The organism is Bradyrhizobium sp. CAR08, from assembly GCF_052871955.1.
Genome location: NZ_JBIXJX010000019.1, coordinates 53187 through 110089, shown reverse-complemented (window position 1 = coordinate 110089; position 56903 = coordinate 53187). Strand labels below are relative to the sequence as shown.

General features: G+C 64.6%; 51 protein-coding genes, 1 tRNA gene and 1 pseudogene (2 of these 53 cut by a window edge). 40 read left to right on the top strand and 13 right to left on the bottom strand.

Going from position 1 to position 56903, the window contains the following annotated elements:
• Window positions 1-137, bottom strand: partial view of a ribonuclease P protein component gene (gene rnpA / locus ACIPUD_RS31840; protein WP_018453036.1) — the start only. The gene continues 277 nt to the left of window position 1, outside the view; 137 of the gene's 414 nt are visible here — the first part of the coding sequence; its start codon is at window positions 135-137; its stop codon lies beyond the left edge, outside the window.
• 27 nt (window positions 138-164) lie between these two features.
• A complete protein-coding gene (gene rpmH / locus ACIPUD_RS31835; RefSeq protein WP_008542748.1) occupies window positions 165-299 on the bottom strand; it encodes a 50S ribosomal protein L34 in 135 nt (44 codons plus the stop codon).
• A gap of 382 nt (window positions 300-681) precedes the next feature.
• Between rpmH and ACIPUD_RS31830 the strand changes: the two genes are divergently transcribed.
• Together ACIPUD_RS31830 and ACIPUD_RS31825 are read left to right on the top strand one after the other, a co-directional pair.
• The gene (locus tag ACIPUD_RS31830; RefSeq protein WP_446482233.1) at window positions 682-2181 is read left to right on the top strand and encodes an ATP-binding protein; all 1500 of its coding nucleotides are present in this window, start codon (window positions 682-684) and stop codon (window positions 2179-2181) included.
• A gap of 163 nt (window positions 2182-2344) precedes the next feature.
• A tRNA-Arg gene (locus tag ACIPUD_RS31825) sits at window positions 2345-2421 on the top strand.
• Between the two features lie 129 nt (window positions 2422-2550).
• On the opposite strand, the gene ACIPUD_RS31820 is transcribed toward ACIPUD_RS31825, so the two are convergent.
• Window positions 2551-2775 carry a hypothetical protein gene (locus ACIPUD_RS31820; protein ID WP_446482232.1) on the bottom strand — a complete coding sequence of 75 codons (225 nt, stop codon included), beginning with the start codon at window positions 2773-2775 and terminating at the stop codon, window positions 2551-2553.
• Window positions 2776-3042: 267 nt separating this feature from the next.
• Here ACIPUD_RS31820 and ACIPUD_RS31815 point away from each other — a divergent pair, with 267 nt between their 5' ends.
• The 5 genes from ACIPUD_RS31815 to ACIPUD_RS31795 all read left to right on the top strand — a co-directional run bounded on the left by ACIPUD_RS31815 (window position 3043) and on the right by ACIPUD_RS31795 (window position 9476).
• Complete coding sequence (locus tag ACIPUD_RS31815) at window positions 3043-3489, top strand: hypothetical protein (RefSeq protein ID WP_247820953.1); 447 nt, start codon at window positions 3043-3045, stop codon at window positions 3487-3489.
• A 698-nt stretch (window positions 3490-4187) separates the two neighbouring features.
• Complete coding sequence (locus ACIPUD_RS31810) at window positions 4188-4346, top strand: hypothetical protein (protein ID WP_018453041.1); 159 nt, start codon at window positions 4188-4190, stop codon at window positions 4344-4346.
• Window positions 4347-4497: 151 nt separating this feature from the next.
• The gene (locus ACIPUD_RS31805; RefSeq protein WP_446482231.1) at window positions 4498-6651 is read left to right on the top strand and encodes a GumC family protein; all 2154 of its coding nucleotides are present in this window, start codon (window positions 4498-4500) and stop codon (window positions 6649-6651) included.
• A 2-nt stretch (window positions 6652-6653) separates the two neighbouring features.
• A complete protein-coding gene (locus tag ACIPUD_RS31800; protein ID WP_446482230.1) occupies window positions 6654-7817 on the top strand; it encodes a glycoside hydrolase family 5 protein in 1164 nt (387 codons plus the stop codon).
• Between the two features lie 78 nt (window positions 7818-7895).
• On the top strand, window positions 7896-9476 hold the full coding sequence (locus ACIPUD_RS31795; protein WP_018453044.1) for a hypothetical protein: 1581 nt from the start codon (window positions 7896-7898) through the stop codon (window positions 9474-9476).
• Window positions 9477-9519: 43 nt separating this feature from the next.
• Here ACIPUD_RS31795 and ACIPUD_RS31790 read toward each other — a convergent pair whose 3' ends face one another.
• Entirely contained in the window at window positions 9520-10542 is a 1023-nt protein-coding gene (locus ACIPUD_RS31790; RefSeq protein WP_446482229.1) for an LLM class flavin-dependent oxidoreductase, read from the bottom strand.
• 273 nt (window positions 10543-10815) lie between these two features.
• On the opposite strand from ACIPUD_RS31790, the gene ACIPUD_RS31785 reads away from it, so the two are divergent.
• The 6 genes from ACIPUD_RS31785 (at window position 10816) to ACIPUD_RS31760 (ending at window position 18639) form a co-directional block, all read left to right on the top strand.
• Window positions 10816-11325 (top strand): DUF2867 domain-containing protein, encoded by a 510-nt coding sequence (locus ACIPUD_RS31785; protein WP_018453046.1) that lies wholly within the window; start codon window positions 10816-10818, stop codon window positions 11323-11325.
• Between the two features lie 273 nt (window positions 11326-11598).
• Window positions 11599-12681 carry a calcium:proton antiporter gene (locus ACIPUD_RS31780; protein ID WP_446482228.1) on the top strand — a complete coding sequence of 361 codons (1083 nt, stop codon included), beginning with the start codon at window positions 11599-11601 and terminating at the stop codon, window positions 12679-12681.
• 61 nt (window positions 12682-12742) lie between these two features.
• Complete coding sequence (locus ACIPUD_RS31775; RefSeq protein WP_446482227.1) at window positions 12743-13858, top strand: efflux RND transporter periplasmic adaptor subunit; 1116 nt, start codon at window positions 12743-12745, stop codon at window positions 13856-13858.
• Complete coding sequence (locus tag ACIPUD_RS31770; protein WP_446482226.1) at window positions 13855-16893, top strand: efflux RND transporter permease subunit; 3039 nt, start codon at window positions 13855-13857, stop codon at window positions 16891-16893. Before ACIPUD_RS31775 ends, ACIPUD_RS31770 begins: the two co-directional genes overlap by 4 nt.
• A gap of 5 nt (window positions 16894-16898) precedes the next feature.
• Window positions 16899-18017 carry an alpha/beta hydrolase gene (locus tag ACIPUD_RS31765; RefSeq protein ID WP_018453051.1) on the top strand — a complete coding sequence of 373 codons (1119 nt, stop codon included), beginning with the start codon at window positions 16899-16901 and terminating at the stop codon, window positions 18015-18017.
• A 76-nt stretch (window positions 18018-18093) separates the two neighbouring features.
• Window positions 18094-18639, top strand: coding sequence for a hypothetical protein (locus ACIPUD_RS31760; protein ID WP_018453052.1), 546 nt, complete (start codon window positions 18094-18096; stop codon window positions 18637-18639).
• 660 nt (window positions 18640-19299) lie between these two features.
• On the opposite strand, the gene ACIPUD_RS31755 is transcribed toward ACIPUD_RS31760, so the two are convergent.
• Window positions 19300-21321 (bottom strand): YgiQ family radical SAM protein, encoded by a 2022-nt coding sequence (locus ACIPUD_RS31755; protein ID WP_446482225.1) that lies wholly within the window; start codon window positions 21319-21321, stop codon window positions 19300-19302.
• 265 nt (window positions 21322-21586) lie between these two features.
• Between ACIPUD_RS31755 and ACIPUD_RS31750 the strand changes: the two genes are divergently transcribed.
• Complete coding sequence (locus tag ACIPUD_RS31750) at window positions 21587-21751, top strand: hypothetical protein (RefSeq protein ID WP_162847272.1); 165 nt, start codon at window positions 21587-21589, stop codon at window positions 21749-21751.
• A 6-nt stretch (window positions 21752-21757) separates the two neighbouring features.
• On the opposite strand, the gene ACIPUD_RS31745 is transcribed toward ACIPUD_RS31750, so the two are convergent.
• Together ACIPUD_RS31745 and ACIPUD_RS31740 are read right to left on the bottom strand one after the other, a co-directional pair.
• Entirely contained in the window at window positions 21758-22423 is a 666-nt protein-coding gene (locus ACIPUD_RS31745) for a GntR family transcriptional regulator (RefSeq protein ID WP_446482224.1), read from the bottom strand.
• 8 nt (window positions 22424-22431) lie between these two features.
• Window positions 22432-23844 carry an FAD-binding oxidoreductase gene (locus ACIPUD_RS31740; RefSeq protein ID WP_446482223.1) on the bottom strand — a complete coding sequence of 471 codons (1413 nt, stop codon included), beginning with the start codon at window positions 23842-23844 and terminating at the stop codon, window positions 22432-22434.
• Between the two features lie 178 nt (window positions 23845-24022).
• Here ACIPUD_RS31740 and ACIPUD_RS31735 point away from each other — a divergent pair, with 178 nt between their 5' ends.
• The 6 genes from ACIPUD_RS31735 (at window position 24023) to ACIPUD_RS31710 (ending at window position 33086) form a co-directional block, all read left to right on the top strand.
• Window positions 24023-24907, top strand: a complete 885-nt coding sequence (locus ACIPUD_RS31735; RefSeq protein WP_446482222.1) for a dihydrodipicolinate synthase family protein — start codon at window positions 24023-24025, stop codon at window positions 24905-24907.
• A 206-nt stretch (window positions 24908-25113) separates the two neighbouring features.
• A complete protein-coding gene (locus ACIPUD_RS31730; RefSeq protein ID WP_446482221.1) occupies window positions 25114-27438 on the top strand; it encodes a TonB-dependent siderophore receptor in 2325 nt (774 codons plus the stop codon).
• Window positions 27439-27501: 63 nt separating this feature from the next.
• On the top strand, window positions 27502-28695 hold the full coding sequence (locus tag ACIPUD_RS31725) for a PepSY-associated TM helix domain-containing protein (protein WP_018453059.1): 1194 nt from the start codon (window positions 27502-27504) through the stop codon (window positions 28693-28695).
• 78 nt (window positions 28696-28773) lie between these two features.
• A complete protein-coding gene (locus ACIPUD_RS31720; protein WP_085351564.1) occupies window positions 28774-30006 on the top strand; it encodes a rhodanese-like domain-containing protein in 1233 nt (410 codons plus the stop codon).
• A gap of 99 nt (window positions 30007-30105) precedes the next feature.
• The gene (serA, locus tag ACIPUD_RS31715) at window positions 30106-31350 is read left to right on the top strand and encodes a phosphoglycerate dehydrogenase (protein ID WP_085351563.1); all 1245 of its coding nucleotides are present in this window, start codon (window positions 30106-30108) and stop codon (window positions 31348-31350) included.
• 77 nt (window positions 31351-31427) lie between these two features.
• Window positions 31428-33086, top strand: coding sequence for a tannase/feruloyl esterase family alpha/beta hydrolase (locus ACIPUD_RS31710; RefSeq protein ID WP_446482220.1), 1659 nt, complete (start codon window positions 31428-31430; stop codon window positions 33084-33086).
• Window positions 33087-33107: 21 nt separating this feature from the next.
• Here the strand turns inward: ACIPUD_RS31710 and ACIPUD_RS31705 are convergent, their stop codons facing one another.
• Window positions 33108-34826: an ATP-dependent Clp protease adaptor ClpS gene (locus ACIPUD_RS31705; protein ID WP_085351561.1), complete on the bottom strand. Its 1719-nt coding sequence runs from the start codon at window positions 34824-34826 to the stop codon at window positions 33108-33110.
• Between the two features lie 209 nt (window positions 34827-35035).
• On the opposite strand from ACIPUD_RS31705, the gene ACIPUD_RS31700 reads away from it, so the two are divergent.
• The 6 genes from ACIPUD_RS31700 (at window position 35036) to ACIPUD_RS31675 (ending at window position 41902) form a co-directional block, all read left to right on the top strand.
• Window positions 35036-35503, top strand: a complete 468-nt coding sequence (locus ACIPUD_RS31700; RefSeq protein ID WP_085351560.1) for a MarR family winged helix-turn-helix transcriptional regulator — start codon at window positions 35036-35038, stop codon at window positions 35501-35503.
• 17 nt (window positions 35504-35520) lie between these two features.
• Complete coding sequence (locus ACIPUD_RS31695; protein WP_377828918.1) at window positions 35521-36291, top strand: enoyl-CoA hydratase; 771 nt, start codon at window positions 35521-35523, stop codon at window positions 36289-36291.
• A 133-nt stretch (window positions 36292-36424) separates the two neighbouring features.
• Window positions 36425-38506 (top strand): methyl-accepting chemotaxis protein, encoded by a 2082-nt coding sequence (locus ACIPUD_RS31690; protein WP_446482219.1) that lies wholly within the window; start codon window positions 36425-36427, stop codon window positions 38504-38506.
• 124 nt (window positions 38507-38630) lie between these two features.
• Window positions 38631-39572, top strand: coding sequence for a dihydrodipicolinate synthase family protein (locus ACIPUD_RS31685; protein ID WP_446482218.1), 942 nt, complete (start codon window positions 38631-38633; stop codon window positions 39570-39572).
• Window positions 39573-39830: 258 nt separating this feature from the next.
• Window positions 39831-41231, top strand: coding sequence for a selenium-binding protein SBP56-related protein (locus ACIPUD_RS31680; protein ID WP_446482217.1), 1401 nt, complete (start codon window positions 39831-39833; stop codon window positions 41229-41231).
• A 77-nt stretch (window positions 41232-41308) separates the two neighbouring features.
• Entirely contained in the window at window positions 41309-41902 is a 594-nt protein-coding gene (locus ACIPUD_RS31675; protein WP_018453069.1) for a hypothetical protein, read from the top strand.
• A gap of 3 nt (window positions 41903-41905) precedes the next feature.
• Here the strand turns inward: ACIPUD_RS31675 and ACIPUD_RS31670 are convergent, their stop codons facing one another.
• The 3 genes from ACIPUD_RS31670 to ACIPUD_RS31660 are packed head-to-tail and all read right to left on the bottom strand — an operon-like array spanning window position 41906 to window position 44472.
• Window positions 41906-42604, bottom strand: coding sequence for a DUF1045 domain-containing protein (locus ACIPUD_RS31670; RefSeq protein ID WP_018453070.1), 699 nt, complete (start codon window positions 42602-42604; stop codon window positions 41906-41908).
• Window positions 42605-42622: 18 nt separating this feature from the next.
• Window positions 42623-43816 carry an alpha-D-ribose 1-methylphosphonate 5-triphosphate diphosphatase gene (locus tag ACIPUD_RS31665; protein ID WP_018453071.1) on the bottom strand — a complete coding sequence of 398 codons (1194 nt, stop codon included), beginning with the start codon at window positions 43814-43816 and terminating at the stop codon, window positions 42623-42625.
• Window positions 43813-44472 carry a chloramphenicol acetyltransferase gene (locus ACIPUD_RS31660; protein WP_377791257.1) on the bottom strand — a complete coding sequence of 220 codons (660 nt, stop codon included), beginning with the start codon at window positions 44470-44472 and terminating at the stop codon, window positions 43813-43815. The genes ACIPUD_RS31665 and ACIPUD_RS31660 overlap by 4 nt, the downstream gene beginning before the upstream one ends.
• 183 nt (window positions 44473-44655) lie before the next feature.
• Here ACIPUD_RS31660 and phnC point away from each other — a divergent pair, with 183 nt between their 5' ends.
• From phnC to phnE (ACIPUD_RS31640), 4 genes are all read left to right on the top strand, one after another.
• The gene (gene phnC, locus ACIPUD_RS31655; protein ID WP_446482216.1) at window positions 44656-45465 is read left to right on the top strand and encodes a phosphonate ABC transporter ATP-binding protein; all 810 of its coding nucleotides are present in this window, start codon (window positions 44656-44658) and stop codon (window positions 45463-45465) included.
• A 63-nt stretch (window positions 45466-45528) separates the two neighbouring features.
• Entirely contained in the window at window positions 45529-46464 is a 936-nt protein-coding gene (gene phnD / locus ACIPUD_RS31650) for a phosphonate ABC transporter substrate-binding protein (RefSeq protein WP_446482215.1), read from the top strand.
• Between the two features lie 76 nt (window positions 46465-46540).
• Window positions 46541-47425: a phosphonate ABC transporter, permease protein PhnE gene (gene phnE, locus ACIPUD_RS31645; RefSeq protein ID WP_026232456.1), complete on the top strand. Its 885-nt coding sequence runs from the start codon at window positions 46541-46543 to the stop codon at window positions 47423-47425.
• Window positions 47422-48270 carry a phosphonate ABC transporter, permease protein PhnE gene (gene phnE, locus ACIPUD_RS31640; protein WP_026232457.1) on the top strand — a complete coding sequence of 283 codons (849 nt, stop codon included), beginning with the start codon at window positions 47422-47424 and terminating at the stop codon, window positions 48268-48270. The genes phnE (ACIPUD_RS31645) and phnE (ACIPUD_RS31640) overlap by 4 nt, the downstream gene beginning before the upstream one ends.
• A 164-nt stretch (window positions 48271-48434) precedes the next feature.
• On the opposite strand, the gene phnF is transcribed toward phnE (ACIPUD_RS31640), so the two are convergent.
• A complete protein-coding gene (phnF, locus tag ACIPUD_RS31635; protein WP_018453077.1) occupies window positions 48435-49166 on the bottom strand; it encodes a phosphonate metabolism transcriptional regulator PhnF in 732 nt (243 codons plus the stop codon).
• 118 nt (window positions 49167-49284) lie between these two features.
• Here phnF and phnG point away from each other — a divergent pair, with 118 nt between their 5' ends.
• From phnG to ACIPUD_RS31590, 9 genes are read left to right on the top strand one after another with little or no spacing between them, the layout of a single operon-like run.
• Complete coding sequence (gene phnG / locus ACIPUD_RS31630; protein WP_446482214.1) at window positions 49285-49749, top strand: phosphonate C-P lyase system protein PhnG; 465 nt, start codon at window positions 49285-49287, stop codon at window positions 49747-49749.
• A 4-nt stretch (window positions 49750-49753) separates the two neighbouring features.
• Window positions 49754-50362, top strand: a complete 609-nt coding sequence (gene phnH, locus ACIPUD_RS31625; protein ID WP_446482213.1) for a phosphonate C-P lyase system protein PhnH — start codon at window positions 49754-49756, stop codon at window positions 50360-50362.
• A 2-nt stretch (window positions 50363-50364) separates the two neighbouring features.
• Window positions 50365-51468: a carbon-phosphorus lyase complex subunit PhnI gene (locus ACIPUD_RS31620; RefSeq protein WP_377791260.1), complete on the top strand. Its 1104-nt coding sequence runs from the start codon at window positions 50365-50367 to the stop codon at window positions 51466-51468.
• Window positions 51465-52361, top strand: coding sequence for an alpha-D-ribose 1-methylphosphonate 5-phosphate C-P-lyase PhnJ (locus ACIPUD_RS31615; RefSeq protein WP_247820972.1), 897 nt, complete (start codon window positions 51465-51467; stop codon window positions 52359-52361). The genes ACIPUD_RS31620 and ACIPUD_RS31615 overlap by 4 nt, the downstream gene beginning before the upstream one ends.
• Window positions 52354-53151, top strand: a complete 798-nt coding sequence (gene phnK, locus ACIPUD_RS31610; protein WP_085351548.1) for a phosphonate C-P lyase system protein PhnK — start codon at window positions 52354-52356, stop codon at window positions 53149-53151. The genes ACIPUD_RS31615 and phnK overlap by 8 nt, the downstream gene beginning before the upstream one ends.
• 38 nt (window positions 53152-53189) lie before the next feature.
• Entirely contained in the window at window positions 53190-53888 is a 699-nt protein-coding gene (gene phnL / locus ACIPUD_RS31605; protein ID WP_368506951.1) for a phosphonate C-P lyase system protein PhnL, read from the top strand.
• Between the two features lie 11 nt (window positions 53889-53899).
• A complete protein-coding gene (locus tag ACIPUD_RS31600) occupies window positions 53900-55054 on the top strand; it encodes an alpha-D-ribose 1-methylphosphonate 5-triphosphate diphosphatase (RefSeq protein ID WP_085351663.1) in 1155 nt (384 codons plus the stop codon).
• Window positions 55051-55647: a phosphonate metabolism protein/1,5-bisphosphokinase (PRPP-forming) PhnN gene (gene phnN / locus ACIPUD_RS31595; protein ID WP_204512545.1), complete on the top strand. Its 597-nt coding sequence runs from the start codon at window positions 55051-55053 to the stop codon at window positions 55645-55647. The genes ACIPUD_RS31600 and phnN overlap by 4 nt, the downstream gene beginning before the upstream one ends.
• Window positions 55648-55669: 22 nt before the next feature.
• On the top strand, window positions 55670-56281 hold the full coding sequence (locus ACIPUD_RS31590; RefSeq protein ID WP_247820976.1) for a pyridoxamine 5'-phosphate oxidase family protein: 612 nt from the start codon (window positions 55670-55672) through the stop codon (window positions 56279-56281).
• Window positions 56282-56608: 327 nt separating this feature from the next.
• Here ACIPUD_RS31590 and ACIPUD_RS31585 read toward each other — a convergent pair whose 3' ends face one another.
• Window positions 56609-56782, bottom strand: a complete 174-nt coding sequence (locus ACIPUD_RS31585; protein WP_158091562.1) for a hypothetical protein — start codon at window positions 56780-56782, stop codon at window positions 56609-56611.
• Here ACIPUD_RS31585 and ACIPUD_RS31580 point away from each other — a divergent pair.
• Window positions 56781-56903: pseudogene (locus ACIPUD_RS31580) on the top strand (hypothetical protein); it runs 80 nt beyond the window's last position. The gene ACIPUD_RS31585 and the pseudogene ACIPUD_RS31580 overlap by 2 nt on opposite strands.

The window sequence follows — 56903 nt, the reverse complement described above, 5'->3', positions numbered from 1 at the left end:
TTTTTGGTGACGGTGAAGCCGATCCGGATCGGGCCGCTATCGTCGCGACCGCGGCTTTGCAGGACGAACGCGGGGCTATTCACCCGCGCGCCATTGGCAACGGCGAGGAAATCCGCTCGCTGCCTCAGCCGATCCATGATGAAATCCCAAAAAGGGGGTCCGGCTCAGGCGCTCAGACGCTTGCGGCCGCGAGCGCGGCGGGCGGCGAGCACCTTTCGGCCGCCGGCCGTGGCGAGACGGGCACGGAAGCCGTGACGGCGCTTGCGCACCAGTTTGCTGGGTTGATAAGTCCGCTTCACGGGTTTTTCTCCGCTGACCGGGCAATTTGCCTGTAGAATTGATGATAAAGTCCGGAAGATGCTGCCCAAAACGGGCCTTTTTCGGCCCCAAGAGAGCCGCTCCCGGCGGTCACACCGGGTCATCGCGGACAATTGCGCGGCTTATAAGCGAGCGCCTTCTTTTCGTCAACGCCGCACAAGAGCTCAATTCCGGCGAATATCGCTGTTTGTGCGGGGTTTTTAACCCTTGAGGTAGCGACTCGCCAAATCTGCGCTTACATCCGACCTTGGGAGATTGACGATCTGTAATTTGACCGCGCTGGGGGCGGGCCGCATCTTCATACGCGCCAAACCCTTCACCAGCCAAATCTTCAACCCGGTAAAGGCAGCGAGGGCGAATTTCGTGGCAGCGACAGACCTCCAGCCGATCCAGGATGGGGATCAGCGGGACCCGCCGGCGGCGCTGCCGCGTGGGACGCGCGGACTTGGGCTGTCCGGCAAGCTGCTGCTGCTCACCGTCCCCCTGGTGATGATCGCGGCCATCCTGCTCTACGTGCCGGCCATCGCCAACTTCTGGGTCAACCGGCTCAACGACCGCGTCGCCGCGGCCAACACGGCAGCGCTGGTGCTCGATGCGGCGCCGCTCGGCATGGTCCCCGATTCGCTCTCGCGCGAGATCCTGAAAAGCATCAATGCGCGCGCCGTCGCCATCAAGATGGGCCAGCAGCGTCGCCTGCTCGCCAGCGACAATCTGCCCGCCGCCATCGAGCACGATATCGACCTGCGCGACATGACGGCGTGGGAGGCGATCACCGGCTCGTTCCGGATGATGCTGGAGACCGGCAACCAGGCCATCCGGATCGTCGGGCCCGGCGTCGGCAACGCCCAGTTCATGGAGATCGTCACCGACGAGCTGCCGCTGCGGCAGTCGATGTACCGATTCTCCCGCAACGTCGTGGTGGTCGCGCTGATCATCGCGGTGCTGACCGCCGGCCTCGTCTATCTCGCCATGCATTATCTCTTCGTGCGCCCGATGCGGCGGCTGACCGCGAGCCTGGTCGGCTTCCACGAAAATCCCGAGAGTTCAGCGGGGATCATCGTGCCGAGCCAGCGCAGCGACGAGATCGGCGTTGCCGAGCGCGAATTATCGGACATGCAGCGCGACCTGATGTCGATGCTGCATCAGAAGAGCCGGCTCGCCGCCCTCGGCCTCGCCGTCTCCAAGATCAATCACGACCTGCGCAATCTGCTGGCCTCGGCACAACTCTTGTCGGACCAGCTCGCCAGCGTGCCGGATCCGCGGGTGCAGCGCTTTGCGCCAAAACTCGTCCGCTCGCTCGAGCGCGCCATCGCCTTCTGTCAGTCGACCTTGTCTTACGGCCGCGCCCAGGAAGCCGCGCCCGACCGGCGCATGATCATGATCGAGCCGGTGGTGCTTGAGGTGCGCGAGACCGCTGGCCTTGCCTCCGACGCCTCGATCTCCTGGGTCGCCGCAATCGAGCGCGGGCTCGCGGTCGATGCCGATCCCGACCAGCTCTTCCGCGTGCTGCTCAACCTCGTCCGCAACGCCGCCCAGGCGCTGGAAAGCCATGCGTCCGCCGAGGGCGGCGCGCAGCAGATCCGGATCACGGGAAAACGCGAGGGCGCGGTCGCCATCATCGAGGTCTCCGATACCGGCCCTGGCGTGCCGCAGAAGACCCGCGAACACCTGTTCGAGGCATTCCAGACCTCCGGCCGCCCCGGCGGCAGCGGCCTTGGCCTTGCCATCGCCGCCGAGCTGGTCCGCGCCCATGGCGGCGACATCCATCTGGTCGAAGGCACCATCGGTGCCACCTTCCGGATCGTCATCCCCGACCGCCCCGTGGAACTGCTCTCCGTCCGCAACGAGCGGGCGCGGGCGTAGGCCGGCCGGCGGCTGAGTGCGGAAACCGTCATTTCCCAGCAAAATCACCTCAATCCGGACCTTGCCAATTGGGGCAAGAGCGGTTAGTCAGGGCGCTCTTTCGCACCCCTCCGGCGTCGCCGGGGGCTGCCTGCGGGCCACGCCCGCAATGTCAGCGAAAAACGCGCCCGTAGCTCAGCTGGATAGAGCATCAGACTACGAATCTGAGGGTCGGACGTTCGAATCGTTCCGGGCGCGCCATTTTCGAATACGCGATCGACGCCGATTTGCCGCATCCATTCGTTTCGTCCGCAGGCGGCGCACCCGTTTCGGCGCGATGACAATCAATTGCACTGTTCGGGATTCTGCGTACCGCCGACAAAGCCCGCTTTAGCGCCGCCCTACATCTTGCGCCGCCGGATCCGAACCAAGCCCCTTGCTCGTCAGCAAACGGTTGAACTGATCGGCGGAAAAAAGCTGCCCGTCCGGAGCCCTGATCGACACCACAAAACCATTCACCGCATGCTTGCGGGCCAGGATCACCGCAACGATCGCGCTGTCACGGAAATCCACGGTGCGGCAGTCGTCTTTTACAGCTTCGATGATGAATGTCATTTGGCCTACGACCACCGTTGGCACGCGCCAATTGCGCGCCCGGCCACTCAATCCCGTATCGGTGAAAATGATATTGCCGACAAGCCGGCTATTGACCCGATTGAACCGCAACCATACCCATATTGGGGGAAACAGCAGACCGGTCCTGCCTCACGCGCGGTGCGCCACGGATACATAGAACCGGCTTGTGGGCGTCGGACCGGACATCCGTAGAAGCGGGGACTGGTGATGGTTGGTACGACTGAAGGCGAGGACATCGCGTCGGATTTGATCCGAACCGTCTCCCGCCACTCGTTGGCCTACATGCTGTGCGCAGCCAGCGAAATGTTCCGCCACTACGATTTCGATCCGCTGGACTTGATGATCATTCATGCGGTCCTGAACGCCAACGTTCTCAAGATCATGAAGTCCCCCGAACTCGACCGGCAATTTGGCAGTATCCAGGCGGTGGAGCCGGACAAGATCAAGCAGGGCGTTTCCCGTGCCGCCCTGTCCCGCTTTTTCGGTCTGCCGATCGAAACCGTTCGGCGGCGCGCCGATCGCTTGAAGAAGCAAGGCATTTTCCGCGAGACCGACCAGGGTCTGATCGTAACCGAAGCCAACCAGTTCAAGTTCGGCAATAATCACGAGTTGCAGAGAACCAACATGCTCCTGGTGCGGAAATTCCTCCGTGACCTGACGGAAGCGGGCGTTGAGCTTCCCGGCGGGATTTGATGGACCATTGGCGCTTCCGAATCGGGACCGCACCAGACGGTGCGCCATTCATCATCCGGCTTTCACGCGCTCTTCGGCCGAAAAGCGACGATGGATCCGCTTGGCTCGTCTTCGCGCATTGCCGCCTCGATTGCCTTCGCCAACGCAGCCTGGTCGAATGGCTTTGATAAACGCGGCAGGCTGGATCGTTCGTTGCTGGGAATCTCTGCGTATCCCGTGCTCAGGAGGATGATCGTCCCGGGGCGCTCCGCGGCGACAGCGCCGGCCAGCTGCAGTCCAGTCATCCCAGGCATGGCAAATTGTCCTCCCCTGACGACGCCGAATCATCCTCGGCACCAAGATCGTTTCCGCCTGACAGGGACCGCGCCGATGATCGGCCGCGACATCCGTACCTCGTCAGACGAGAATCAGTTGAGAATAATACCGGCCGCGAGCCTGCACCGCAAAGTGTCAGCAAGTCGGCCGATTCCCGCACAAGATGCATACCGCGCGACCGACCGTGATACGCGAGGGCAACGTCACGCGCTGCTGCGCAGGCAAGGGCGCGGTGCGCTATGAATGGTAAGATCCAGGCACGCTCGGCCGGCGGTGCGAGGTGCAGCACGCAACATCACTTGTAATCTGCTTCACACGCAAATGCGCCCAATGACGCTAGACAAAACAGGTCGCGCCTCCGCGCGGCCTGTTCGGAGCTGGCGATGATGGCTGCACTGGCAAAGGCGATATCCCGCGCGACGAGAACCAACGTTGATGTCGAAACTCTGAAAGTCCTCGTGATCTTTTCGGGCGCGGGCTTGCTGCTCTCTCTCGTGGCCGCAATGATCTACGGGCAGGCTGGCAACGCCGCTTTGTTTTGAGATCCGGCGCGCCGGGTCGTCGAAGTGCGTCGTCTCCTTAACGAACCGTTTATCGAGCTTCGCGGCAGCCGTAACCGCGGGTTAACCATGGATATTTACGGTGCAGCAAGTCTCTAGGCTGTGCCTGTTAGTTGATTTCGAGTCCAACCCCATGGCGTTCGGTAGAAGCGCATCTCCGCGAAGCATCGCCCCGACGGAGCCCGCGGCTTCGTGGGAAGCGCCGCGGGCTGCGGCGGCGACGCCCGACAACACCGCCCCCGCGCTGATCAAGGGATCGCTGACCCTCACCGGCGCGTTCTCTTTCCTGCGTGAGAACGGCCGGCGCATCCTGATGCTGGCGCTGGCACTCTTCGCGCTCGGCGTCGCCGTGCTGATGGTGCTGCCGGTCCGCTATGCCGCGACGGCGCTCGTCGTGGTCGATCCTCGCGAGCTGCGCGTGACCACGGATCAGGACGTGCTGCCTGGCATCGGCCAGGACGCCGCTGCGCTTCAGAGCCAGATCGAGATCGCCAAGTCGGACGGCTTTCTCCGGCCCCTGATCGAGAAGCTCAAGATCGCCGACGACGAGGATATCTCAGGCGGTCATACCGACATGACGCGCCTGCTCGAAAAACTCCGCAGCCGCCTCGATATCTCGCGTCGCGGCCTGACTTACGTCATCGCCATCTCGTTCACCTCGAACAGTGCGGAGCGGGCAGCGTATTATGCCAATGCCATCGCAGAGGCGTTCGTCGCGACCCAGAGCCGCGTGCGCAGCGATGCGACGGACGAGGCGGCCGACTGGCTCAAGGACCGGCTGAAGACGCTCAGCGAGCGCCTGCGCGTCTCGGAAGACGCCGTCGCAGCCTTCCGGCTCGAGCACAAGATCCTCAATGCCGGCAAGGATTCCACCACCCAGCAATTGCGGGTGACCGACCTGAACCAGCAGGTCTCCGCGGCTCGTGCGCGCACCGAGGAAGCCAAGGCGCGTTACGAGCAGGTGCAGCGCGATCTCAAGGCCAATGTCGAAGGTCCGGTGAAGCAGGATCTCCTGAGCATGCTGCGCGCGCAGCGCTCGACCCTGAACGACCAGATCGCACAGAAGAAGGCGGTCTACGGCGACCGCCATCCTGATCTTGCGATCTCCTACAGCCAGTTGGCTGACATCAACAGGCAGATCGAGGTCGAGCGGAAGAAGAACATCGACACCGCGAAGTCCGAATACGAGGCCCAGCTCGAGCAGCAGGCCGCGCTGGAAAAGCAGCTCAAGGCGGTCGAGACGCAGATGCTGGTGGACGGCCAGGCGCTCGTGAAGCTGCAGGAGCTGCAGCGCGATGCCGATGCCAACAAGAACATCTACGAGCAGTTTTTGTCGCGGTTCAAGACGACCAACGAGCAGCGTCAGCTTCAGAGCTCGCAGACCAAGATCGCTTCGCCCGCGATCCCGCCGCTGCGCTCGACGCGTCCGCCGCTCGCCTTGCTGCTCGCCGCGCTCGCGATCGGCTCGCTGCTGACGTCAACCGCTACGGTTGCGGCGATGACGAGCATGTCCGACAAGTCCGATCCTGCCGAGGCTCCGGCTCGAACGCCCGCGCGGGCGGAGGCGAGGGAGACGCCCAAGCGGCAAGCCCAACGTCCGGCTCCGGCCGTGCAGCAACCCGAGGCGATGCCGAACCTTCCGGTCTGGTCCCGCATTCCCGAACTGATGTCGGGAGCTGCGCCCAACACTGTCTGGCAACGACCGATTGCCGCCCCAGCCGAGCTCGATCTCGGCGCTTACCTGCGTCCGCTGCTCGAGCGTATCGATCGTGCCCCGGTGCGTGGCTGCAAGGTCGCCCTCGTGCTGTCGGTCGGCAAGAGCGCCGGCGGCAACACCGTTGCGCGCTCGCTCAACCGCGCGGCCGTCAATCGCGGCATGATGAGCGTGCTGATCCGGCTGCAGCCGGAATTCGCGGGCGCCCAGCCGCCGGTGACCGAATGGCAGGACGGCTCGACCACGGCAGGACTCCAGTCGATCGACGAGCTGCTGAGCGCCGGCAGGAAGGCCGATGCGCGGCCGGAGGACGACATTCGCTCGGAGTTCGACTTGATCATCGTCCATGCGAACAATCTTGCCTTGCAGCCAGATGCGATCGCGCTCGCCGCGCACGCGGACCTGATCATCCCGGTAGTGCGCGCCGGCGAGCTCGGTTCGGCGGCGATGCGACGGGTGACCGCCGCGCTGTCGAAGTACGCCACCGTGCCGACCGGTCTCGTCGTCAATCATGCGCCCGCCGGCTCTGCCGCGCCTCACCCGGACGGCGGTGCGCTTAGCAGGGCGGTTTGACGATGGCGACGCCGTGCCGTCGTCTGCTCCTTGCCACGATCTTGCTATCCACGATCTTGATGCCAACGTCGCTCGCCTCCTCGACATCGGCCGAAACTTGCGTACCTGCCTCGCAGACCGTCGCGCCGGACAGGCTCGCCGCACTGTCGCGCGGGTTCAATGCCGACGGCTGGATCAATGGCGAAAAATCCGCGCCTCCAACTCGCGAATTGCTGCAGCAGCTTCGCAAGGCGGGGATGAGTCATGTCCGCTTGCCGGTGCCGGCCGAGCGCGTGATGCTGCGCTTCGCTTCGAAAGCGGAACGCGATGAGACGCTGCGTGCGCTCGACAAGGCATTGAAGCAGTTCATCTCGCTCGGCTATTCGATCTCCGTCGATCTTCATCCCGGCGATCGTTTCAATCGCCTGCACAAGGACGACGCCGACGCCTCGCTGCGCGAGCTGGAGGATGCGTGGGGCATGCTCGCCCGGGTCATTCAATCGTTGCCGGCCGACCGCGTGTTCGCCGAGCTGCTCAATGAGCCCGACATCGAAGCCGACAGATGGCAAAAGCAGGTCGAAACGCTCGCCGCCTTCGTTCGCCAATTGCTTCCCGCGACCACGCTGATCGTCGGCCCGGTCGACTGGCAACGCGCGGACTCGCTGCCGCGGTTTCGCCCGTTGCCGGATCCAAACGTCGTCTACGCCATCCATTTCTACGATCCCATGGTGTTCACACACCAGGGCCACTGGGACGTGCAGGATCCGCTGCACGACATCACGGATCTGCCTTATCCGATCAGCGCCGGCGATCCCGGGGTTCAGGCGCTCCGCCGGGATTTGCAGGACAGAGGCGCGACGAAGGCGCTCGTCATGCTCGACACGGCGATTGCCGCCGCCAGGGACAAGCCGGATGTCAGCCGGTGGCTCGCGCCCGCGGTCGCGTGGCAGCAGCAATTTTCGCGGCCGATCATCATCAACGAATTTGGCGTTTTGAAAGCCGCAGCGCCCCGGGACAGCCGCGTACGCTGGCTCGCGGCCGTGACCGCATATGCGCGGGCGCATTGCTGGGGCTGGGCGCATTGGGAGCTGGCGCAGGGATTCGGCCTGCTCGAAAACGGGACCGGCAAGCCCGATCCCGACGTCATGCGCGCGCTGTTCGGCGCCGCGAAGCCGGGCCGCCGCTGAAGCCGGTCCGTCATCGTTAACGAATCCTTACGCATCCTGCCGCTATCGTGGCCGCCGCGCTGCGCCAAAGGACGAGTCATGAGTGGCGGGACCTCACCGCATCTTCAAGCCGTGCAGGCGGGCTGTCCCGAGCCTTCGCGTTCGCCTTCACGTTCGCCTTGGCGCGAGCTGATCCCGACGCTCTGCATCGCCATCGCGACCATCGGCTTTGTGCCGGTCCTGCACGGGGCGAGCCCGGTCCTGTCCCTGACCGTCGAAGTTCTCGTCGCCATCGCCATCGTGGTTGCGGCTCCAACCTACGCGCCGGCGATCGCGATCTTCGTCCTCTTCTTCCAGAACCTGTTCGTCTCGATCCTGTCGCCGCTGATTTCGGCGCCGTCCGACCTGGACTTCATCAAAGGCTATAATTTTCTCGTCTGCTCCGTGATGTGGCTGACGACATTTGGGCTCTACGTCGCCGGCCAAAGGAACCGGTCGACTGAGGTCAATCAGATCATGCGCTGGGGCGTCGTGACCCTCGCCGTGGTGTCGTTGTATTTCGCGATCGGCTTCGTCCAGGACGGCCAGGCGGCAACGGTCTATCTGCGCAACATCGTGCTGCCGCTGTTCCTGTTTCAGCTCTCGCTGCTGACGGCCGCGACCTATGAGGTTCGCGCCACGCCATTCCTGGTGACGCTTGGAGTCATTCTGATCCTGTGCGGATACGTCGAGTTTGCGTTTCGGGATTTCTGGCTGGCCGTCACCAACGGCTACACGTTCTGGGGTTTCGATGAGCTCAAGGCGGCCCGCTCCGGCGCTTGGGAAGCCGAGATGCGCGCCACCGGCAACGTGCCGGTCGATCTGAAGGATCGCTTCAGCTTCGACTTTCTCAATACGCCCCTGCTCGAAGGGTTCGGCGTGTCGAAGATCCTCCGCATCCACGGACCGAATATGCACCCGATCAGCTTCGCGTACGGGATCGCGTTTTTCGGGCTTTTCCTGTTTTCGGTAGGGCGTCCGGTTCTGGCCCTCGTGGCGTTGCCGCTGCTGATCGTTTGCAGCGTGAAGGGAGCGCTCATCGTGGTGGTGTTCGTCGCCACGGCCTGGATATCGACCCGTCTGCTCGGCGCCGTGGTGACGCTATGGCTCGGCTTCGTGGCCTTGATCGTGTTTGCAATTGTCGCGATCCGCGTCGGCTTGCAGATCGGCGACTATCACGTCCTCGGCCTCATGGGCGGCTTGAACGGATTTCTCGAAAAGCCGTTTGGCCGCGGCCTGGGCGTCGGCGGAAATCTGTCGGACGATTATTTCTCGATCGACTGGAGCGCCGCGCAGGCCGCCGGAACGACCAACGGCGCCGTCGAGAGTGCGATCGGGGTCCTGCTGTACCAGATGGGCATCGCCGCCCTCGTTCCGCTGGCGTTTCATTTCGCGGTGGCGCTGAAGGCCTGGCGTCTTTATGCGTTCTCCGGATATCTGACGCAGGGGCTCGCGGGCTTCGGCGTCATGGTCGTGCTGCTGAATGGATTGTTTCAGGAAGAGGCCTTGTTCGCGCCGCTGGCGCTGGGGCTCATGCTCTCGCTCACCGGACTGGTCATCGGCAGCCAGATCAGGGCGCAGACGGTCTCCGTTCCGGATGCTGACCCGGAGCGGCTGGCACACTACCAGCCCGCGACGTAGCCTTTAAAAGCCGTAACCTCAAAAATTGCGCGCAGTCCAGGCGTCACCGCCACCCGAGCGCCGGCGCCACATGCGTGAGGATCGCCTCGATCGCGTGCGCGCAATAGTCGACACCGAGCTGGTTAGGGATTGTCAACAGCAGCGTGTCGGCCTCGGCGATCGCCTCGTCCGCTCGGAGCTGCTCGATCAGCGCATCCGGCTCCGCCGCATAGGAGCGGCCGAAGATCGCGCGGGTGCGCGGGTCGATGAAGCCGACCTGGTCCTCGCTGCCGCGCTCGCCGCCGAAATAGGCGCGGTCGCGATCGTCGATCAGCGCGAAGATGCTGCGGCTGACGGAGACGCGCGGCTCGCGGGCGTGGCCGGCCTCTTTCCAGGCTGCGCGATAGGTGCGGATCTGCGCAGCCTGCTGCACATGGAAGGCTTCGCCGGTCTCGTCGTTCTTCAGGGTCGAGCTCTGCAGATTCATGCCGTGCCTGGCGGCCCAGACCGCCGTCGCGTTCGAGCCGGCACCCCACCAGATCCGTTCGCGCAGGCCTTCCGCATGCGGCTCGAGCCGCAACAGCCCCGGTGGATTTGGGAACATCGGCTGCGGGTTGGGCTTTGCAAAACCTTCGCCGCGCAAGATGTCGAGAAAGACCTCGGCATGACGCCGGCCCATGTCGGCGTCGCTCTCGCCCTCGGCCGGCTGGTAGCCGAAATAGCGCCAGCCGTCGATCACCTGCTCGGGCGAGCCGCGGCTGATGCCGAGCTGGAGGCGCCCGCCGGCGATGAGATCGGCAGAGCCTGCGTCCTCCGCCATGTACAGCGGGTTCTCGTAGCGCATGTCGATCACGGCCGTACCGATCTCGATTGTGCTGGTCCTGGCACCGACCGCCGCCAGCAGCGGGAAGGGGGAGGCAAGCTGCCGCGCGAAATGATGCACGCGGAAATAGGCGCCGTCCGCACCGAGCTGTTCCGCCGCAACCGCAAGCTCGATGGATTGCAGCAGCGTGTCCGCAGCCGAGCGGGTCTGCGATTGCGGCGAGGGCGTCCAGTGCCCGAAGGAGAGGAATCCGATCTTTTTCATGGAGGCAACATATGGAGGACGGGAGGAGTTTGCGACATCTCGGCCGGAGGAAAGATGACGACCTGGGAAGCGCGTATGGGTAAGTGCCGCTCCTCGAGGGGGAAGCGGACCGAAGCAGACATCGCTGCCAGCTGGCCTTTTGGCCTAACTGAGACATGTGCGCCGCAGGATTGTTGCGATGCAGAGCGCGTGGATATAAAAGGACGGCGGCGGCAAGATCCTCTGCAACGCCGGCTGCGCTACGCCCCTCCCCGGCATGCGGTACCTGATCCCATGACAAAAGCGCGCGCCGTGCCGATGCCCAGCAACAGCGTGCTTGCGCCGCTTTACGCGGGCGCGGACCTTTTGGACGCCTTTGCAATTCAACTGCCGGCGGGCGCCAGCGATGATGTAGAGGTGCTGGCACGCGCCGCGCTCGAGCGACAGGCGTGGTGGATTCGTGCGCTCACGCGTGTCCGCGATGTGGTGATGGCGGCAGTCGCGGTCAAATCGTCGCGCGCCGTCGGTCTTGCCGCGGCGGCGCGTGGGCCGGTTATCGGCTTCTTCCCGGTGCTGTCAAAGAGTGCGACGGAGTTGGTCGTGGGTGCGGATGACCGGCATCTCGACTTCCGTGTCACCATTCAACTTCGCGCCGATGCAGCAAATGGGCGCGAGCTGGTCGCGGGTACCGTGGTGCATTGCCATAACCGACTGGGGCGCATCTATCTTGCTACGATAGCACCGTTTCATCGCGTGATCGTTCCGGCCAGTTTGGAACAGGCGGCAAGAGCAATGAAGAATTGAGCAGGCTTGGTGGTCGTGACCGGCTGCGGTCGACCAACGAGTCGGCTTCTGGCCCCTCAGCTGACTTGCCGCGCAATCTGTCGAGGACCGCTTGTGACCCGAAGCGGACCTAAGCCGCGAGGAAAACCCCTGGCTGTTTCCGGATGTCTTTCAATCATTGGAGGTTCCCGCGTATGATGGGAGGTCACAAGAGGCCGGCCCATCACAGTACTTGGCGCCGGCCGTCGGGATGAGAATCGCGCCTGAGACGCGATCAAGAACCGGGGGATCGACATGGGTGTGGTGGGTACGACAGCGCGCTGGACGTGGATTTGGCCGGCTCTCGCCTGGGCCATCTTGTTGCTCAGCCTGGTTCTCAGCGGCGGCGGAATTGTATACGCAGCCGCCGGCGCGGCCCTGTTCGGCACGGTCTTCGCCGCCGTATACCACGCCGAGGTGGTCGCTCACCGCGTCGGCGAGCCGTTCGGCACCCTGATCCTCGCGTTAGCGGTGACCGTGATCGAGACGGCGCTCATCGTCTCGGTGATGATCGCAGCGCCTGCCGAGAAAGCCGGACTGGCCCGGGACACGGTCTTCGCGGCGGTCATGATCGTCTGCAACGGCATCGTGGGGGCCTGCCTGCTGTGGGGCGGCGTCCGGCACCGTGAACAGGGTTTCCAGGCGCAAGGCGCCGGCGCCGCTCTCGCCGTGCTCGTCGCTCTCACCAGCCTCACGATGGTGCTTCCGAACCTTGCGGCGCAAGAACTCGGCCCGCTGTACAACACCTCGCAGCTGGTGTTCGCCGCGCTTGCGTCCTTGGTTCTGTACCTGGCGTTCGTTTTCGTTCAGACGATCAGGCACCGTGACTATTTCCTGGCCGCGAAGGGTGCCACGGCGGACGAGCATTCGCCTCCTCCGGACAACAGAACGACCGGTCTGAGTGCCGCTCTCCTCGTCGTCTCCCTTGTGGCCGTCGTGGGCCTTGCAAAGGTCCTGACCCCCAGCGTGGAGAGCGCCATCGATTATCTTCAGGTGCCCAAGGCAGTCGTCGGCACGATCATCGCCGCGCTCGTTCTTCTTCCCGAGGCGGTGGCGGCCGTGAAGGCGGCCCAAAGCGACCGGCTGCAGACCAGTCTCAACCTGGCCCTGGGCTCGGCGCTTGCGACCATCGGGCTGACGATCCCCGCGGTCGCCGCGGTCTCGATCGCGATGGGTTATCGGCTCGAACTCGGGTTGGACATAAAGGATTTGGGCCTGCTGATGCTCACGCTGCTGTTGAGCGTAATCACGCTCGGGACCGGGCGCACCACGGTGCTGCAGGGCGTCGTCCACCTGGTCATCTTCGCCGCGTTTCTGTTTTTCGCGGTGGTGCCGTGATTTGCCGGAACTACGCGGCCGCTCCGAACGGTCGAATTCGGCAGGACTCGAGGAATGCCCGATGATCCGACATCTCGCGCGATTCACCGCTTTGGGCCTCCTTGTCGTCGGCCTGCAGGGCTGTGGAGAGAAGAAGAAGGAAGCGAACGAACAGCCTGTCCGCGGTCTGCGCGCCTACAAGGTCGCTGCGACAGCCGAAAGCCGTGTTCGGCGCTTTCCGAGCGTGCTGCAGCCGGCCGACGTCAGCAGCCTCTCGTTCGAGATCGGCGGGCAGTTGAAGACCGTTGGCCTCACCGTCGGCCAGAAGGTGCAACTCGGGGACGTCCTCGCCGAAATCGACCCGAGATCGCTGCAGAGCCAGGTGGACCAGGCCAGCGCCGGTGTGCAGCAGGCGCAGGCGCAGCTCGACAACGCTCAGTCGGACTTCCAGCGCAAGGAAGAGCTCCTGAAGCGGGGCGTCTCCACCCAAGCGGCTTTCGAACAGTCGAACGCCACCCTGCTCAGCTCCAGGGCCCAAGTTGACCAGGCACGGCGCCAACTCGAATTGGCCAACCAAAACCTGGACCGGAGCAAGCTGCTGGCCCCCTTCGCCGGGACCATCTCCCGGGTCGAAGTCAAATCGTTTGCGCAAGTCGCTGCGGGGCAGCCGGTGGCCACGCTCTACAGCGACGACAGCTTCGAGATGTCCTTTCTGGTCCCGGCCGCGACTTTCCAGAGTCTAGAGGTTGGAGCCAAGATTGCGGTCAAGGTCGCCGACAAGCCTGACCTGCCGCTCAAGGGCGAGATCAAGGAGCTCGGGTCGAAGGCGGAGCAAGTGTCGGCCTTCCCGGTTGTCGTCCGGCTCGAGAACACCGCCCCGGGTCTGAACGCCGGCATGTCGGTCGAGGTCACGATCGAAGAGCCCTTGGTCGTGGGTCGCAGCGGCTTCCTCGTCCCGCTCAGCGTGCTTGTGCCCGACGGCGGAAGGGTGCTGCAGAATACCGGGACCGTGTTTGGTTACGACGAGGCAAGTTCGACTGTGAAGAAACGCACCATCACCGTCGGCGGGATCCGGGACAATCGCCTGGTCGTCGTGGAGGGCGTCAAGCCAGGCGATATCCTGGCCTCGGCCGGGGTGTCGTACCTCGCCGACGGACAGAAGGTGAAGCTGCTTCCCTTGGAGGACGCCGCGCCGTGAATCTCCTCACCCGATTCGGACTTGCACGGTCTCGATTCACGATCATGGCCATGATCGGGCTTCTGATCGCCGGGATCGGGCTCTATCCGAACTTCCCGAAGCGCGAAGACCCCGTGATCGTCATCCGGACTGCGGTCGTGTCGGCCCTCTTCCCGGGCATGGCCCCCGAGCGGATGGAAAATCTAGTCGCGATTCCCATCGAACGAAAAGTACGCGAGCTCGCCGAGGTCAAGGACATCAGGACGCTTGCGGGCGAAGGATCCCTGACGATCTATGTCGACTTGAAGGACGAGGTCGCGAACGTCACTGCCACCTGGCAGCGGCTTCGCGACAAGATGGCCGATGCTAAGGTCGAACTGCCCGACGGCGTCGTTGGACCCTTTGTCAACAGCGACTTCGGCGACGTTGCGATCGCCACCATCGCCATCACGGGCGAAGGCTTTTCGCCGCGCGAGCTGAAGGATGCGGCCGAGGATTTCCGGAAGAAGCTGTATCAGATCGCCGGCATCTCCAAGGTCGAGCTTCACGGCGTACAGGACGAACGGGTCTGGCTCGAACTCGATACCCGGAAGTTGGCCGCGATCGGCGTTCAGGTGAACGCTTTGATCAAGGATCTACAGGGGCAGAACGTGGTGCTGCCGTCCGGCAACATCAACGCGGACGGCACGCGCCTCCTGCTGGAGACCTCCGGAGATTTCCCGAACGTGCGGGCGATCGAGACCATGCTGACCCGTGTGGGCAGCACCGACAGCCTGGTCCGGCTCGCTGACATCGTCACTGTCCGCCGGGATTACGTCTCTCCAAAGGTTAAGCCGATCTATTTCAACGGCCGTCCTGCTGTAGTCCTCAGCGTGATCATGCAGCCGGACCAGGATGTCACCCAGATCGGTGTCAAGCTCCGTATGGCGGCACGCGAATTTGAGCAGCGGCTCCCGATCGGCTTCGCCCTCTCCTTCCCCACCTACCAGGCCGATCAGGTCAGCGCCTCCGTCAATTCGGCCCTCTCCAGCGTGGCCCAGACCTTCGTCGTGGTGGCCGTGCTGGTGGTGGTCTTCTTGGGCCTGCGGGCGGGCACCATCGCCGCGATGATCGTGCCGTTCGCCGTGATGTTCTCGTTGATCGGGATGCGGGCTCTTGGGATCGCGCTTGAGCAGGTCTCGATCGCGGCGATCATCATCGCGCTCGGTCTGCTGGTCGACAATGGCGTCGTGATCGTCGAGGACATCGTGAGCCGGATCGGCCGCGGAGTGCCTCCCGAGGAGGCCGGATTGGCGTCCGGAGCACAGTATGCGCTGCCGCTCCTGATCTCTTCGATCACTACGATAGCGGCGTTCTTGCCGCTCATGCTGCTGTCCGGAGCGTCCGGCGAGTATGCGTTCTCGCTCGCGGCCGTGGTGGCGCTCACGCTTGGGGGATCCTGGATCACGGCGCTGTACATCCTTCCCGCTTTGACCGTGTGGCTCATCGGCCGGCGAGCCGGCTCCGGAACGGAGGATGCCGCGCCCTCACGGCTGCAGCGGCTCTATGCCACCGCGCTCGGCCGGGCCTTGCGCTTCTCGCCCATCGTCCTCGCCGGTTGCGTCGCGCTGGTCGTGATCGCGCTTACACAATTCCCACGCATTCCAAAGGAGATGTTTCCGCTCAGCGAACGGAGCCAGTTTCTGGTCTACATGAACATGCCTGACGGGACCGACATCTCGCAGACCGAAGCTCGCGCGCGCGAGATCGAGCGATGGCTGGGCGACAAAACGGCCAACCCTGAAATCTCCAGCCAGATCCTGTACGTCGGAGATGGCGGCCCGAGGTTCTACCTCACCTTGACCCCCGTCCCTCCGGACCCGGCGTCCGCTTTCTTCCTGGTCAATACCACGGACTATCAAGGCGCGGTGCGTGCGGCCGATCGCGCCTGGAAGTATCTCTACGCCAACCATCCGGAGGCAAGCTTCAAAATCAAGCGGCTGGCCATGGGCGCGGTGGAATCCGGCGTCGTGGAGCTCGAGATCTCGGGGTCCGATGGGGACCGGCTGCTTGGCTTCAGCGAACGGGTCCGATCCCTGCTGCAGGCGGCTCCGGACGTGCGCGAGAACGACGACGATTGGGGCAACAAGATCGTCAAGGTGGTCGTCGAGATCGACCAGGACCGTGCCCGCCAGCTCGGGGTGACCTCGGAGGAAGTGACCCGACTGCTGAACACCTACTTCAGCGGCACCGCGGTCTCGATATACCGCGAAGGCGACAACGCCATCCCCATCGTACTGCGCGCCGGCGCCTACACCTCGCAGAGCCTGGAAGGCCTCACCAGCGCCACCTTCGCGAAGAACGGCGGGCTTATCTCGCTGGCGCAGGTCGCCAGGCTGAAGCCCGGGTTCGACTTCGCGCGGATCCGCCGCAAGAACCAGGAACGGACGATCACGGTCACGGCCCGCAGCACCTCCCTGACGGCCGGGCAGCTACTGGAATCGATCCAGCCCCGGCTCGACGAGATGGACATGACCGGCGGCTATCACGTGACCGTGGGGGGCGAGATCCAGAAAAGCGCCGAGACGAACCAGAAGCTGGCCGCCGGCTTTCCCGTCGCGCTCGCCGTGATGGTGCTGGCGATCATCCTGCAATTCAACTCCTTCCGTCGTACGCTCCTGACCTTCGTCAGCATACCGCTGATCCTGATTGGCATTCCGTTCGGGCTGTTGGCGACGGGACAACCGCTCTCGTTCTTCGGCACGCTGGGCATCATCAGCCTGTCGGGGATCATCATCAACAACGCCATCGTGCTGATCGATCAGATCGACATCGAGCGCGAGACGCTCCCGCTGCGGAAAGCCCTCGTCGCTGCGTCGGAAAAACGGCTTCGTCCGATCCTCCTGACGTCCGCCACCACGGTGCTCGGGCTCGCACCGATGGCACTGGCCGGCGGCGCGTTGTGGCAGCCCATGGCGGTGCTCATGATGTCGGGACTAGCCGTCGCATCCGTCCTGACACTCTTCTTCGTGCCGGCAGGATACTTTCTGCTGTTCCGCTCGGCTAAAGGAGCCTGACTCCCTTGTGGCGCGCGCCCCTCAGCCATGGCGAAACCGGGAAGATCTGCCGGTCAACCCTCGGCCTCATCGTCTTGGCGCTGTGCTGCTGCGCCTGCAGCCGCGTGCCTCTGGACACGCTGCTACCCGTCGGACAGGTCGAAGCGGAAGGCGTGTCGGTCGTCCCGCTGCTGGTGGCAACGACGCGCAACCGAACGGCTGCCGGAAATGCAGCGATGTTCGACAGCGAACGGGCGGACCAGGTGAACTACGCCTCCATCGCCGTTTCCATCCCGCCGGACGCATCGCGCACTGTCGGTCAGGTTCAGTGGCCGACTTCCTCGCCCGGGGATCCACGACTAAACTTCGTGACGGTCTCGGCCGAAGCGGCCGAAAAACCGGCATTTGGCGCTGCGCTGGCGGCGGCCGCAAAGAAGCCGCGAGCACGTGGAAGAGTCCTTGTATTCGTCCATGGCTTCAACAACAGGTTCGATGAAGCCGTGTACCGGTTCGCCCAGATCGTTCATGATTCCGGAGCGCCGGGGGCTCCCGTCCTGTTCTCCTGGCCGTCGCGGGGGTCCGTCAGCCTGGAAGCCTACAAGGAGGATGCGGAGAGCGCGGCGCAGTCTCGAGATGCATTTTCGCAAGTGCTCGATGCGATCGCCGCTACTCCGAACGTCAAGGAAGTGACCGTCCTGTGTCACTCGATGGGGTGCTATCTCACGTTCGAAACCTTGCGCGCGCGAGCGATAGCTGGCCGCATTGGGGCCAAGATCAAGAACGTGCTGTTCGTTGCGCCCGACGTAGACGCCGACAGTTTCCGTACGCAATTGCACGACATGGGAGCGGTACGGCCACGCTTCGCATTGTTCGTGTCGCGGGACGATGCCCCATTGAAGCTATCGAAGTCTCTCCATGGAGGCGCAATCCGCCTCGGCGGCATCGATCCGGACCAAGAGCCGTATGCCGCTGAATTTCGGCGGGAGGGCGTCGAGCTATTCGATTTGACCCGCCTGCATGGACGCGCTCATTCGCGAGCGTTCGACGACGTGACGACCGTCATGAGTATGATCCAGGCACGCCTTGTCGGCGAGCAGCAGGGTACGGGCGGCGTCTCGAGGCGCCAGGGAGCCGCGCTGCGATGATACGGTGGAGTGGACTCGCATTGCTCATTCGGAAGGCATCGGCCGAAATCGAAACCCAATCAGTTGGAAGGCGCCCTTGATCAAGCGCGGAGAAACACCATCCGATTCCATAGCTGAGGAAATCCCTGAGCCCCTGGCAGAGCCGATTTCCCATTCTTCCGCGGGGCGCGGTGTGCTCACCTACCTGCTCTTGATGGCGGTCCAATTGTTCGGATCGGATTTCATCGTATGGAAGGGCCTGCCGGCCTTCCGGGAGCTAGTGCTCGCGCCTGGTCAGCAGCCGGCCAATACGCCCTATGACGACAATCTGACCCTTGCTGTTCTCATGCTTATGCAGGCGGCTTACTGGTACCGCCTCTTGAAGGTGGCGATCCCGTTCAAAGGCGGACGGCTGTCCCTGAGCCACCTCTTCCTGTTCCTAGGCCGGCTGAACTTCATCTTCGGCAGCGCTGTGTTCTCGATCGTGCTGTTTCGCCACCTTCCCGAACTCGGCCCCGATACCGACGTGGTCTTGATGGCCCGACGTGGGGTGTTGATGGTGATTACGCTGTTCGCGCTGTTCTGCTTCACGTTAGAACTCGAGCGTCTGGGGGATGCACTTGGCGAGAACAAACGAGAGTAGCGCATGCGGCTCGACCGCGCTCTCCACCGAGGTCTGCCGGAGACTATCACCGCTACTACCAGGCCGCCGCGATTACTGTCCAATTTCCTCCTGTGCTTCGGAGGGACCAGGGATCCCGAGCGGAGCGACGCGAAGTCACCGTACTCTGCGATCGCCCCCCTTTAAGAGAGCACTGTCATGACCGCTGTTGGCCCCTAGCTGACTCACAAGGCGGGACTGGCTATGTCCGGTTTCGCGGACAGAGCGGACACCGGCTACCCCGCGAGCTATCGGGTTTACGACTACGCTCCCCAGCGCATCCGGGCGCGCATCGACGCCTGCTGTGTTGAATGGATTCAAGTCGGAGGACGGTTGCTTCGAGCCTCCGCGCGGGACGCGGTGTGAAGCTCGAGGATATCGATACGGAGTAGCGGTTGGGGCTCGCCCTGCCACGCGTGCCGCGACAATGGCATCTTGCGCCTGTTTTGCCCGACGAGTCAATATTTCGTCAAAACATAATTTCGGTTTTTCCGTTATCTCACCCCGCGGATTCAACGGATTCGGCAATCGCCTAAGTCATTGATCCCGCTCATGCCGGCTACTGTGCATGGGGTTGTTTTCGAGGTTTTTGTTTTGAGGGCGACAATGCGAAGCTGAACCGGACCTGATCCGGCTCGCCCGCTACTTCATCACCCGCAAATTCTTGGTCGTGAACCGCTGCGTCTTGCCGTCTGGACGAACCGGCCGCCGCGTGCCGGCGGCCTTGCCGGTGCCGGGCGGCTGGTGCGCGGGGACCAGCTGGTCGGGGCGCGAACCGATCAGATCGGCGCGGCCCATCTCTTTCAGGGCTTCACGCAGCACCGGCCAATTGTCGGGGTCATGGTAGCGCAGGAACGCCTTGTGCAAGCGACGCTGGCGCAGGCCCTTGATCGCCTCGACCTTGTCGCTGCCACCGCGCCGCACGCCGCGCAGTGGGTTGACGCCGGTGTGGTACATCGCCGTCGCGGTCGCCATCGGCGAGGGCAGGAAGGTCTGCACCTGATCCGCGCGGTAGCGGTTCTTCTTCAGCCATAGCGCCAGGTTCATCATGTCCTCGTCGGTCGTGCCCGGATGTGCCGCGATGAAATACGGGATCAAATAGTATTTCTTGCCGGCCTGTTCGGCCGCGGCATCGAACATCCGCTTGAACTGGTTGTAGGCGCCGATGCCGGGCTTCATCATCTTGTCGAGCGGCCCGCGCTCGGTATGTTCGGGCGCGATCTTGAGATAACCGCCGACGTGATGGGTGACGAGCTCCTTGATGTATTCGGGGCTCTCGACCGCGAGGTCGTAGCGCACGCCGGAGGCGACCATCACCTTCTTGATGCCCTTGGTCTCGCGCACCTTGCGATAGAGCCGGATCAGATCGTCATGCGAGGTGTTGAGATTCGGGCAGATCTCGGGGAAGACGCAGGACGGCCGCCGGCACGCGGCCTCGACCTTCGGGTCCTTGCACGCCATCCGGTACATGTTGGCGGTGGGACCGCCGATGTCCGAGATCACGCCGGTGAAGCCCGGCGTCTTGTCGCGGATCTTCTCGATCTCGCGCAGGATCGAGCCCTCGGACCGGTTCTGGATGATGCGGCCCTCGTGCTCGGTGATCGAGCAGAAGGTGCAGCCGCCAAAACAGCCGCGCATGATCGTCACCGAGAACTTGATCATGTCCCACGCCGGGATCTTCGCGTCAACGTAGGACGGATGCGGGGCGCGCGCGTAAGGAAGATCGTAGACGGCGTCCATCTCCTCGCTGGTCAGCGGAATCGGCGGCGGGTTGAGCCAGAGATCGCGATCGCCGTGGCGCTGCACCAGCGGCCGCGCATTGCCGGGATTGCTCTCCCGGTGCAGCACGCGTGACGCGCGCGCATAGGCTTCCTTGTCCTGCTCGACCTGCTCCAAAGCGGGCAGCCGGATCACGGTCAAGCCTTTCGTGCGCGAAGCGCCCTCATCGGCGGAGTCGATATCGTCGGCGTGCAGCTCGGTGTAATCGTCGGGCACGCGGCGGAACAGCGCGACGCCCCTGATGTCGTCGAGCTCGCGCGGCGCCTCGCCGGCGGCGAGACGATTGGCCACTTCGACGACGGCGCGCTCGGCATTGCCGTAGAGCAGCAGGTCCGCCTTGGCGTCGGCCAGCACCGAGCGGCGCACCTTGTCGGACCAGTAATCGTAATGCGCGATCCGGCGCAGCGAGGCCTCGATGCCGCCGAGTACGACCGGGACGCCCTTGAACGCCTCGCGGCAACGCTGCGCGTAGACGACGGTGCAGCGGTCCGGCCGCTTGCCACCTTCGCCGCCCGCGGTATAGGCATCGTCATGGCGCAGGCGACGATCCGCGGTGTAGCGGTTCACCATCGAATCCATGTTGCCGCCGGTGACGCCGAAGAAGACTTTTGGCTTGCCCAATGCCTTGAACGGCTCGGCCGAATGCCAGTCCGGCTGCGAGATGATGCCGACCCGAAAGCCCTGCGCCTCCAGCAGGCGGCCGATGATGGCCATACCGAAGCTGGGATGGTCGACATAGGCATCGCCCGTCACCAGCAGGATGTCGCAAGCGTCCCAGCCGAGCGCATCCATCTCGGCGCGACTCATCGGCAGGAACGGCGCCGGCTTGTGCGGGCGTGCCTGCGCCATCAGGGGTTTTTCGGCGGCGATGATCTGGATGTCCATGGCGCATACGCATAGGACTCCGGGACGGTGAATACAACCGACAGGCACGTGAAAGATCCGGTTCCGTGGCCGGCAGCCCAGGCGTGCGACCGCGTTAACCGTTCGCGAGCACCGCCATCAGCTGTGTGCACCTTCTCGGATCACGCCCAGGAACCAACTGCCCTCGCGAACATTCTGATGCAGGGTTTGCGCCGGCCCGGCTGGCGCGCGCTCGCGCCAGGGGTTTAGTATCGCCTCGATGTCGCCTCTGGCGAATGGGGGAGCCGTGAGTACAGTCATAGAGAACTTGCTGCTCCGAAAGCAGAAGCTCGTTGAGCAGCTCGAGAAGGCGCCCACGGCCGAGGACCGCGACAAAATCGAACACCAGCTCGAACAGATCAACACCGCGCTGGATTTTCTTGACAGGCCCGGCACGAAAAACGCGCGGTAGCAGCGCTCAATCGACCTGCAGCGCTTTGGCGTAGACCACGCCAGAATTGGTGACGTGCGTGGTCATCAGCGTCGCGAAGGCGGCGAACTCGCCGCGGGCGAACAGATCGAGCAGCTTGCGATGCTCGTCGAAGGACGTGCGGGTGCGCACGTCGATCGGCGAAGTCAAATTGGTGCGCAGCGCTGCGACGCGGCTGGATGCGAGCTGATAGGATTCGGCGAGATAGTGGTTGCCGCAATGGCTGAACAGCGCTTCGTGAAAGGCAGCGTCGGCGCGGCCATAGGCGATGTTGTCCCTGGCTGCAATCGCCGGCTCCATCGCCGCGATCGCCTCGCTCATCGTCGCGATCGCACCGGCGCGATCATGGCGGAAGGCGAGCTCAGCGGCCTTGGGCTCCAGCGCGATCCTGAACGTGCAGAGCGCGGTGATGTCTTCCGCGCTTGGCGTAAAGACAAAACTGCCGACCTGCGGCCGGATCACGACGAGGCCCTGCGCCTGCAGCTGACCCATCGCCTCGCGCACCGGGGTGCGGCTGACGCCGAAGGAGTTTGCCACCATCTCCTCGGAGATGGCGGCGCCGAGCGCGAACTCGCCGTCGATGATGGCCTGGCGCAGCCGCTGCATCACCCGCTGCGACAGCGATTTCGGTGCATCGAGCTTCAGCGATCGCATCGGCTCTCTCAGATCACCTTGCCGGGGTTGAGCAGATGATCGGGATCGAGCGCGGCCTTCAGCGTTCGCATCAGCGCGATCTCGGCCTCGCTGCGGGCATGACCCAGCCACTTCTTCTTCAACGTGCCGATGCCGTGCTCGGCCGAGACGCTGCCGCCCATCTCGCGCACGAGACCGTAAATGATCGCATCCATCTCTTCCTTCGGCTGCTGCTCGACGGCAAGGCCGGTGACCCAGGAGACGAGATGCAGATTGCCGTCGCCGATATGGCCGTAATAGACGCTCTCGCATCCGTCGATGCCATCAGCCAGCGCCGCCTTGCAGCGCGTGACGAACTCGTCCATCCGCGCCACGGCGAGGCCGATGTCGTAGGAGATGTGCGGCCCCAGCACCTGGCCGAACTCGGCACAGATGTCGCGCACGCGCCAGAAGCTTTGCGTCTGCGCCAGCGATTGCGCCACGGCGGCGTCGGCGAGCAGCCCGCGCTCCATCAGCTCTTCGAGCCAGCTTTGGAAGCGCGGTGCGTCGAGGCTCTCGTCGGTGCCCTGCGCTTCCACCAGCACGTAGAGGCCATGGCCTGCGGCGACCGGCGGCTTGACGCCTGCGCGCGACGTGATCACGTCCCAGTAATCCGGCCACATCACCTCGAACGCCGACAGCAGCGGGCCGAGCCCGCTTCGCGCGGCGCCGAGCAGCGCGATCACCGCGGCATAGTCCTCGAGCGCGCAGAGCGCGGCCATGGTCGAACGCGGTTTTGGAAACAGCCGCAGCACCACGCGGGTGATGATGCCGAGCGTGCCTTCCGAGCCGATGAACAGATGCTTCAGATCGTAGCCGGCATTGTTCTTCATCAGCTTGTTGAGGCTAGTGATGATGGTGCCGTCGGGCAGCACGACTTCGAGCCCGAGCACCAGTTCGCGCGTCATGCCATAGCGGATCACGCGATTGCCGCCGGCATTGGTCGAGAGGTTGCCGCCGATGGCGCAGGAGCCGCGCGAGCCGAGATCGAGCGGAAAGAAGAAGCCGGCTTCGTCGGCTGCCATCTGGATCGTCTGAAGCGGCGTGCCTGCTTTCACCGTCATCGTCATCGAGGCGTGATCGATCTCCTCGATCCCGCTCATGCGCTCGAGCGAGATCGCGACCCAGCCTGCTTCAGGCGATGCGCCGCGGCACAGCCCAGTCAATCCGCCCTGCGGCACGAACGGCAGATGCGCCTGCCGGCAGGTCAGAATCGCGTCGGCCACGCCTTGCGCATCGACCGGGCGGATCACCGCGAGCGGCGTTTGCGGCAGGCTCGCGCTCCAGTCGTTGCAATTGCGCGCGGGCACGTCGGTGCCGACAAGCACGGCAGCCGCGCCGAGGCTGTCGCGCAAGGCGCCGAGCAACTGGGTGGGCCGCTCGACCGGGGTCACCATGTCCATGCGAGACCTCCTCGGAATCTGGCTGCGTGTTATGCGCGCCATGACGGCGGAAAGGATTTGCGCCTTTGTTGTATGTAAGGTACAAGCCGCAAAGTAAAGCAAAAACAAGGCTTGCCAAGCTCTGGGTTTGATCGTCCGAGATCAGACGTGGTGCGAAGCCACAGCAACGGATGGTGCGATGACGGAGGCAATTCGCGGGTTCTGGGTGGCTTCGGCGACGCCGCTGGCGACGGACGGCAGCGTGGACTCCGCCAAGCTCGCCGCCCACGCCAAGCAACTCTTCGGTAAGGGCATCGACGGTGTCGTGCTGTTCGGCACCACCGGCGAGGGCACCTCGTTCAATGTCGCCGAACGCGTCGCGACCATCGAAGCCGTGCTCAAGGCCGGCGTTGCGCCGGACCGAATTGGAATCGGCGGCGGCTTCCCCGCGATCGGCGACAGCATCGCATTGACGCGTGCCGTGCTCGGTCTCGGCCTGCGCCACGTGCTGTATCTGCCGCCTTACTTCGACCGAAGCGTCAGCCCTGAAGGCATCGAGGATGCCTTCGCGGCGATTCTCGACGGCGTCGCCGACGATCGCCTGCGTGCCTATCTCTACCATATCCCGCAGATCTCGGGTGTCGCGATCCCGACCGGCGTGGCCGCGAATTTGCGCAAGCGCTACGGCAAGGTCGTTGCGGGTCTGAAAGACTCCAGCGGCGACTTCAAGCAGTTCCAGGCCTTCCGCGCCGCCGCCCCCGAGCTCGCCATCACCGTCGGCAACGAGGTTGACATCACCCGCGCGATCGCCGCCGGCGGTGCCGGCACCATCTGCGGCATGGCCAACATCGCGCCGGAGCTGGTCAAGGCAATGATCGACGGCAAGGATGTCGAAGCACGCATGCAGGCTGCCGTGGACATCGTGGTGAAATCACCATCCTTCCTCACGACGCTGAAAGCCATCCTCGCGGCACAGACGGGCGACGCGAGCTGGCTACGCGTGCGGCCGCCGCTCCGGGCCTTGTCCGACGGCACCGCGCTCAAGCGCAAGCTCGACGAGCTGATGGCTCCCGCGATCGCGTGAGATCGCGGGAAGCCGCGACACGTTGCCGCGAATTCGCGCGCTGCGTGTCGCGGTCGCTGCGCAATCCATCGAGGATTGCCGAATAGCGCGATCAAAGCCTAGAACCATTCAACACTAGAGCGATTCAAGGCCGCTTGCGGTTCTCTTCACGAACAACGGCTGTTAGACGCGCCAGCTTCTGCGTCTGACTTGGAAGTGAATCGAAAGTGCGTGCTCATCTGGATGGCCAGCGCGTCAGCGGCCGTCGAACTCCTGCCGGCACGAGCTGCGCAGTCCTCCTCATTGGAGCAGCCGTTCTGCTCGGCGCACCTTCCTTCAGCGCGACGGCCGCCCAAGCGCAATCGGCTCTGCCGCCGGTGACGGTCGAGGCGCCGGCACCGCGGCCGAAAGCGGCGCGTGCATCGGACCAGTCCCCACGCCGCGCTCAGACCGCCGCGCGCCAGCGCAATCGCAATCCCGCACCCGCAGCGCCGACGATCTCGGAGCGCGCGGCCGCGGAAGCCGCCGCGCAACAGGCCGCCAAGCTCGGCTATCGCGCGATGCCGAGCGCGACCACGCTGCGCAGCGGCGCTTCGCCGCTCGATACGTCGCAGGCCGTCAACGTGGTGCCCGAGCAGGTGCTGAAGGACCAGCTCCCGCCAAACATCGACGACGCGCTGATCAACGTCAGCGGCATCACCCAGACCAACACGCTCGCCGGCAGCCAGGACGCGGTCATCCGCCGCGGCTTCGGCGACAACCGCGACGGCTCGATCATGCGCAACGGCATGCCGCTGGTGCAGGGGCGCAGCTTCAATCCCGCAGTCGAAAGCGTCGAGGTGCTGAAGGGGCCGGCCTCGCTGCTCTACGGCATCATGGATCCCGGCGGCATCGTCAACACGATCAGCAAGCGGCCGGAGCTGTACCAGCACGGCTCGGTTACGCTGCTTGGTTCGGCCTTCAGTGCTTCCAAGACCGGCGCCGACGGCTTGCTCGACATCACCGGTCCGATCAGTGATCAAGGCCTCGCCTATCGCTTCATCGGCTACGGCGTCAGCGAGGATTACTGGCGGAATTTCGGCCGCCACCGCGAGATGCTGGTTGCGCCGTCACTGGCCTGGTATGGCCAGGACACCACGGTGCAGCTCAACTACGAGCATCGCGAGTTCATCTATCCGTTCGATCGCGGCACGGCGTTCAATCCGGTGACGAAGGCGCCGCTGGCAGTTCCCACGACGCGCCGGCTCGACGAGCCCTTCAATAACACGTGGGGCACGTCGGACCTGATCCAGGCGTCGGTCGAGCACCGTTTCAATCATGATTGGAAGCTCTACGCCGGCTACAGCTACAACACCGAGACCTTCAGCGCCAACCAGCTTCGTATCACCGGCATCAACTTCACGACAGGCGCCGAGACCCGCAGCAACGACGGCACGCAGGGTTCGCTCAGCAACGCCAGCTATGGAACGTCCTATATTTCAGGCGGCTTCTGGCTCGGCGACATGCGCAATGATGTGGTGTTCGGTGGCGACGGCCAGTATCGCACCATCTACCGGGACAATCTGATCCGGCAGATAACGCCCGCCTTCAATGTCTACAATCCCGTTTACGGCCTGATCGGGCCGGGAACGACGGTGTCCAATCCAGACAGTGCGCAGACCGACAAGCTCGGCCAGTGGTCGATGTTCGTCCAGGACACGTTGCATCTGACAGAGCGGTTCGCCTTGGTCGGCGGCGTGCGCTACATGGACTACGACCAGATCGCCGGGCGCGGGAAGCCGTTTGTCACCAACACCAATGTGTCCCAGGACAAGGTGCTTCCGCTCGGCGGCGCCATTTTCAAGCTCACCGACCAGATATCGCTCTATGCGAGCTATACTGAATCGTTGAAGCCGAATTCGACCATTGCGCCGATCGGCGTCACGATCGGCTCCAACGTCGCGCCGGAAGAAGGCGTGTCATACGAGACCGGCGTCAAGTTCGATTTGAACAAGCGCATCTCCGGCACGCTGGCGCTCTACGATCTCGACAAGAAGAACGTGCAGACGACGAAGACGAACAGCGCAGGCGTGGTAGAACTCCACACCGTGGGCCGTGCCCATTCGCGCGGTGTCGAGTTGGACGTCACCGGCAGGATCACCGATAGCTGGGCCTTGATCGGCAGTTATGGCTACACCGACGCCCGCGTGACGGCATCCGAGGACATCACGCTGCTCGGCAGGAAGTTGCAGAACGTCGCGCTGAACACGGCCTCGCTCTATCTGGTCTATGACTTCGGCACAGCCCTGCCGGGTCAGCTCCGCCTCGGCGGCGGCGCGCGTTATGTCGGTGATCGTCCCGGCGATTCGATCAACTCCTTCTTCCTGCCCTCTTATGTGGTCGCCGATATTTTCGCGACCTATGAGATGAAATACCAGAACACGCCGGTGATCTACCAGCTCAACGTCAAGAACCTGTTCGACACTGTCTACTATCCCTCCGCCGTCAATAATCTGAACGTCGCCCTCGGCGACGCGCGGCGGGTCTCGCTGTCGGCGACGGTGAAGTTTTAGCGATGGGCATGTCGCGCAGGGACGCCCTTCGGATGATCGCGCCGAGCAGGAGGGCTCGCGCCGATGCGTGAGTCCTGGCGCGCGATCAAGGCCGCTCTGCTTCATGTCCATTCCATCGCGGGCCTCGTGCTGGCGCTGCTGCTCGCCGTGATCGCACTGACCGGTGCGATCATGAGTTTTGAGGACGAGATCGTCGATCATCTCAACGCCGGCATCATGCAGGTCGCGCCGCGCCAGGCACCGGCGCTGATGCCGGACGAACTGGTTGCGCGCCTGACTGCGGCGCAGGACGTCGGCAAAATCTCCGCCGTGACGCTGGCGAGTGATCCGTCCGCCGCGGTGCATGTGCGCTTCGCCCGCGACGAACGAGGCGCGCGGCCGTCCTCGCTCTATGTCGATCCCTATGACGCGCGCGTGTTGGGCACACCGGACGGCGAAGAGTTTTTCGCGACCGTGCGCAAGCTGCATCGCTGGCTGTTGATTCCCGGCGACGCCAAGGGCTGGGGGCGCCAGATCACGGGCGTGGCCGCGCTCGGCCTGATCGTGATGCTGATCTCGGGCCTCGTGCTGCGCTGGCCGCGTCGTGCAGGCAGCGTGAAGATGTGGCTGAAGCCGAATCTCGGGCTCAGTGGCCGCGGTCTGCATCGGTCGCTGCATGCGGTGATCGGCACCTGGGTCCTGCCGGTCTATCTGGTGATGACGTTCACCGGGCTCTGGTACTCGTTCGACTGGTACAAGGATGGCGTCGTCTGGTTGCTGTCGCGCCCGCAGATCGCCGCGGCGAAGATGCAGCCCAAGATGCCCACAAAGGCGTCGCGTGCTGCCGGTGTCAGCGAGACGGCACAGCCGATCGGCTTTGATCGCGCGTGGGCCGCCTTCCTGCACGAAGAGGGCGGCCGTTTCTCCAAGGCGTTGCTGACGCTGCCCGCCGGTCCGGGCACGGTGATACGGATCCGCTCCTGGGGGAAAGACTCGACCCTCGACACCACCCGTGACGAATTCCGCGTCGATGCCATCACAGGCCAATTCGTGTCTGCGGAGCGTTATTCCGATAAGACCCTCGGCGAGAAGACCATCGCGAACGTGCTCGATATCCACCGCGGCGCATTTCTGGGCTGGCCCGGCAAGCTCGCGTTCATGCTCGCGGCTGTGCTGATGCCGCTGTTCGCGGTCACCGGCGTTTTGCTTTATTTGTCGCGTCGAAAGCTGAGGCGGCTGGCGCAGCCACGGCTCGGGCGGCTTGTTCCCGGCGAATGAACGGGCTGCCGCAAAGGCTAGCCAACACTTCTGCAATCGTTCAAAAGCCCATGGCCAATCCTCGTCAGGGTTTACGCCATGAAGATCACCACCGTCACTCCCGCCGACATCCGCCGTGCACTGCTGCTCCGCGAGGAGATCGCGTTGCTTGATCTCAGGCACGAGGCTGGTTTCGCGACGGGACATCCGCTGTTCGCCGCCAACATGGCTGCCGATCGGATTGCGATCGAAGCGGACGTCAGGCTGCCGCGCAAGAATGTGCCGATCGTGCTCTATGATGACGGCGAAGGGCTCGTCACCGCGGGTGCCGAGCGGCTGGCCGCGCTCGGCTATACCAACGTCCGCGCGCTCGATGGCGGACTGAAGGCCTGGCGCGACGCGGGCTATCAAATGTTCGAGGACGTCAACTCCTACTCCAAAGCCTTTGGCGAGCTGGTCGAGTCGCGTAGGCACACGCCCTCGTTCAGTGCCGACGAGGTGGCAAAACTCATCGCGGACAAGGCCAACATTGCCATCCTCGACGTCCGCCGCTTCGACGAATATGCTACCATGAACATTCCGGGCTCGGTCAGCGTGCCCGGCGCGGAGCTGGTGCTGCGGGCAGGACAGGCGGCACCCGATGCCGACACCACCATCATCGTCAATTGCGCCGGCCGCACCCGCTCGATCATCGGCACCCAATCGCTGATCAATGCCGGCGTGCCGAACAAGGTCCGGGCGCTGCGCAACGGCACTATCGGCTGGACGCTGGCGCGGCATACGCTCGACCACGGTGCTAACAGGCGTGGCGCGATCGGGCCGTTCGAGGGCGGTCCGGCCAATGCGCGCGATGTCGCCTATCGCGCCGGCGTGCGCCACATCGGTGCGAGCGAGATGGCTGCGCTTGTCGCGCAGACCGATCGCACGCTCTATCGCTTCGACGTGCGTGACGCCGAGGAATATGCAGCCGGCCATCTCCCGGGCTTTCGCCATTATCCCGGCGGCCAGCTCGTCCAGGAAACCGACATGGCCGCACCGGTACGCGGCGCGCGCATCGCGCTGACCGACGACAAGGGCGTCCGCGCCGACATGACGGCGTCCTGGCTCGCGCAGATGGGCTGGGAGGTCTATGTACAGGAAGGCGGCTACGACGGCGCGCTCGAAATCGGGCCGCCGCACGTCTTCCCCAAGCCGGACCCCGCTCACCGCTACCGCCGCCCCTATGAAGGCACCGGCGTCGACGAACGCGCGATGCAGGCCTATCTCGACTGGGAATATGGCCTGGTCGAACAATTGCGTCTGGACGGGACGCACGGGTTTTACGTGATCTGACGACCGCTCCGCCATCTTCTCCCCGTATCCGAACCCTATTGTGCTGCGCATCCCCCGCGGTCTATGAGCTGCGGCGAAGCTGTGACCCACGGAGATTTCATGTCAGTCCCAGGCCGAAGCCCTGAGCGGAGCGCGAAGGCGCTGCTGCTCGAAGGCGTCAATGACAGCGCCGTGGACCTGTTCAGAACGGCGGGTTTCACCAATGTCGAGCGCCTGACCAAAGCGCTGGACGGCGAGGATTTGCGGCGGGCGCTCAAGGGCGTGTCATTGCTGGGCATCCGCTCGCGCACCCAGATCACCGATGAGGTGCTGGAGGCCGCCGACCAGCTTCTCGCCGTCGGCTGCTTCAGCGTCGGCACCAACCAGGTCGATCTGCTGGCGGCGCGCAAGCGCGGCATTCCGGTGTTCAACGCGCCGTTCTCCAACACGCGCAGCGTCGCCGAGCTCGTGATCGGCGAGATCGTGATGCTGCTGCGGCGCATTTTCCCGCGCTCGGTGTCGGCCCATGAGGGCGGCTGGGACAAGTCGGCGACCGGCAGCCGCGAGGTGCGCGGCCGCACCCTCGGCATCATCGGCTACGGCAATATCGGCTCGCAGCTCTCGACCCTGGCCGAGGCGATCGGCATGCGCGTGATCTATTTCGACCGCACCGACAAGCTCCGCCACGGCAACACCGAGCCAGTCGAGAAGCTGGAGGAGCTGCTCGCGCAGAGCGACGTCGTCAGCCTGCACGTGCCGGAGACGCCGGAGACATCAGGGATGATCGGCGAGAAGGAGCTGCGGGCGATGAAGCCCGGCTCGCTCCTGATCAACAACAGCCGCGGCACCGTCGTCGATCTCGATGCGTTGGCGGGGGCTCTGCGCGACGGCCATCTCGCGGGTGCCGCCATCGACGTGTTTCCGGTCGAGCCGTCCTCGAATTCGGACCGCTTCAACAGCCCGGTGCAGGGCCTCGGCAATGTCATCCTCACGCCGCATATCGGCGGCTCGACCGAGGAGGCGCAGGAGCGCATCGGCGGCGAGGTGGCGCGCAAGCTGGTCGACTTTTTCATCACCGGATCGACCACGGGCGCGGTGAATTTTCCGGAAGTGCAGCTGCATCTGCGTCCCTCCGGCGCGCGCTTCAGCCACGTCCATCGCAACGTGCCCGGCATGCTGCGCCGGCTCAACGAGGTCTTCCTCCAGCGCGACATCAATATCGCCGCGCAATATCTGGAGACCTCCGGCGACCTCGGTTACGTCGTGCTCGATGCCGACCTCGGCGGCCAGGATTCAGGCGCGCTGCTGCAGCAGATCCGCAGCCTCGAGGGCACCGTCGGCGCGCGGCTGGTGTTTGAGCACTAGCACTGCATTGACGAGCGGCCGCAGGGCGCCTTGAATGCGGCCTGCTGGCAGAACGAACAGAAACTCAGGGGGAAACGATGGCGCAAATCCATGTGAAGCTGTGCGCATTGCTGGTGGGCGCAGCGGGCGCGCTGGGCGCGAATTCCGCTTCAGCGGTGACGCTGACTGAGGATGCGGACACTGTCTGCAACGGCCTCGTCGGCGGCGCCGACGCCGTGATCGATTCGGCGACGTTGCTGGCGCCCTCGCAACTGGCCGTCGCCGAACGCGGCCCGACGCCGTCGGGGCGCGTCACGCCCGCCAATCCCGGCTTCTGCAAGGTGCTCGGCCACATCGATCCCACCGATCCCAAGGCGCCGCCGATCAAGTTTCAGGTCAATTTGCCCGTCGAATGGAACGGCCGTTCGCTGCAATATGGCGGCGGCGGATTCAATGGCGTGCTGATCACGGGCCTGGCGCTGCCGCCGGCCTATCCCTTCGACAAGCCGTCGCCGCTCGCGCGCGGCTTCGTCACCTACGGCACCGATTCCGGTCACGAGTCCAAGCCGGGCGAGCCGCCGCAGCTGTTCGCGCTCAACGACGAAGCCTTCGAGAATTTCGCCCATCGCGCCTACAAGAAGGTGCGCGATGCCGCCGTCGCGCTGATGCAGCGCGCTTACGGCAAGGCGCCGGAGAAAATGTACTTCATGGGGTCGTCCGAAGGCGGCCGCGAAGGCCTCACCATGGCGCAGCGCTACCCTGATGATTTCGACGGCATCTTTGCTCGCGTGCCCGTCATCAACTGGGTCGGCCTGCAGCATGCCGGCACGCGTTCGGGGCTCGTGACCATGGGTGATGGCTGGATCAATCCGGCGCAGGTGAAGCTAGTCGGCGATGCCGTGCGGGCCGCTTGCGACAAGGCCGACGGCTCCGATGACGCGCTGGTGCAAGATCCCGTTTCCTGCAAGGCGGCCTTCAAGGCGGAGACGCTGCGTTGCGCGAGCGGCAAGACGGGCGATCAGTGCCTCACCGACGCACAGATCAAGGCGATCGAGACCTTGCATGCGACCTACAAATTCCCGTTCGCGCTCGCCAATGGCCTCGACGATTATCCGGGCTGGGGCGTGTCGGGCGAGGACACGCCGGCGGTCGGCCCGACCGGCGGCTGGGTCGCGTGGTGGCTTGGCACGGCGCCTCCCGCGCAGCCGCCCGCGCCCAATAATGGCATCGCCTGGATCTACGGCGCCGGCGGCATCCAATACGTGTTCGCGCGCGATCCCAAGCTAGACGTGACGACGTATAAGCCCGAAGCGCACAAGGCGCGGCTGCTCGAGGTCTCCAGCCTGATGGATTCCACCGACCCCGACCTCAGCCGCTTCCGCGCTCGCGGCGGCCGGCTGATCATGCTCGAACATATGGCGGACTACGCGCAAAGCCCCTATGCCGGCATCCGCTATTTCGAGAACGTCGAACGCAAGGTCGGCAAAGCCGAGACGGCCGAGTTCGCGCGGCTCTACACCGCGCCAGGGGTCGACCATGTCGGCTCCGGCGCGCCGGCCAATGTCGACATGCTGAGCGTGCTGGTCGACTGGGTCGAAAAGGGCAGGGCGCCCGGCGATCTGGAAGTTACCGAGCAGAAGGTCGAGGCGCCGTCGTTTGCGACGCTTCGCGCGCAGCCGCTGTGCCGCTGGCCAACGTGGCCGCACTACAAGAGCGGCCCAGTGACGGAGGCGTCGAGCTTCACCTGCGCGCCGTAGCAGGCGCGCCACTTCGGAGCGTCACCCGGTGGCCATTGCCTGCGCGCCGCCGAGCAGCTGCGCGTTAAGCCGGCCGCCGGAGAACAGCATGTCGTCAAGCGCCTCGTCGATATCGGCGGAGATCACGGTGTTGCCGCCGTCCCGCGCGATGCTTCCTTGCGCCAGTCGTCGCATCAATTCCTTGATGAAGGCGCAACTTGTGCCCGCGCTGCGCCGGGCAGCCTCTGCGATCACCGCCCCATCGAGCGGCAGTCCCTTGCCGTAGAGCCGGACCAGCTTGCCGCGGCCGGTCTCGTCGGGCAGCGGCACTTCGATGGCTTGATCGATGCGGCCGGGACGACCCGCGAGAGCTCCCTCGAGGTCCTCCGGCCGATTGGTGGTCAGGACGAACAGGATGTCGGCATCTTCCTTCAGCCCGTCCATCTCGTTGAGCAGCTTGTTCAGCATGGATTCCTCACACGGCCCCATGTCATCGCGGTCACGGGCGATGAGATCGACATCCTCGATCACCACCATCGACGGCTGGAGCAGCCGTGCCAGGCTCATATAGGCGCCGAGCAAACCGATCTGCTCGGCCGTGATGATCAGCGTCGTATGCCCGGGCAAATGCGTTGCCAGATAACGGATCGTGTGGGTCTTGCCGGTGCCCGGCGGCCCGTACAGCAAGATGCCTTTGCGTGTCGATTGGCCCAGCCGGCGCAATTGGTCTCGGGTGTTGACGAAGGTCAGAACGTTGCGATCGAGCAGCCGCAGGGTCTGCTCCGGCAGGATCACCTCGTCGCGCGTGACCTGCGGCAAGCGATGCACCGTGATGCCGCGCGAGCGACCGCGATAGTCGGAATCGGCATCGAGCGACAGGATCTTGCCGCGATAGGTCCGCGCAGCCTGTACGGCTTCTTCCAATTCACTGAAGCATTGCTGGACGAGAGCCGCGCCTGCGGAACCTGAGGGTACCAGGATTTCGATCCGAATTCCGGGCTCGCGACTGTATTCGCGGTGTGCGCAGAGCAAAACCGCATAGCGGAGATGATCCTGCTCACACAGCCACAGCCCGTTATCCAGACACTTGACCGGGCTCTTCTCGCCTACGTCGACGTCGGAATATTGCAGCGGGGCAATCGCGATCGCATAGCGGCCCTCCTTGAGCAGTCGTGGAATCGACAGCGTTTCGTAGCGCTGCTCCTCGTTCAGTCCCACCAGCCGGATGGCCTTGCCGAAGAGCCGGTCGACGGCGGCCTGGAGATCGACCCGCATGTGGCCAGGAAACTGGCGGATCGTGGTCACGAGTTTGCTGCGCGCGGTGCTGGCAAGGTGCCAATCGAGAACGTCGCAAGCAAAGTCGAAATCTTCCTCTTGTTCGTTCGAGGGTTCATCCGCCGCACGCATGCAGTCGCTGCACAGCCAGACCGTTCGGTCGCCGATACGAACGTCGGTCTGTCCCTCAGGCTTGCCACAGAGTTCGCAAGGAGTCTTGACCGCCTCTAGCGTGACCTGCAGTTGGTGGCCGGCCAATTCGATGGATTGTTGCGCAGATTTGAAAAGGGCTTCGGCAACCGATTGCGGGTAAGGTCCGCAAACCGCTTTTTCCTTCTGCTCGATCTGGGTGATCAGCGCGGTCGCTTCACGGTCTGATTTGCCGAAAACCTGCCGAAGCAGATCCATCACGAATTGGTCCGGCGTATCATCGTCATTATGAATTACGAGCTGGGTCGGCTGGTTCTCGCCACGCATACTGTTCATCACGAAAGGTCTCCGGGACAATCTATGATTGAATAGAACGAATAGAGAACATAAAAGGAAGCGGCCGTCAAGCGTGACGGCGGCGGCTAATTGCGATTGGTGGGTGAGGTCCTGGTGCGCCGGGGCGGCCCTGTTCCTCGACGACTGCCGCGGCACATGTCCAGCTGCCGTCCTTTGACAATCTGATCCGCCTCGATTATCTATTTCGCATGCGAAATAAAGACGCGGGCGCGAGACACCATCGGTTGATCTACCTGTTGAGCGTGGCGCAGCGGCGCGTGCAGCGCTGGATGGCGGCGCAGCCTTCGAGCGAGGTCACGCCGGCGCAAGCGGGGCTGCTGTTCATCCTCGGCAAGCAGAACGGCGTCCTGATGGGTGAGGTGGGCGCGGCGCTCGACATGGGGCCGGCCGGCATCTCGGGGCTGGTCGACCGTACGGCGGCGGCTAAACTGGTCGAGCGGCGCGCGGATCACGAGGATGGTCGCGCCTGGCGCGTCTGGCTGACGCCGAAGGGGCGGACGGCACTGGCGCAGGCGAAGGCCAGCGCGGCACAGGTCAACGCGGCGTTGACGGACGGATTCACCAGTGCGGAGATCGATATCGTCGCGCGCTGGCTGACCAGCATTCAGGACAAGTTTCCAAGACAGCTTTCAACAGAGCTTTCTAGAGATCCATAGGAATAGAGGAGAGACCCATGACCGAGCACGTCCGGATCCGGAACGACGGCGGAATTCTCACGCTCACGCTGGCACGCCCCGACAAGAAGAATGCGCTGACGGATGCGATGTACGGCAAGCTCGCCGATGCGATCGAATCAGCCGAGCACGATCCGTCGGTCCGCGTGATCCTGATCCGCGGCGAAGGCGACATGTTTACCGCCGGCAACGATGTCGGCGAGTTCGCGGCGGTCGCGGCGGGCAAGTCGGAAGGAAGCCGCAACGTCGTGCGCTTCATCCAGTCGCTGGCGCGCTGCTCCCGGCCCTTGGTGGCCGCGGTGCAGGGCCGCGCCGTCGGCGTCGGCACCACGATGCTGCTGCATTGCGACCTCGTCGTGCTTGCCGACAACGCGCAATTGTCGACGCCCTTCGTCAGCCTCGCACTGGTGCCGGAAGCAGCCTCCAGCCTGCTGATGCCGGCGCGCATCGGCTATGCGCGGGCCTACGAGATGTTCGCGCTGGGCGAGACGGTGCCGGCCAAATCCGCGCTGGAATGGGGGCTCGCCAACCGCGTCGTGCCGCTCGACAAGCTCGATGCCGAGGCGCTCGCGCTGGCGCAGCGTCTTGCCCGTCAGCCGGCCGGCGCACTCACCGCCACCAAGAAGCTGATGCGCAACGGCGAGACGCTGGTCGCGCAGATGAATGCCGAAGGCGAGCAGTTCGGGCTGCGCCTGCGCACCGCTGAGGCGCGCGAGGCCTTCACGGCGTTCGCGGAACGCCGCCCGCCGGATTTCACCAAGGTTGCGTGATATCCGGGACTGCGCTGAGGCTCGTCGGGCCGGAAACTCACGCCCATTCGATTAAAACCTTAACGGAACATTGGCATGTCGCGGGCAAGGTGGCGCTCGAAAGAATAGGCCCCCGACCCAGGCCCCCGACACCATGGCAATGTTTAAGAAATCAGTAAGTTCGCTCCTTCTGACCTTGATGGCCCTGCTGGCTGCGGGTGCGCTGGCCTCCACGGCGATCCAGATGGTTGGGGCGTTCGGCCGCTATAGCGACAGCCTCGAGACCGCGCGGCTTGCCGCGGCCGACAAGGCGATCTTCCATGGCGTGCTGGCGCTGCGCAACAATCGCGGCGATGCCCAGAGCGCGATCCTCGGCGAGGATGATCCGCGAGCAAAACTCGAGGCGGCGGAGAAGGCCGAGCAGGGCGGCTATGACGCCATCGGCGCCGCGCTCGCCACCGTCGATTTCGCCCGCCGCGACGAACTCGCTGGCACATTGAAGCAGGGCTGGAGCGCCGCCGCGCCGCAATTCCAGCTGTTCTACGACGAGGCCAAGCGCCCGCGCGCCGAACGCAAGATCGAGCGGACCAACTCCTGGTATGATGCCGTCACCAAGGTGATCGAAACGGCCAACCTCGCCTCCACCGCGGTGTCGAACCGTGCCTGGATGAATGACCCTTTCATCGCCCGCATGATCCAGGTTCGGCGCTTCGCCTGGCAGGTGCGCGACCGTTATGGGATCCATTGTTCGTCCCTTCGCTCCAACGTCAACGCCAGCAAGCCGCTCGACGACGCTCAGAAGCGGTCAGTGGCGCAATGGGATGGCACGATCGCCTCCGGTTGGGCGGGCATGGCCGAGTTGCTGGCCGCGCCCGGCGTGGCGGCGGAGCTGGTGACGGCAGCGGCGGACGCGAAGGCCAAGACCGACGGTGCCCTCAAGCAGATCGGCGACCTCACCAAGAATTTCGACGGCAGCGGTAAGCCCGCGATGCCCGCCGCGGAATGGAATACGCTGTGTCAGTCACCCTTTGCGTCCATCGTCGCGGTGGCGAACAAGGCGCTCGACCAGTCGATCGTCCGGGCGGAAACGGTGCAGGCCAAGGCGCTCACCAATCTCGTCGTGCAGTCGCTCGCGTTCCTGCTCGCGCTGGCCGTGACCCTGACCGGCGTGTACGTGGTGCGCAATCGCCTGATGCGCCCGGTGCGCGCCATCCTGGACGCGATCGCCAAGATCAGCGCCCGCGACTACGCGACGCCCGTCCCGCAATCCAGGTATCCCGACGAGTTTGGCACCATGGCGGCCGCACTCGAAAGCCTGCGCGAGAGCGCGGCGACCGCGGAACGCCTGGGCCAGGAGCGCGAATCGCAGCAGGCGCTCCAGCTCGCCCGCTCCGGCACCGTCGATGCGGCCTGCCGCAGTTTCGACGACACCGTGCAAGCCGTCATTCACAGCGTTGCGGCGTCGACCAAGGAGCTCGATGCCACCGCGACTGACGTCCGCTCACTGGTTTCGGAATCGAGCAGCCAGACCGCGGCGGTCTCCTCCTCCGCCGAGCAGGCCACCAACAATCTCGAGACCATCGCAGCGGCGACCGAAGAACTCTCGGCGTCCGTCGGCGAGATCTCCGCGCAGGTGCAGGCCAGCGCCCGCGAGGCCCGCGAAGCGGTGTCGCAGGCAGCGCAGACCAATGCGACGGTCGAAATCCTCGATCAGACCGCTGGCCGCATCGGCGAGGTCGTGAAGATGATCAACGCCATCGCAGGGCAGACCAATCTCCTGGCGTTGAACGCCACCATCGAAGCCGCGCGCGCGGGCGAGGCCGGCCGCGGCTTCGCCGTGGTCGCCGGCGAGGTCAAGAGCCTCGCTTCGCAGACGGCGACGGCGACGGAAGAAATCTCCCGCCAGGTCGCGGAGATCCAGGGCGCGACGGGCCAGGCGGTCGCGGCCATCCGCGCGATCGGCGGCGCGATCAGCGGCATCGACGAAAAGATGACGGCGATCGCGGCAGCGGTCGAACAGCAGCGTGCGGCCACCACCGAGATCTCCCGCAACTTCCAGCAGGCCGCGCAGGGAACCCGCGAGGTCACCGACACCATCGGCAGCGTCGCCAGGCTGAACCAGGAGACGGGCAATGCCGGTTCGGTCCTGTCGGTGTCCGTGACGAAAATGTCCGCCGACGCCGATCGTCTCCGCGTCGCGGTCGAGGGCTTTTTGGGCGCGGTGAGGACCGCATAGCTTCGACAATCTTCCGTCCTTACGTCGCGCGATCGGCATTGCCGCCGATGCGCGCGGCGGGTACATCTGTGGCGCTGTGCGAGCGTCGCGGCAGATGTAAGAGATATCAGGGATGGAGAGTTCGATGCCGGTCACGCCCCACCACAAGGCCCAGCGCCCCTATCGCGGCGTGTTCCCGGTCGCACCCACCATCTTCGACGAGCGCGGCGAACTCGAACTTGAGGGACAGCGTCGCTGCATCGATTTCATGATCGACGCAGGCTCGAACGGTCTGTGCATTCTCGCCAATTTCTCCGAGCAGTTCGTGCTCACGGATGCCGAGCGTGAGACCGTGATGCATGCGGTGCTGGAGCATGTCGCGGGCCGCGTTCCCGTGATCGTCACCACCACGCATTTCAGCTCGGCCGTCTGCGCCGCGCGCAGCCGGCAGGCCGAGGCGGCCGGTGCCGCCATGGTCATGGTGATGCCGCCCTATCACGGCGCCACCTTCCGCGTGCCCGAAAAAGGCGTCGTCGAATTCTTCAAGGTGCTGTCGGGCGCGATCAAGATTCCGATCATGATCCAGGATGCGCCTGTCGCCGGCACCCCCCTGTCGGTTGAGCTGCTCGCGCGGCTGGCGCGCGATTTCGCCAACATCCGTTATTTCAAGATCGAGGTGCCGGGCGCGGCTGCAAAGCTGCGCAGCCTGATCGACGCCGGCGGCAGCGATATCGAGGGTCCCTGGGACGGCGAGGAAGCGATCACGCTGCTCGCCGATCTCGATGCCGGCGCCACCGGCGCGATGACCGGCGGCGGCTATCCCGACGGCATCCGCCAGATCGTCGATCCCTATTTCGCCGGCAAGCGTGAAGAGGCCAAAGCCGCCTACGAACGCTGGCTGCCGCTGATCAACTACGAAAACCGCCAATGCGGCCTGATCGCCTGCAAGGCGATGATGCAGGCCGGCGGCGTGATCAAGTCGGACACGGTGCGGCATCCGCTCCAGCCGTTGCACCCGGCGACGCGGGCCGGGCTGCTGGAGTTGGCCAAGGAGCGCGATGCGCTGGCGTTGAGGTGGGGGAAGTAGCGCAACGCTGTCGTCCCGGCGAAGGCCGGGACGACGCTGAGTGTGAGGTGCGCACCCTGGCCTGATCCCGCCAGCTTCCATCTGGCTGAAGGCGTCGAATTAACGCGGTTCGGGCGGTTTCCCGCAGCCCGGCGATGACATATTGTACGCTCGCCAACCTGGCCCGCGGAGCAACTCAAGACATCGCGCAACAGCTCTTCATTATGCCGCTATTCCGAACCAGGTTGGTGCGAACCAACGAAACAGGGAGGCAGTGCCATGACGATGAGGCCGGATCCCACCTTTCACGCATCGCCCAAGCTTGCGATGGAAGCTCCTGCGGAGAACTTTGCCTACACGTTGCTGCTCAGTCCGGATTTCTCGAAACCGGATTCTCTCGCGGTGATCGACGCCAAGCCGGGATCGCCGACCTACAGCCAGATCGTCCACACCGTGACGATGCCCAACAAGGGCGATGAGTTTCATCACTTCGGCTGGAATGCCTGCTCCTCCGCCTTGTCGCCGCTCACTGGGCATGCCTTCATCGAGCGGCGCTATCTCATCATCCCCGGGCTGCGCTCGTCGCGGATTTACATCATCGATACCAAGCCCGATCCGACCAAAGCCAAAATCCACAAGATCATCGAGCCCGAGGAAGTCTTCAAAAAGACCGGCTATTCGCGGCCACATACCATCCATTGCGGGCCGGACGGCATCTATGTGAGCACGCTGGGCGGCGGCGGCAAGGACGGCACCAACGGGCCTCCAGGCGTCTTCATCATGGATTGCGAGACGTTCGAGGTCCTTGGACGATGGGAGATCGACCGCGGCCCGCAGACGTTGCACTATGATTTCTGGTGGAACCTGCCGCGCGACTACATGGTGACGAGCGAATGGGCATTGCCGCCGCAGTTCGAGAACGGGATCGTCCCGGAAGATTTGCTGGCGAACAAATATGGCCATCGTCTCCACTTCTGGGATCTCCGCGCCCGTCGCAACGTGCAGACCATCGACCTCGGCGCCAATCATCAGATGGCGCTGGAGGTACGGCCGGCGCACGATCCGGTTCGCGAATACGGCTTTGTAGGCGTTGTGGTCGACACCACGAATCTCGAAGCCTCGATCTGGACCTGGTGGCGCGAAGGCGGAAAATTCCATGCGGAGAAGACGGCGACGATCCCGCCCGAGCCTGCGCCAAAGGAGAAGCTCCCGCCGCTGCTTCAGGGCTTTGGCGCCGTGCCGCCGCTGGTGACCGACATCGACCTGTCGATGGATGATCGTTTTCTCTATGTCTCGTGCTGGGGCACGGGTGAAATGCGCCAGTACGACGTGAGTGATCCGCGAAAGCCGAAGCTTGCGGGCTCGGTTCACATCGGCGGCATCGCGCGCCGCACCCCCCATCCGAACGGCAAGGCATTTGCGGCCGGCCCGCAGATGGTCGAGATCAGCCGCGACGGCTGGCGCGTGTACTGGACCAATTCGCTCTATTCCACCTGGGATGACCAGTTCTATCCCGATGGCGTTCCGGGTGTGGAAGTCATGGCCAATGTCGGTCGCAATGGCGGCCTTGAACTCGACAAGAACTACTTCGTGAGCTTCCCCGACGGATATCGTGCGCACCAGATCAGGCTGGAGGGCGGTGATTGTTCGACGGACTCCTTTTGCTACCCGTCGGCCTAGATTGGGCACACGCGAGCCTCGGCTGGCTGTGGCTCGCTCTTGTTGCGAGCGGTCTCTATCACGGGGTCAATCCGGGAATGGGCTGGCCGCTCGCCGTTTCGGCCGGGCTCATGGACAAGAGCCCGCGCGCGCTCTTTCGTGCGTTGTGGGCTCTGGCCGCCGGACATCTCCTGGCAACGCTTCTCGTGCTGCTGCCATTCGCGTTCCTGCTCGTGCTGGCCGAGTGGCAGCGTTCGATCCAGCTCGGCGCGAGCCTTTTCGTCATCGGCTTCGGCGTCTATCGGCTGGTCGAGCGGCGCCATCCGCGCGCGCTGGCACGAATTCCGCCGACGCAATTGGCGCTCTGGTCATTTGCCGTTGCCATTGCTCACGGCGCCGCCTTGATGCTCGTGCCGATCTATCTCGGGCTCTGCCAGGCCTTCGAACTCGATGCCGGCCATGAGGCCGCCGGCGCGCTGATGAAGGCGAGTCTCGGGATGGCGGTTCTGGTGTCTTTGGTGCACGTCGCTGCCATGGTCAGCGCCGGCGGATGTCTGGCGTGGCTGGTCTACCGCCATCTGGGATTGAGGTTCGTCTCGCGAAGCTGGTTCAATCTGGATGTAATCTGGGCCACCAGCCTCATTCTGGTTGGCGTTGTGGCCTTCGGCTTCAATCTCGCGAGCTGGCACTGACACTTACTGGGTCAAAGCCCACTCGCCGATGATGCGGAAGCGAGCCTTGGCGTGGTCCTGTTTGAACAGCGCGACGCGATCGATCGCAAGCGTCTTGAGGCCGAGCGCAGCAAACCTTCCCTGCAGCATTTCCAGAATCGGCCCGCGCCGCTCCACGTCGAGCCGGCCCGTCAACGTCATGTGGAAACGGAATTCCTCCATCACGTAAGGATAGCCCCAGCGGTCGAGATAGTGGCGCTGCCGTTCGCTCAGCTTCTCCGGCTTGCGCCGCGCACGGTCTTCCGCGCTCAGCGGCGCGCGGAAGGAGTCGAAGTCGCGCGCGCAATCGGCGGCGAGCTGCTGGAGTTCGCCGACCGGCTCCCCGGGAATGACGGCGATGAAGCCGCTGATGGAATCGACGACCGGGCGGATCACCGGAATTGCGCGTGCCCTGCCGGCGAATGTCGCGCAGGCCGCAACAAGCTCGACCTCGCGCCTGTCGGACGCCAGCGCCATCGGCGCCTTCAGCGTGGCGTGAAAGCCGTATTTGCGGGGATCGGCGGTGACATCACGCCAGTCCGGCGCGAGACGCGATGCGTCGGCGGGAAACGGCAGCTCGTTGCCGGTATAGGCATCGTAGCCGAGCAACTCCGCGCCGAAGCGGGTGAGCGCGCTGTCGCTGCCTGCGGCAAAATAGATCGCGTAGCGGGGGAAACTCGTCATCGTCCGAGCATAGCGGGTTTATGCCGCGGCGACAGCTTGGCGCGGGGTAGCTGGCATGCCAAGCAACCGCGTCGCCTCGGTGAGATGCACGAGCTTGCCGCCTGATATCACGGCGATCAGCCGCGGCCGCAGCGGCATGCTGTCGTCGACCAGCAGAATGTCCGCGCGCCGGCCTTCCGCGAGCACGCCGCGATCTGCAAGACCGGTCGCGCGCGCGGGCGCGGCGGAGACCAGATTCCAGGCCTCGGTCAGCGGCAGCACGCCATCGGCGGCGAGCCGGAACGCAGCGAGCAGCTGCGCGGGATAGTAGTAGTCCGAGGCCAGCACCGAGCAGAGCCCTTTGGCGATCATGTCGGATGCCCTGGTCCAGCCCGTGTGGCTGCCTCCGCGCACGACGTTCGGCGCGCCGTAGACGATGGCGTCACCGTGGCTTGCTGCCGCCCGCGCTGTCTCCTCGTTGATCGGAAACTCCGCAATCGCCACGCCCATGGCGCGAAAGCCTTCGCGCATCGCCGGCGTCGCATCATCGTGCGAGAGCATCCGCACGTCGGCGGCGCGGGCCGTCGCGGCCAGCCGTGACACGGAAGCCGGCACATCCGCGGCGCGGGACATTATGTGTCCGACCAGCCGGTCGAATTCCTCGCTCGACAGGCCGGTGCGCTCCACCATGCGATTGCGCTTGCGCGGCTTGGCCATGTCCCCAACCGTGCCGTCCATGTGGTCGTTGAAGGCGAACAGGTCGACGCGGCCCTCAGTGAGCCATTGGCTGATCTCGGTTTCGGCGTCGAGATTGTAGGTCTCGTGGCGCAGGTGAAAGCGGGTGTCGGCGGCGAATTGCGGGCGCTGCCGTTCGATCGCCTCCATCAGGCTGCGCGCATTGCCGGCGCTGCGCAGGCCCGGCTCCCACGAACAGGTCGTGGCGTGAAAAACCGTGGTGATGCCGTTGCTGATCGCCTGGCGGTCGCTGTCGGCGAGCGCGACGTCGATCGGGAAATCGACCCCGGCGCGCGGCATCATCTGTCGCTCGAAGGCATCGCCATGCAGATCGACGATGCCCGGCAGGACCAGCAGATCGCGCGCCTTGATCGCCAGCCGCGCCCGGCTGCGCGAGGCATTGATCTCTGCGATGTCCGTTCCGGACACGAGAAGCGACGTTTCGGCGAACTCGGAGCCGATCAGGGCCCGCCCGCCCTCGAGGAATATGTCTGTCACGCGACCGCGCTTCGTTTGCTGGCAGAAGAGGGTGCCCCTGCTTCGTATGCCGTGAGGAAATCCTCAATCCCGAGCTTGCGGAAATTGGGCAGGGCTTCACGCAACTTGTCGTGATCCCAGTCCCACCAAGCGAGCCTCGCAAGCCGCCCCGCAACCTCTTCCGAGAACCGCCGGCGAACGATGCGCGCCGGATTGCCGGCAACGATGGTGTAGGCCGGCACGTCCTTGGTGACGATGGCGCCGGCCGCGATCACCGCGCCGGTGCCGACGTTGCGGCCCGGCAGCACGATCGCGCCATGGCCGATCCAGACGTCATGGCCGATATGGACGTGATGCTGGCGCCGCCAGTCGAAGAACTCGGTGTCGTCGCTCTCGCCTTCGAAATAGGCGCTCGAACGATAGGTGAAATGCGCCTGCGTGGCGCGGTGCATCGGGTGATTGCCCGGATTGATCCGCGTCATCGCCGCGATCGAGCAGAATTTTCCGATGGTGGTGTAGGTGATCTGGGCGTCGTTCACGACATAGGAGTAATCGCCCATCGTCACTTCGTGCAGCATCGTGCGGGCGCCGACCTCTGTGTAGGCCCCAAGCCTGGTGTCGTGCAGCTTCGCCGAGGAATCGACAGTCGGCTGGAGCGAAAGAGCTTTGGCGGCCATGTTGTATCCGAACGAGAGGGCGAGTGTTTCTCTTCGAGCGGCTTGATGACAATGTCATGACGGCGCGATGACAGGGGATGAACAGGGGATGAGGTGTGTAGGATCGCCGCATCGCAACGTCCGTGTCACACAAGTGTCAAGCGCCGGCGTTAGCGGTGGGTCCCAGCTACTCTGGAGCCCTGCATGCTGGTGGTTGAAGGTCTGACGTGTCGCTTCGGCGTGAAAGCCGCGGTGGACGACGCCTCGTTTCAAGTCTCTCCCGGCGGCTTCGTCGGCGTGATCGGACGGTCCGGCGCCGGCAAGTCGACCCTGCTGCGGACCATCAACCGTCTCGCGACCCCTTCGCAGGGTCGCATCCTGTTCGACGGTCTCGACGTCACCGCGCTACGCGGCAAGGAGCTGCGGCAGTGGCGGGCGCGCTCGGCGATGATCTTTCAGCAGTTCAATCTGGTCGGCCGGCTCGATGCTCTCACCAACGTTCTTATGGGACGGCTCGCGATGATGCCGGCCTGGCGCTCGCTGTCGCAGAGCTGGCCCGAGCAGGACAAGGCGCTGGCGATGTCCGCGCTCGAGCAGTTCGACATCGCCCCACTCGCAGCCCAGCGCGCCGACCAGCTCTCCGGCGGCCAGCAGCAGCGTGTCGCGATCGCCCGCGCGCTGGTGCAGCAGCCCGACATCATCCTCGCCGACGAGCCGATCGCCTCGCTCGATCCGCGCAACACCAAGATCGTGATGGATGCGCTGCTGCGCATCAACAAGCACTTCGGCATCACCGTGCTCTGCAATCTGCATTCGCTCGACCTGGCGCGCAGCTATTGCGACCGCCTGATCGGCATGGCGCAGGGTCGCGTGGTGTTCGACGGCGCGCCGGCCGAGTTGACCGAGCACGTTGCGCGCGAGCTCTACGATCTCGAAGCCGCCGAAGTCATGGGCGGCACGCCTGCACCAGTGCGACAGGGCATTCCGGCGCTTGGAACGGCGGCCGCCGCCTGAGCTGCGCCGCATCAGGACTTACCAATTTTGCGTCAACCGACCTCAACCAATGAAGAGGCTATCATGATTACTCGCAGATTGATTCTCGCCGGCGCCGCCGCGCTCGCGTTGACGACTTCGGCCTCCGCCGAAGACTGGAAAGCCAAATATCCCGAGCTGACCTTCGCGGTCATTCCGGCGGAAAACGCCTCGGGCGTGACCGAGCGCTGGGCGCCGTTCATGAGCTATCTCTCCAGGGAATTGGGCGTGAAAGTCACGCTGCGCATCGCCAACGACTACGCTGCCGTCATCGAAGGCCAGCGTGCCGGCAACATTCACATCGCGAGCTACGGCTCGGCGTCGTTCGCCCGCGCCCGCCTGACCGGCGTCAAGACCGACGCCTTCGCCAACGACATCAACTCCGACGGCTCCACCGGTTATTACTCGGTGTTCTTCGTCAAGGCGAGCAGCCCCTACAAGAGCATCGATCAGCTCAAGGGCAAGAACCTCGGCCTGGTCGATCCGAACTCGACCTCCGGCAACAACGTGCCGCGCTTCGAGCTCGACAAGATGGGCATCGCGGACGCCGACACCTATTTCAGCAAGGTCGTCTTCACCGGAAGCCACGAGAACGCGATCCTGGCGCTGGCGCAGGGCACGGTCGACGTCGCGGCCAACCAGTGGACCAGCGACAACGACTCGACATTAGCGCAGATGCTGACCAAGGGCATGCTGAAGAATGCCGATGGCTCGGCGATGAAGAAGGATGATTTCCGCATCATCCACAAGTCGGCGCCGATCATCAACGGCCCCTATGCCTACAATTCTGACCTGCCGGAAGAGGCCAAGGCCGCCATCGCCAAGGCGTTCTTCGACGCGCCGGCCAAGGACAAGGCTGCGTTCGATCGCCTCCAGGACGGCCAGAAGAAGGGTTTTCATCCCGCGACCACCAAGGATTGGGATGGCACGATCGAGCTGATCAAGTTCGTCGATGCGCTGCGTAAGAAGAAGGCGTCCTGAGTTTCGGGACGATGCCACTGGAGCCGGGTCGATGGACCCGGCTCTTTCTCTTTGATTGACCATTTTCCTGGCCAAGATGACCGTCGCGGTTTCGATCCTCCCCGAGCAACAGCTCGCCGTGCTCAACGCCGCCTATCGCCAGGCGGTGGCGCGCAAGCGGCTCCGAATCCTGTCTGGAGCCGTGATCTTCGCCGCAGCACTGTGTCTGGCCGCGATCGGCGCTGAAGTGAATCTGCGCACGCTGTTCGCCCACTTTGGCAACTTCATCAGCTATTTCGACCGCATCCTCACACTCGACACCGGCCAGCGGGTCTGGACCGATGTCGGCGAGTGGCTGTGGGGCTGGCGCAAATGGCTGAGGATGCTGGGCGAGACTTTGCTGATCTCCTATGTCGGCACGCTGATCGGCGCGACTTTTGCGTTTTGCCTGAACTTCTTTGCGGCTGAAAACACCTCGCCCGCGCCGTGGTTGCGCTTCGTCGTGCGGCGCCTGCTCGAATTCGCCCGCACGGTCCCCGGCATCGTGTTTGCCCTGATCTTCGTGATCGCCTTCGGGCTGGGGCCGATGGCGGGCGTGCTGGCGATCGCGATTCACTCCACCGGCGCGCTTGGAAAGCTGTTCTCGGAGATCGTCGAGAACGCCGACATGAAACCGGTCGAAGGCGTCCGCTCGACCGGCGCGAGCTGGCTGTCCTGCATGCGCTTCGCCATCCTGCCGCAGGTCACGGCGGGCTATGCCAGCTACGCGCTGCTGCGTTTCGAGATCAACGTCCGCGAGGCCTCCGTGATGGGCTTCGTCGGTGCCGGCGGCATCGGCCAGGAGCTCGTCGTCGCCATCCGCAAGTTCTACTACTCGGACGTCAGCGCCATCCTGCTCACCATCATCGTCACGGTTTTCATTATCGACATCAGCACCGGCTGGCTGCGCGGCCGCCTGTTCGGCAAGGAGGCGCGGACGTGACGGGGCCGCAGGACATTGACACATCAGCGCTTCGCGCGCGCTACCCTGATGTGTTCGACCGGCCGGCTTCGGCGCGGCTCCCGATGCCGGCGATGATCGTCGCGGCGCTCGCGGTTCTGATTTATGGCCTCATCGATCTCGACTTCTCGCCGTCGCGGTTGTTCGCGGGGCTCAGCCAGCTCGGTTGGATCAGCCTGATGATGATCCCGCCGGATCCCGGCTCGTCGCTGCCGGTCTATCTGAAGGCGCTGGGCGAGACGCTGTCGATTGCGCTGCTCGGCACGACGCTGGCCGCGGTCTTCGCGCTGCCGGTCAGTCTTCTTGCCGCGCGCAATGTGGTGCCGTCGAGGATTTTGCGGTTTCCGGTGCGGCGCTTCCTGGATTCAATCCGCGGAGTCGACACGCTGATCTGGGCGCTGGTGTGGATCAACGTGGTCGGGCTCGGCCCGTTTGCCGGCGTGCTCGCTATTGCCGTGTCGGATTTCGGCGCGTTTGGAAAACTGTTCTCGGAGGCGATCGAGGGCGCCGACCAGAAGCAGGTCGAGGGCATCCGCGCCTCCGGCGGTAGCGCGCTGCACGAGATTCGCTTCGGCCTGCTGCCGCAGGTCCTGCCCGTGATTGCCGGGCAGGTGCTCTATTTCATCGAGTCGAATACGCGCTCGGCCACCATCATCGGCATCGTCGGCGCCGGCGGCATCGGCCTCCAGCTCGCCGAGCAGATCCGCGTGCTGGAATGGCAGAAGGTGTCGTTCCTGATCCTGATGATCCTGGTCGCAGTCGCCGCGATCGATTTCGTTTCGGGCAAATTGCGTTTTGCGATTATCGGGCGGCGGGCGGTGGCGTAACCTTCTTCCTTCTCCCCTTGTGGGAGAAGGTGGCGCGAAGCGCCGGATGAGGGGTCTGCATCCTCAATTCAGATCAGTGCGCGGAGGCAACCCCTCACCCGTCTCGCCGCTAGCGCGGCGAGCCACCCTCTCCCGCAAGGGGAGAGGGGCAGAGGGCAGCCAGTTCACCCGTTCTCCACCAGAAATTCCACCCGCTCCGCCGCAAAGCGCGAATGCTTGGTGACCAGCGGCTTGCCGTCGAGATCGTGATCGGTGGCGTCGACCACCAGGATCGGCCGTCCCAGCGCCAGATCGAGCCGTGCGGCGTCGGTTGCGTCGACGATACCGGCGGTGATCCGGGTCGCGCCGCGGCGATAGTCCCGGACGCCGTAATGCTCGAGCAATTTCGTCATCGAGCGGGTCGCGGCAAAGACGTCGCCCGCAGCGGGGAATAGCTGTGCCGATAGCCACGTCGTGGAGACACAGATCGGCGTGCGGTCGGCGAGGCGCATCGCCTCGATCCGGACCAGCGGTGCGCCGGTCTTGAGGCCAAGCTCCCGCGCGAGTTCGCGGGTCGCAACGTCAGCGGACGCCTCGATCAGCCGGCCATGCGGTTCGCGGCCGTCCGCGCCGACGATCTCGGAGAAACGGGTCCGCGAGCGCAGTGGATAAGCGAGCTTCTGCGCCTCGACATAGGTTCCGCTGCCGCGTTCTGCCCGCACGATGCCGCGCTCGGCAAGCGCGGCCAGCGCGCGTCGCACGGTGTGGCGGTTGACGCGATAGGTTTCGGCGATCTCCACCTCGCCCGGCAGCTTGTCGCCCGCCGCAAAGCGGCCGTCGGCGATGCCGCGCTCGATGCCGTCGGCAACGAGACGCCACAACGCGACGCCGGAGGAGGCTGTGTCCTGCATGCTCATGTGGCCAGGAAGCTACTCCAGAAATCACGCCTTTGTCACGAAACAGTCATGGCGCTCCGCTATCAAGTTGTCTAGTATCATAGACAACTTGGATTCGGCAAGTTCTGCAGAGAAGTCGGTGGATGCGGTGACCCAGCACAATAATCAGCAAGCCCAGCGCAAGGCCGCAATGGCCGTGCTGGCGCACGCGGAGGCGGACGAGATCGCCGCTCGCCTCCAAGCTCTCGCTTTGCCGGCGCATCAGGATCTGCGCGCGCCGGAAAACGGCCTCGTCATGCTGCGCGGCCGGGTCGGCGGCGATGGTGCGCCGTTCAACCTCGGTGAAGCCACGGTGTCGCGCGCCGCGGTGCGGCTTGCGAGCGGCGAGGTCGGTTTCGGCTACACGCTCGGTCGCGACGGCGAGAAGGCGCGGCTGATCGCGCTGTGCGATGCCCTGGTGCAGTCCCGCGATTTCGCCGGCGCGCTGGAGCGGGACATTATCGCGCCGTTGCGTGAGCAGCTTATGGTCAGGCGCAAGCAGGTGGCGGCCCAGACCGCCGCGACGAAGGTTGATTTCTATACCATGGTGCGCGGTGAGGGGTGAGATCATGACCACGATTGCGGAACTGCCCCCCGGGTTCGCCGACAAGGTGCTGTCGGCGCAATCGACCTTTCGTTCGGTCATGGACGCGATGGCCCGGCCGGGGTCGGTCCAGCGCATCGTGCCGACATCAGGAGCGCCTCGTGTGATGATGCGCGGCACGGCCGCGATCGCGTTGACGCTGTTCGATCACGACACGCCGCTCTGGCTCGATGCGCGCATGCATGAGAGTTCCGACCTCGTGAAATGGCTGAAATTCCACACCGGTGCACCGGTGGTGCAGGATTCCTCGATCGCGAGCTTCGCGCTGATCAGCGACGGCGGGGCGCTCCCTTCGCTGGAGCGCTTCGCCCCCGGCACCAGCGAATATCCGGATCGCTCAACCACATTGATCCTTCAGGTCGAGAGCCTGGACGGAGGGCGGAGCTTCGAGCTGCGCGGCCCCGGCATTGACGGTGTCGCCACGCTCCAGGCTTCGATCAAGCCGTTCGACCTGTTCGAGCGCCTGCGCGTCAACGAAACGCTGTTTCCGCGCGGCATCGATGTGATGCTGGTCGCCGATGATGCCGTGGTTGCGATTCCGCGCACCACGCGTGTCGTGAGCAAGGGAAGCTAAGCATGTATGTCGCAGTCAAAGGCGGCGAACGCGCCATCGAGAACGCCCATCGCCTGCTCGCCAGTGCACGGCGCGGCGACCAAAGGGTGCCGGAAATTTCCCTCGACCAGATCTCGGAGCAGCTTGGCCTCGCCGTGGACCGCGTCATGAGCGAAGGCTCGCTCTATGATCGCGAGCTCGCGGCGCTCGCCATCAAGCAGGCGCGCGGCGATCTGATCGAGGCGATCTTCCTGGTCCGCGCCTTCCGCGCGACGCTGCCCCGCTTCGGCGCCAGCGAGCCGGTCGAGACCGGCGCGATGCGGGTACGGCGGCGGGTGTCCTCGACCTTCAAGGACATTCCCGGCGGCCAGATCCTCGGCCCGACCTTCGACTATACCCACCGCCTGCTCGATCCCTCGCTCGCCGAGGGCTTTGTGCCGGAAGCGCCGGCGACGGCCGAAGCATCGTCTGCGCCGACCCCGCGGGTGACCGACATCCTCGGCCGCGACGGGCTGATCGAATCCTCGCCTAAGGCCGAGGAAGGCGCCAGCGTCGGCGATCTCACCCGCGAGCCGCTCAATTTTCCCGCCGATCGTGACCTGCGCCTGCAAAATCTCGCGCGTGGCGACGAAGGTTTTCTGCTGGCGATGGGCTATTCCACCCAGCGCGGCTACGGCCGCAACCATCCCTTCGCCGGCGAGATTCGCTTCGGTGAGGTCGAGGTTGAATTCTCCGCGGAAGACGTCGGCTTCGCCGTGCCGCTCGGCTCGATCGAGCTCACCGAGTGTCAGATGGTCAATCAGTTCAAGGGCTCCGCGACGGAGGCGCCGTGCTTCACCCGCGGTTACGGCCTCGCCTTCGGCCAGAGCGAGCGCAAGACGATGTCGATGGCGCTGGTCGACCGCGCGTTGCGTGCGCGCGAGCTCGGCGAAGAGGCACTCGCCCCCGCGCAAGACGAAGAATTCGTGATGTCGCATTCGGACAACGTCCAGGCTACCGGCTTCGTCGAGCATCTGAAGCTACCGCATTATGTCGACTTCCAGTCTGAGCTCGGCCTGTTGCGCAAGCTGCGGAAGGAATTCACTGAGGCCAATGCGCCCGATGCCATGAAGGAGGCCGCGGAATGAACGCGCCCGCCTACAATTTCGCTTATCTCGACGAACAGACCAAGCGGATGATCCGCCGCGCGATCCTCAAGGCGATCGCGATCCCCGGCTATCAGGTGCCGTTCGCCAGCCGTGAAATGCCGATGCCCTATGGCTGGGGCACCGGCGGCGTGCAGGTGACGGCCGCGATCCTCGGGCCCGAGGACGTGCTGAAGGTGATCGACCAGGGCTCCGACGACACCACCAATGCGATCTCGATCAGGAAGTTCTTTGCCAAGACCGCCGGCGTCGCAACGACGACGGCGACGATCGATGCGACCGTGATCCAGACCCGCCACCGCATTCCGGAGACGTCGCTACACGCAAATCAGGTGCTGGTCTACCAGGTGCCGATCCCGGAGCCGCTGCGCTTCCTCGAGCCGCGCGAGACGGAGACGCGGCGCATGCACGCGCTCGCCGAATACGGCCTGATGCATGTGAAGCTCTACGAGGACATCGCCCGCTTCGGCCACATCGCGACGGCTTACGCCTATCCGGTGAAGGTCAATGCGCGCTACGTGATGGACCCGTCGCCGACGCCCAAATTCGACAATCCCAAGATGGACAATTGCCCGGCGCTGCAACTGTTCGGCGCCGGCCGCGAGAAGCGCATCTATGCGATCCCGCCCTATACGCAAGTTGTGTCGCTCGACTTCGAGGACCATCCCTTCGAGCCGTACCGATTCAACGCGCCGTGCGCGTTGTGCGCCGCTGAAAATTCCTACCTCGACGAGATCGTGACCGACGACAAGGGCGGGCGCATGTTCGTCTGCTCCGACACCGATTATTGCGAGGGACGTCAGGCCGCCGGCCATCACGGCAGCCTCAGCGCCGCGCCGTACAAGGACAAGGCGCAGGAGGCATCGAATGGCTGATCAAGACATGCTCGAGAACGACGAGCCGCTGCTGGTCGCAAAATCCCTCAGCAAGTCCTATGGCCGGATCGCGGCGTGCCGCGACGTGTCCTTTGCGCTCTACCCCGGCGAGGTGCTGGCGATCGTCGGCGAATCCGGCTCGGGCAAATCGACGCTGCTGCAGCTGCTGTCGGGTCAGCTCGCGGCCAGCGGCGGTGAGGTGTCCTACCGGATGCGCGATGGCGTCACCCGCGATCTCGCCACGCTGGGCGAGGCCGAGCGGCGCTTCCTGTTTCGTACCGATTGGGGCTTCGTTCATCAGGATCCCGCGCAGGGGCTGCGCATGGCCGTCTCGGCCGGCGCCAATGTCGGCGAGCGGCTGATGGCGGTGGGGTGGAATCACTACGGCCGCATCCGCGATACCGCGTCGGACTGGCTGACTCGCGTCGAGATCGACATCGCGCGCATCGACGATGCGCCGCGGACCTATTCCGGCGGCATGCGCCAGCGGCTCCAGATCGCCCGCAACCTCGTCACCGAGCCGCGGCTGGTGTTCATGGACGAGCCGACCGGCGGCCTCGATGTTTCCGTGCAAGCCCGTCTGCTCGACCTCGTGCGCAGCCTGGTCGCGGAGCTGCATCTCGCGGTCATCATCGTCACCCATGATCTCGCGGTCGCGCGCCTGCTGTCGCATCGGGTCATGGTCATGAAGGGCGGCCGAGTCATCGAGACCGGCCTCACCGATCAGGTGCTCGACGACCCCCGCGAGCCCTATACCCAGCTGCTCGTCTCCTCGATCCTGCCGCCATGAGCCTTCCACGTAATGAGCCTTGCAAGAAGAGTTCTCCAATGACCGCCATGATCGACATCGCCGACGCCAACAAGACCTTCACGATGCACCTGCAAGGTGGCATCGAGCTGCCCGTGGTGCGCGGCGTGACCTTTCACGTCAATCCCGGCGAATGCGTCGTGCTGTCGGGGCCATCAGGCGCCGGAAAATCGTCGATCCTGAAGATGATCTTCGGCAGTTATCGTTGCGATTCCGGCCGGATCGGCATCCACCATCGCGGCGCGCTGGTCGATCTCGCCACCGCCGAGCCGCGGCAGGTTCTCAACATCCGCCGCGCGACCATTGGCTATGTCAGCCAGTTCTTGCGCGCGGTGCCGCGCGTCGCGACCCTCGACGTGGTCGCCGAGCCGCTGATCGTCAACGGCCTGGCGCGCGCGGAGGCGCAAGCCCGTGCTGGCGAACTGTTGCATCGCCTCAACATCCCCGAGCGGCTCTGGCAGCTTCCGCCCGCGACCTTTTCCGGCGGCGAGCAGCAGCGCGTCAACATCGCGCGCGGCTTCATCTCGGATCTGCCGATCCTGCTGCTCGACGAGCCGACCGCGTCGCTCGACGCCGCCAACCGCGCCGTCGTGGTCGGGCTGGTAGCCGAAAAGAAGCGCCAGGGCGTCGCCATGGTCGCCATTGTCCATGACGACGAAATCCGTCATCAGATTGCCGACCGCATCGTCGACGTCACCAGCTTCGCCGCCGCGGCCTGAAGGAAATGGACATGAACGCCAAGAAGGACATCGTGATCGCCAACGCCAGGATCGTGCTGACGGAACGGGTGATCGAGCAGGGCTGGCTTGCCCTCGCCGATGGACGCATTGCCGAGATCGGCGAGGGCAGGGCGCCCGCGGGGGCAGAGGATGCCGGCGGCGATCTGATCATGCCCGGCTTGATCGAGCTCCACACCGATCACCTCGAGGCGCATTACGTGCCGCGACCAAAAGTGTTCTGGAATCCAGTCGCCGCCGTCGTCTCCTATGACGGCCAGCTCGCGACATCAGGCATCACGACGGTGTTCGACTCGCTCCGGGTCTGGCGCGAGGATGGCGCCGAGGAAGTCGACGGCCGCGCCGGCACGCTCGCCGCCGCAATCACGACCGCTCGCGATGCTGACCTGCTCCGCGCCGATCACTTCCTGCATCTGCGCTGCGAAATCCCGATGCCGAGCGTGGTCGAGGAGGCCAGGGAGCTGATCGACCGTCCCGACGTGCGGCTGATGTCGCTGATGGACCACACCCCCGGCCAGCGCCAGTTCCGGGACGAAGGCAAGCTGCGCGACTATTATCGCGGCAAGGGCGGCGGCAAGACCGACGCCGAGCTCGACGAGCTGTTCGCGAAGCGCTTCGAATATCAGAAGGCCTATGCCGCGACCAACATGCGCGAGATCGTGGCGCTGGCCCACAAGTACAAGATCCCGCTGGCGAGCCATGACGACACCACTGAGGAGAACGTCGTGGACGCCGTGCGCGATGGCGTTTCGGTGGCGGAATTTCCGACCACGCTGGAGGCCGCGCGCGGCCTGCACGAGGCCGGCATCGACATCCTGATGGGCGCGCCGAACGTCGTGCGCGGCGGCTCGCATTCCGGCAATATCGCCGCGGTCGATCTCGCCCGCGAGGGCCTGCTCGACATCCTGTCGTCGGACTACATTCCCTCGAGCCTTCTGATGGCCGCGCTGCACTTGCCCGAGCACGTGCCCGCCATCACTCTTCCGGCGGCGATCCGCACCGTGACGAAGGCGCCCGCGGAGGCAGTCGGCCTGTCCGACCGCGGCGAGATCGCGATCGGCAAGCGTGCCGATCTGATCCGCGTGCATGTCGCGGGCAGCGTCCCCGCGGTCCGCAGCGTCTGGCGCGAAGGAAGCCGTGTCGCATGAGCGAGGCCGTCACCGTGGCGGGAAAGACAACGGGTGCGATCGGGCCCGGGCGGCTCGTGCTCGTGGTCGGTCCCAGCGGTGCCGGCAAGGACACGCTGCTGCGGCTGGCGCGGGCAGCCTGCATCGAGGATCACGACATCGTCTTCCCGCGCCGTGTCGTGACGCGGGAATCCTCGGCCGACGAAGACAATATTGCGGTGAGCCCAGACGAATTCCGTCGCGCGCGCGAGCATGGCGAATTCGCCGTGCATTGGGAGGCGCATGGGCATTGCTACGCGCTGCCCCGCGACCTCAACGACGATATTCGTGCCGGACGCGCCGTCGTGGCCAATGTTTCGCGCACGGTGATCGGCGCGCTGCGCCAGGCCTATGCAAACGTCGTGGTGGTCGCGGTCACCGCGCCGCCGGATGTGCTGGCGCAGCGGCTTGCTGCTCGCGCCCGGGACAGCGACGGCAATATCGCCGAACGGTTGACGCGCAGCGTCGACGACGCATCGGCCCAGGCCGATGTCACCATTCTCAACGCGCACAGCGCGGAGTATCATGGCCGCCAGCTTCTGCGCGTGATCAGGAATCAAGGCTGGCACGAATAGCCGGCACAACAAGGAGACTGGAATGTCGGTGATCGAAACGGTCGAGCAGCTGGAGGCCATCTACGGCGTCACCAACGACGCCTCGACCGTGAAAGTCGCCGACCACGTCACCCCACTCTATCGCGTCTTCATCGAAAAGGCCCCGTTCGCCGCGCTCGCTACCATCGGACCCGAGGGGATCGACTGCTCGCCGCGCGGCGATCTCTCCGGCTTCGTCCGCATTCATGACCCGAAGACGCTGATGCTGCCGGATCGCCGCGGCAACAACCGGGTCGATTCCTTGCGCAACATCGTGCGCGATCCCAGGGTATCGCTGATGTTCCTGATCCCCGGCTCCGGAAATGCGGTTCGGGCCAATGGCCGGGCGCATCTGTCCATCAATTCCGAATTGCTGGCCTCGTTCAAGGTCGACGGCAAGGCGCCGCGCAGCGTCATGGTGATGACGGTCGACGAAATTTACTTCCAGTGCGCCCGCGCCATCGTCCGCTCCGATCTCTGGAATCCCGACAAGCGCATCGACCCCAAGACGCTGCCGACGCCCGGCCAGATCCTCGCCGAGATGAGCGAGAACAAGGTCGGCGGCGCGGAGTATGATCGCGCCTGGCCGGAGCGTGCGGCCGCGACGATGTGGTGAGTTCGTTCTTCCCCTCTCCCCTTGCGGGAGAGGGTGGCTCGCCGCGTAGCGGCGAGACGGGTGAGGGTCTCTCTCCGCGTGCGACTCTCTTGAGGATTCGCGGAGGCAAACCCCTCATCCGGCGCTTCGCGCCACCTTCTCCCGCAAGGGGAGAAGGAAGAACTCATCGCGAGATGAATTCGTTTGTCGGCGCTCGCACCCGGAGACGCGCCCCTGTGCGCTCATCGCAATTATGGATAGCCATTTCATTGACCGTTCGCGCTAAACGCTCGATATTCGACGCATCGACACTGCTCCTTCGAGCCGAAGCCGCGATATGAGAACCGATCACCAGCGCAGTAACAATGACATGCATGCGTGCATGACGCGCCGCTGTTTCTCGGCGGCCACCGGCGCATGTTGTTGTTGCTGACCGCCGCCTCCTAGCAGCACCTCACCCAGCAAATCCCAAGAAGCAAATCCAAAGACAGGAACGCCGAGACCCGGCGGACGAGCAGTCATGTCCCGAACTCAATCGAATGCCTACATCATCGAGATCCACGACCGCGCCGCCGGCATCGTCACGATGGATACGCGCGGCTTCCGCTTCTTCTCCTCCGAGCGTCTGTTCGACAGCCTCGAA

Excerpts from the sequence above, each read along its gene's own strand:
- ACIPUD_RS31820 (WP_446482232.1), bottom strand. The coding sequence starts at position 2,775 with ATGACATTCATCATCGAAGCTGTAAAAGACGACTGCCGCACCGTGGAT.
- ACIPUD_RS31810 (WP_018453041.1), top strand. The coding sequence starts at position 4,188 with ATGATGGCTGCACTGGCAAAGGCGATATCCCGCGCGACGAGAACCAAC.
- ACIPUD_RS31805 (WP_446482231.1), top strand. The coding sequence starts at position 4,498 with ATGGCGTTCGGTAGAAGCGCATCTCCGCGAAGCATCGCCCCGACGGAG.
- ACIPUD_RS31800 (WP_446482230.1), top strand. The coding sequence starts at position 6,654 with ATGGCGACGCCGTGCCGTCGTCTGCTCCTTGCCACGATCTTGCTATCC.
- ACIPUD_RS31795 (WP_018453044.1), top strand. The coding sequence starts at position 7,896 with ATGAGTGGCGGGACCTCACCGCATCTTCAAGCCGTGCAGGCGGGCTGT.
- ACIPUD_RS31790 (WP_446482229.1), bottom strand. The coding sequence starts at position 10,542 with ATGAAAAAGATCGGATTCCTCTCCTTCGGGCACTGGACGCCCTCGCCG.
- ACIPUD_RS31785 (WP_018453046.1), top strand. The coding sequence starts at position 10,816 with ATGACAAAAGCGCGCGCCGTGCCGATGCCCAGCAACAGCGTGCTTGCG.
- ACIPUD_RS31780 (WP_446482228.1), top strand. The coding sequence starts at position 11,599 with ATGGGTGTGGTGGGTACGACAGCGCGCTGGACGTGGATTTGGCCGGCT.
- ACIPUD_RS31775 (WP_446482227.1), top strand. The coding sequence starts at position 12,743 with ATGATCCGACATCTCGCGCGATTCACCGCTTTGGGCCTCCTTGTCGTC.
- ACIPUD_RS31755 (WP_446482225.1), bottom strand. The coding sequence starts at position 21,321 with ATGGACATCCAGATCATCGCCGCCGAAAAACCCCTGATGGCGCAGGCA.
- ACIPUD_RS31745 (WP_446482224.1), bottom strand. The coding sequence starts at position 22,423 with ATGCGATCGCTGAAGCTCGATGCACCGAAATCGCTGTCGCAGCGGGTG.
- ACIPUD_RS31740 (WP_446482223.1), bottom strand. The coding sequence starts at position 23,844 with ATGGACATGGTGACCCCGGTCGAGCGGCCCACCCAGTTGCTCGGCGCC.
- ACIPUD_RS31735 (WP_446482222.1), top strand. The coding sequence starts at position 24,023 with ATGACGGAGGCAATTCGCGGGTTCTGGGTGGCTTCGGCGACGCCGCTG.
- ACIPUD_RS31725 (WP_018453059.1), top strand. The coding sequence starts at position 27,502 with ATGCGTGAGTCCTGGCGCGCGATCAAGGCCGCTCTGCTTCATGTCCAT.
- ACIPUD_RS31720 (WP_085351564.1), top strand. The coding sequence starts at position 28,774 with ATGAAGATCACCACCGTCACTCCCGCCGACATCCGCCGTGCACTGCTG.
- serA (WP_085351563.1), top strand. The coding sequence starts at position 30,106 with ATGTCAGTCCCAGGCCGAAGCCCTGAGCGGAGCGCGAAGGCGCTGCTG.
- ACIPUD_RS31710 (WP_446482220.1), top strand. The coding sequence starts at position 31,428 with ATGGCGCAAATCCATGTGAAGCTGTGCGCATTGCTGGTGGGCGCAGCG.
- ACIPUD_RS31705 (WP_085351561.1), bottom strand. The coding sequence starts at position 34,826 with ATGAACAGTATGCGTGGCGAGAACCAGCCGACCCAGCTCGTAATTCAT.
- ACIPUD_RS31700 (WP_085351560.1), top strand. The coding sequence starts at position 35,036 with ATGCGAAATAAAGACGCGGGCGCGAGACACCATCGGTTGATCTACCTG.
- ACIPUD_RS31695 (WP_377828918.1), top strand. The coding sequence starts at position 35,521 with ATGACCGAGCACGTCCGGATCCGGAACGACGGCGGAATTCTCACGCTC.
- ACIPUD_RS31690 (WP_446482219.1), top strand. The coding sequence starts at position 36,425 with ATGGCAATGTTTAAGAAATCAGTAAGTTCGCTCCTTCTGACCTTGATG.
- ACIPUD_RS31685 (WP_446482218.1), top strand. The coding sequence starts at position 38,631 with ATGCCGGTCACGCCCCACCACAAGGCCCAGCGCCCCTATCGCGGCGTG.
- ACIPUD_RS31680 (WP_446482217.1), top strand. The coding sequence starts at position 39,831 with ATGACGATGAGGCCGGATCCCACCTTTCACGCATCGCCCAAGCTTGCG.
- ACIPUD_RS31675 (WP_018453069.1), top strand. The coding sequence starts at position 41,309 with ATGGGCTGGCCGCTCGCCGTTTCGGCCGGGCTCATGGACAAGAGCCCG.
- ACIPUD_RS31670 (WP_018453070.1), bottom strand. The coding sequence starts at position 42,604 with ATGACGAGTTTCCCCCGCTACGCGATCTATTTTGCCGCAGGCAGCGAC.
- ACIPUD_RS31660 (WP_377791257.1), bottom strand. The coding sequence starts at position 44,472 with ATGGCCGCCAAAGCTCTTTCGCTCCAGCCGACTGTCGATTCCTCGGCG.
- phnC (WP_446482216.1), top strand. The coding sequence starts at position 44,656 with ATGCTGGTGGTTGAAGGTCTGACGTGTCGCTTCGGCGTGAAAGCCGCG.
- phnD (WP_446482215.1), top strand. The coding sequence starts at position 45,529 with ATGATTACTCGCAGATTGATTCTCGCCGGCGCCGCCGCGCTCGCGTTG.
- phnE (WP_026232456.1), top strand. The coding sequence starts at position 46,541 with ATGACCGTCGCGGTTTCGATCCTCCCCGAGCAACAGCTCGCCGTGCTC.
- phnF (WP_018453077.1), bottom strand. The coding sequence starts at position 49,166 with ATGAGCATGCAGGACACAGCCTCCTCCGGCGTCGCGTTGTGGCGTCTC.
- phnH (WP_446482213.1), top strand. The coding sequence starts at position 49,754 with ATGACCACGATTGCGGAACTGCCCCCCGGGTTCGCCGACAAGGTGCTG.
- ACIPUD_RS31620 (WP_377791260.1), top strand. The coding sequence starts at position 50,365 with ATGTATGTCGCAGTCAAAGGCGGCGAACGCGCCATCGAGAACGCCCAT.
- ACIPUD_RS31615 (WP_247820972.1), top strand. The coding sequence starts at position 51,465 with ATGAACGCGCCCGCCTACAATTTCGCTTATCTCGACGAACAGACCAAG.
- phnK (WP_085351548.1), top strand. The coding sequence starts at position 52,354 with ATGGCTGATCAAGACATGCTCGAGAACGACGAGCCGCTGCTGGTCGCA.
- phnL (WP_368506951.1), top strand. The coding sequence starts at position 53,190 with ATGACCGCCATGATCGACATCGCCGACGCCAACAAGACCTTCACGATG.
- ACIPUD_RS31600 (WP_085351663.1), top strand. The coding sequence starts at position 53,900 with ATGAACGCCAAGAAGGACATCGTGATCGCCAACGCCAGGATCGTGCTG.
- phnN (WP_204512545.1), top strand. The coding sequence starts at position 55,051 with ATGAGCGAGGCCGTCACCGTGGCGGGAAAGACAACGGGTGCGATCGGG.
- ACIPUD_RS31590 (WP_247820976.1), top strand. The coding sequence starts at position 55,670 with ATGTCGGTGATCGAAACGGTCGAGCAGCTGGAGGCCATCTACGGCGTC.
- ACIPUD_RS31585 (WP_158091562.1), bottom strand. The coding sequence starts at position 56,782 with ATGACTGCTCGTCCGCCGGGTCTCGGCGTTCCTGTCTTTGGATTTGCT.